52 protein-coding genes and 1 riboswitch (2 of these 53 cut by a window edge) are annotated in these 57,671 nt (G+C 55.1%); of the genes, 24 read left to right on the forward strand and 28 right to left on the reverse strand.

Going from position 1 to position 57,671, the window contains the following annotated elements:
• Both mdoH and COO92_RS09410 read left to right on the forward strand, forming a co-directional pair.
• A protein-coding gene (mdoH, locus tag COO92_RS09405) for a glucans biosynthesis glucosyltransferase MdoH (RefSeq protein WP_240626387.1) crosses the window boundary here: on the forward strand, window positions 1–1,537 show its 3' portion. Its footprint begins 593 nt before the window's first position; the window shows 1,537 of its 2,130 coding nt (coding positions 594–2,130); the start codon falls outside the window, past its left edge; the stop codon is at window positions 1,535–1,537.
• A gap of 139 nt (window positions 1,538–1,676) precedes the next feature.
• On the forward strand, window positions 1,677–2,156 hold the full coding sequence (locus COO92_RS09410) for a hypothetical protein (RefSeq protein ID WP_101301599.1): 480 nt from the start codon (window positions 1,677–1,679) through the stop codon (window positions 2,154–2,156).
• A gap of 263 nt (window positions 2,157–2,419) precedes the next feature.
• Here the strand turns inward: COO92_RS09410 and COO92_RS09415 are convergent, their stop codons facing one another.
• The 13 genes from COO92_RS09415 to COO92_RS09475 all read right to left on the reverse strand — a co-directional run bounded on the left by COO92_RS09415 (window position 2,420) and on the right by COO92_RS09475 (window position 15,815).
• The gene (locus COO92_RS09415; RefSeq protein WP_022732798.1) at window positions 2,420–3,313 is read right to left on the reverse strand and encodes an SDR family oxidoreductase; all 894 of its coding nucleotides are present in this window, start codon (window positions 3,311–3,313) and stop codon (window positions 2,420–2,422) included.
• A gap of 23 nt (window positions 3,314–3,336) precedes the next feature.
• Entirely contained in the window at window positions 3,337–4,143 is an 807-nt protein-coding gene (locus tag COO92_RS09420) for an enoyl-CoA hydratase (RefSeq protein WP_101301600.1), read from the reverse strand.
• 53 nt (window positions 4,144–4,196) lie between these two features.
• A complete protein-coding gene (locus COO92_RS09425; protein WP_022732796.1) occupies window positions 4,197–4,727 on the reverse strand; it encodes an acyl-CoA thioesterase in 531 nt (176 codons plus the stop codon).
• Window positions 4,728–4,782: 55 nt separating this feature from the next.
• A complete protein-coding gene (locus tag COO92_RS09430; protein WP_101301602.1) occupies window positions 4,783–6,567 on the reverse strand; it encodes an acyl-CoA dehydrogenase C-terminal domain-containing protein in 1,785 nt (594 codons plus the stop codon).
• Window positions 6,568–6,584: 17 nt separating this feature from the next.
• Entirely contained in the window at window positions 6,585–8,921 is a 2,337-nt protein-coding gene (locus COO92_RS09435) for a 3-hydroxyacyl-CoA dehydrogenase/enoyl-CoA hydratase family protein (protein WP_101301604.1), read from the reverse strand.
• On the reverse strand, window positions 8,921–10,057 hold the full coding sequence (locus COO92_RS09440; protein ID WP_101301605.1) for a thiolase family protein: 1,137 nt from the start codon (window positions 10,055–10,057) through the stop codon (window positions 8,921–8,923). Before COO92_RS09440 ends, COO92_RS09435 begins: the two co-directional genes overlap by 1 nt.
• A 42-nt stretch (window positions 10,058–10,099) precedes the next feature.
• Entirely contained in the window at window positions 10,100–10,504 is a 405-nt protein-coding gene (locus COO92_RS09445; protein WP_101301784.1) for a MerR family transcriptional regulator, read from the reverse strand.
• 105 nt (window positions 10,505–10,609) lie between these two features.
• Window positions 10,610–12,301 (reverse strand): long-chain-fatty-acid--CoA ligase, encoded by a 1,692-nt coding sequence (locus tag COO92_RS09450; RefSeq protein WP_101301606.1) that lies wholly within the window; start codon window positions 12,299–12,301, stop codon window positions 10,610–10,612.
• Between the two features lie 96 nt (window positions 12,302–12,397).
• Window positions 12,398–13,708 (reverse strand): OmpP1/FadL family transporter, encoded by a 1,311-nt coding sequence (locus COO92_RS09455; RefSeq protein WP_101301607.1) that lies wholly within the window; start codon window positions 13,706–13,708, stop codon window positions 12,398–12,400.
• Window positions 13,709–13,764: 56 nt separating this feature from the next.
• On the reverse strand, window positions 13,765–14,430 hold the full coding sequence (locus COO92_RS09460) for a DUF6134 family protein (RefSeq protein WP_101301609.1): 666 nt from the start codon (window positions 14,428–14,430) through the stop codon (window positions 13,765–13,767).
• A gap of 21 nt (window positions 14,431–14,451) precedes the next feature.
• Window positions 14,452–14,748 (reverse strand): SCP2 sterol-binding domain-containing protein, encoded by a 297-nt coding sequence (locus tag COO92_RS09465; RefSeq protein WP_022732788.1) that lies wholly within the window; start codon window positions 14,746–14,748, stop codon window positions 14,452–14,454.
• Window positions 14,749–14,979: 231 nt separating this feature from the next.
• A complete protein-coding gene (locus tag COO92_RS09470; protein WP_101301611.1) occupies window positions 14,980–15,585 on the reverse strand; it encodes an RT0821/Lpp0805 family surface protein in 606 nt (201 codons plus the stop codon).
• Entirely contained in the window at window positions 15,582–15,815 is a 234-nt protein-coding gene (locus COO92_RS09475; protein WP_022732786.1) for a membrane protein, read from the reverse strand. Before COO92_RS09475 ends, COO92_RS09470 begins: the two co-directional genes overlap by 4 nt.
• Before the next feature lie 403 nt (window positions 15,816–16,218).
• On the opposite strand from COO92_RS09475, the gene COO92_RS09480 reads away from it, so the two are divergent.
• The 8 genes from COO92_RS09480 to COO92_RS09515 all read left to right on the forward strand — a co-directional run bounded on the left by COO92_RS09480 (window position 16,219) and on the right by COO92_RS09515 (window position 24,989).
• Window positions 16,219–16,848 (forward strand): LysE family translocator, encoded by a 630-nt coding sequence (locus tag COO92_RS09480; protein ID WP_101301612.1) that lies wholly within the window; start codon window positions 16,219–16,221, stop codon window positions 16,846–16,848.
• Window positions 16,849–17,303: 455 nt separating this feature from the next.
• Window positions 17,304–18,530 carry a CynX/NimT family MFS transporter gene (locus COO92_RS09485; RefSeq protein ID WP_022732784.1) on the forward strand — a complete coding sequence of 409 codons (1,227 nt, stop codon included), beginning with the start codon at window positions 17,304–17,306 and terminating at the stop codon, window positions 18,528–18,530.
• A gap of 170 nt (window positions 18,531–18,700) precedes the next feature.
• Window positions 18,701–18,868, forward strand: coding sequence for a hemin uptake protein HemP (hemP, locus tag COO92_RS09490; RefSeq protein WP_101301613.1), 168 nt, complete (start codon window positions 18,701–18,703; stop codon window positions 18,866–18,868).
• A 120-nt stretch (window positions 18,869–18,988) separates the two neighbouring features.
• The gene (locus tag COO92_RS09495; RefSeq protein ID WP_101301615.1) at window positions 18,989–21,055 is read left to right on the forward strand and encodes a TonB-dependent hemoglobin/transferrin/lactoferrin family receptor; all 2,067 of its coding nucleotides are present in this window, start codon (window positions 18,989–18,991) and stop codon (window positions 21,053–21,055) included.
• Between the two features lie 63 nt (window positions 21,056–21,118).
• On the forward strand, window positions 21,119–22,192 hold the full coding sequence (locus tag COO92_RS09500) for a hemin-degrading factor (RefSeq protein WP_101301616.1): 1,074 nt from the start codon (window positions 21,119–21,121) through the stop codon (window positions 22,190–22,192).
• 3 nt (window positions 22,193–22,195) lie between these two features.
• Entirely contained in the window at window positions 22,196–23,053 is an 858-nt protein-coding gene (locus tag COO92_RS09505) for a heme/hemin ABC transporter substrate-binding protein (RefSeq protein WP_101301617.1), read from the forward strand.
• A gap of 32 nt (window positions 23,054–23,085) precedes the next feature.
• Window positions 23,086–24,135, forward strand: a complete 1,050-nt coding sequence (locus COO92_RS09510) for a FecCD family ABC transporter permease (protein ID WP_101301786.1) — start codon at window positions 23,086–23,088, stop codon at window positions 24,133–24,135.
• Window positions 24,132–24,989, forward strand: a complete 858-nt coding sequence (locus COO92_RS09515) for a heme ABC transporter ATP-binding protein (protein WP_101301619.1) — start codon at window positions 24,132–24,134, stop codon at window positions 24,987–24,989. Before COO92_RS09510 ends, COO92_RS09515 begins: the two co-directional genes overlap by 4 nt.
• On the opposite strand, the gene COO92_RS09520 is transcribed toward COO92_RS09515, so the two are convergent.
• Together COO92_RS09520 and gcvA are read right to left on the reverse strand one after the other, a co-directional pair.
• Entirely contained in the window at window positions 24,971–26,677 is a 1,707-nt protein-coding gene (locus tag COO92_RS09520) for a methyl-accepting chemotaxis protein (protein ID WP_165792311.1), read from the reverse strand. The genes COO92_RS09515 and COO92_RS09520 overlap by 19 nt on opposite strands.
• Before the next feature lie 127 nt (window positions 26,678–26,804).
• Entirely contained in the window at window positions 26,805–27,767 is a 963-nt protein-coding gene (gene gcvA / locus COO92_RS09525) for a transcriptional regulator GcvA (protein WP_240626388.1), read from the reverse strand.
• A gap of 275 nt (window positions 27,768–28,042) precedes the next feature.
• On the opposite strand from gcvA, the gene COO92_RS09530 reads away from it, so the two are divergent.
• The 4 genes from COO92_RS09530 to COO92_RS22065 all read left to right on the forward strand — a co-directional run bounded on the left by COO92_RS09530 (window position 28,043) and on the right by COO92_RS22065 (window position 32,449).
• Window positions 28,043–29,230 carry an NAD(P)/FAD-dependent oxidoreductase gene (locus COO92_RS09530; protein ID WP_101301622.1) on the forward strand — a complete coding sequence of 396 codons (1,188 nt, stop codon included), beginning with the start codon at window positions 28,043–28,045 and terminating at the stop codon, window positions 29,228–29,230.
• 73 nt (window positions 29,231–29,303) lie between these two features.
• Window positions 29,304–30,620 carry an aspartate aminotransferase family protein gene (locus COO92_RS09535; protein ID WP_101301623.1) on the forward strand — a complete coding sequence of 439 codons (1,317 nt, stop codon included), beginning with the start codon at window positions 29,304–29,306 and terminating at the stop codon, window positions 30,618–30,620.
• Window positions 30,621–30,668: 48 nt separating this feature from the next.
• Window positions 30,669–32,168, forward strand: a complete 1,500-nt coding sequence (gene amaB, locus COO92_RS09540) for an L-piperidine-6-carboxylate dehydrogenase (RefSeq protein ID WP_206186385.1) — start codon at window positions 30,669–30,671, stop codon at window positions 32,166–32,168.
• Between the two features lie 116 nt (window positions 32,169–32,284).
• Complete coding sequence (locus COO92_RS22065; protein WP_165792312.1) at window positions 32,285–32,449, forward strand: addiction module protein; 165 nt, start codon at window positions 32,285–32,287, stop codon at window positions 32,447–32,449.
• Window positions 32,450–32,521: 72 nt separating this feature from the next.
• Here the strand turns inward: COO92_RS22065 and COO92_RS09545 are convergent, their stop codons facing one another.
• The 5 genes from COO92_RS09545 to COO92_RS09565 form a co-directional block, all read right to left on the reverse strand.
• Entirely contained in the window at window positions 32,522–33,127 is a 606-nt protein-coding gene (locus COO92_RS09545; RefSeq protein WP_022732770.1) for a superoxide dismutase, read from the reverse strand.
• Window positions 33,128–33,465: 338 nt separating this feature from the next.
• Window positions 33,466–33,771 (reverse strand): hypothetical protein, encoded by a 306-nt coding sequence (locus COO92_RS09550; protein WP_101301625.1) that lies wholly within the window; start codon window positions 33,769–33,771, stop codon window positions 33,466–33,468.
• A 220-nt stretch (window positions 33,772–33,991) separates the two neighbouring features.
• A complete protein-coding gene (gene thiE / locus COO92_RS09555; protein WP_101301627.1) occupies window positions 33,992–34,639 on the reverse strand; it encodes a thiamine phosphate synthase in 648 nt (215 codons plus the stop codon).
• A complete protein-coding gene (gene thiM, locus COO92_RS09560; RefSeq protein WP_101301628.1) occupies window positions 34,636–35,445 on the reverse strand; it encodes a hydroxyethylthiazole kinase in 810 nt (269 codons plus the stop codon). The genes thiE and thiM overlap by 4 nt, the downstream gene beginning before the upstream one ends.
• An 82-nt stretch (window positions 35,446–35,527) precedes the next feature.
• Window positions 35,528–35,652, reverse strand: a riboswitch (TPP riboswitch).
• A 151-nt stretch (window positions 35,653–35,803) separates the two neighbouring features.
• On the reverse strand, window positions 35,804–38,221 hold the full coding sequence (locus tag COO92_RS09565) for a Tex family protein (RefSeq protein ID WP_101301630.1): 2,418 nt from the start codon (window positions 38,219–38,221) through the stop codon (window positions 35,804–35,806).
• Window positions 38,222–38,468: 247 nt separating this feature from the next.
• On the opposite strand from COO92_RS09565, the gene COO92_RS22185 reads away from it, so the two are divergent.
• The gene (locus COO92_RS22185) at window positions 38,469–38,732 is read left to right on the forward strand and encodes a DUF1674 domain-containing protein (RefSeq protein ID WP_022732764.1); all 264 of its coding nucleotides are present in this window, start codon (window positions 38,469–38,471) and stop codon (window positions 38,730–38,732) included.
• Window position 38,733: 1 nt separating this feature from the next.
• On the opposite strand, the gene COO92_RS09575 is transcribed toward COO92_RS22185, so the two are convergent.
• The 4 genes from COO92_RS09575 to COO92_RS09590 all read right to left on the reverse strand — a co-directional run bounded on the left by COO92_RS09575 (window position 38,734) and on the right by COO92_RS09590 (window position 43,640).
• Window positions 38,734–39,027: a hypothetical protein gene (locus COO92_RS09575; protein WP_206186386.1), complete on the reverse strand. Its 294-nt coding sequence runs from the start codon at window positions 39,025–39,027 to the stop codon at window positions 38,734–38,736.
• Complete coding sequence (locus COO92_RS09580; protein WP_101301631.1) at window positions 39,024–41,318, reverse strand: FdhF/YdeP family oxidoreductase; 2,295 nt, start codon at window positions 41,316–41,318, stop codon at window positions 39,024–39,026. Before COO92_RS09580 ends, COO92_RS09575 begins: the two co-directional genes overlap by 4 nt.
• Before the next feature lie 176 nt (window positions 41,319–41,494).
• The gene (gene rpe, locus COO92_RS09585) at window positions 41,495–42,160 is read right to left on the reverse strand and encodes a ribulose-phosphate 3-epimerase (protein WP_101301633.1); all 666 of its coding nucleotides are present in this window, start codon (window positions 42,158–42,160) and stop codon (window positions 41,495–41,497) included.
• A 133-nt stretch (window positions 42,161–42,293) separates the two neighbouring features.
• Entirely contained in the window at window positions 42,294–43,640 is a 1,347-nt protein-coding gene (locus COO92_RS09590) for an RsmB/NOP family class I SAM-dependent RNA methyltransferase (RefSeq protein ID WP_101301634.1), read from the reverse strand.
• Window positions 43,641–43,883: 243 nt separating this feature from the next.
• On the opposite strand from COO92_RS09590, the gene COO92_RS09595 reads away from it, so the two are divergent.
• The 7 genes from COO92_RS09595 to purH all read left to right on the forward strand — a co-directional run bounded on the left by COO92_RS09595 (window position 43,884) and on the right by purH (window position 51,773).
• Window positions 43,884–44,897, forward strand: coding sequence for an MraY family glycosyltransferase (locus COO92_RS09595; protein ID WP_101301790.1), 1,014 nt, complete (start codon window positions 43,884–43,886; stop codon window positions 44,895–44,897).
• A gap of 132 nt (window positions 44,898–45,029) precedes the next feature.
• Complete coding sequence (locus COO92_RS09600) at window positions 45,030–47,021, forward strand: polysaccharide biosynthesis protein (RefSeq protein WP_101301636.1); 1,992 nt, start codon at window positions 45,030–45,032, stop codon at window positions 47,019–47,021.
• 199 nt (window positions 47,022–47,220) lie between these two features.
• Window positions 47,221–48,627, forward strand: a complete 1,407-nt coding sequence (hglS, locus tag COO92_RS09605; RefSeq protein WP_101301637.1) for a 2-oxoadipate dioxygenase/decarboxylase HglS — start codon at window positions 47,221–47,223, stop codon at window positions 48,625–48,627.
• A gap of 168 nt (window positions 48,628–48,795) precedes the next feature.
• Complete coding sequence (locus COO92_RS09610) at window positions 48,796–49,119, forward strand: ArsR/SmtB family transcription factor (protein ID WP_101301638.1); 324 nt, start codon at window positions 48,796–48,798, stop codon at window positions 49,117–49,119.
• Window positions 49,116–49,529 carry an SRPBCC family protein gene (locus COO92_RS09615; RefSeq protein ID WP_101301640.1) on the forward strand — a complete coding sequence of 138 codons (414 nt, stop codon included), beginning with the start codon at window positions 49,116–49,118 and terminating at the stop codon, window positions 49,527–49,529. The genes COO92_RS09610 and COO92_RS09615 overlap by 4 nt, the downstream gene beginning before the upstream one ends.
• A gap of 27 nt (window positions 49,530–49,556) precedes the next feature.
• Window positions 49,557–49,922 carry a DoxX family protein gene (locus COO92_RS09620; protein ID WP_101301641.1) on the forward strand — a complete coding sequence of 122 codons (366 nt, stop codon included), beginning with the start codon at window positions 49,557–49,559 and terminating at the stop codon, window positions 49,920–49,922.
• A gap of 273 nt (window positions 49,923–50,195) precedes the next feature.
• A complete protein-coding gene (gene purH, locus COO92_RS09625; protein WP_101301642.1) occupies window positions 50,196–51,773 on the forward strand; it encodes a bifunctional phosphoribosylaminoimidazolecarboxamide formyltransferase/IMP cyclohydrolase in 1,578 nt (525 codons plus the stop codon).
• Between the two features lie 97 nt (window positions 51,774–51,870).
• Here purH and COO92_RS09630 read toward each other — a convergent pair whose 3' ends face one another.
• Both COO92_RS09630 and COO92_RS09635 read right to left on the reverse strand, forming a co-directional pair.
• Entirely contained in the window at window positions 51,871–53,325 is a 1,455-nt protein-coding gene (locus tag COO92_RS09630) for a heme biosynthesis protein HemY (protein WP_101301644.1), read from the reverse strand.
• The gene (locus tag COO92_RS09635) at window positions 53,322–54,473 is read right to left on the reverse strand and encodes a COG4223 family protein (RefSeq protein ID WP_240626389.1); all 1,152 of its coding nucleotides are present in this window, start codon (window positions 54,471–54,473) and stop codon (window positions 53,322–53,324) included. The genes COO92_RS09630 and COO92_RS09635 overlap by 4 nt, the downstream gene beginning before the upstream one ends.
• Here COO92_RS09635 and COO92_RS22260 point away from each other — a divergent pair.
• Window positions 54,466–54,906, forward strand: a complete 441-nt coding sequence (locus COO92_RS22260) for a hypothetical protein (RefSeq protein WP_240626390.1) — start codon at window positions 54,466–54,468, stop codon at window positions 54,904–54,906. The genes COO92_RS09635 and COO92_RS22260 overlap by 8 nt on opposite strands.
• Before the next feature lie 5 nt (window positions 54,907–54,911).
• Here the strand turns inward: COO92_RS22260 and COO92_RS09640 are convergent, their stop codons facing one another.
• Window positions 54,912–55,640, reverse strand: coding sequence for a uroporphyrinogen-III synthase (locus tag COO92_RS09640; RefSeq protein WP_101301646.1), 729 nt, complete (start codon window positions 55,638–55,640; stop codon window positions 54,912–54,914).
• 23 nt (window positions 55,641–55,663) lie between these two features.
• Window positions 55,664–56,608: a hydroxymethylbilane synthase gene (gene hemC / locus COO92_RS09645; protein WP_101301648.1), complete on the reverse strand. Its 945-nt coding sequence runs from the start codon at window positions 56,606–56,608 to the stop codon at window positions 55,664–55,666.
• Window positions 56,609–56,953: 345 nt separating this feature from the next.
• On the opposite strand from hemC, the gene tsaD reads away from it, so the two are divergent.
• A protein-coding gene (gene tsaD / locus COO92_RS09650; protein WP_101301649.1) for a tRNA (adenosine(37)-N6)-threonylcarbamoyltransferase complex transferase subunit TsaD crosses the window boundary here: on the forward strand, window positions 56,954–57,671 show its 5' portion. The gene runs 341 nt beyond the window's last position; the window shows 718 of its 1,059 coding nt (coding positions 1–718); it begins with the start codon at window positions 56,954–56,956; its stop codon lies off the right edge, out of view.

Consider the following 57,671-nt stretch of genomic DNA (forward strand, 5'->3'; position numbering starts at 1 on the left):
GGCCGAAAACACCGAACGAAAATCGGGCAACCTTAAGGAATTCTGTGAGACCTATGCGGCCAATTACGATCATATGATCGTGTTTGACGCCGATAGTGTGATGTCAGGCGATGCCATGGTCAACATGGCCTATCTGATGGAAAACAACCCGGATGCCGGGATTGTCCAAAGTCCGCCGCAGCCGACCGGCCGTCAGACGCTGTTTGCCCGCATCTTGCAATTTATCTCGCGCGTCCACGGCCCGACCATGTCGGCGGGTCTGTCATTCTGGTGCATGGGCAGTTCGAACTATTGGGGCCATAACGCGATCATTCGGGTTAAGGCATTCATTGAATGCTGCGGGCTTCCGGTTCTGTCGGGCAAGCCCCCAATGGGCGGTCATATCCTGAGCCACGATTTCGTCGAGGCAGCCTTTATGCGCAAAGCTGGCTGGCGGTGCTGGTTGATCCCGCAACTTGAAGGCAGTTGGGAAGAATTGCCGCCCAATCTGATTGATTTTGCCATTCGTGACCGTCGTTGGTGTCAGGGCAATATGCAACACGCCCGCCTGATGGTGGCCGATGGGTTTAAACCGCTGAGCCGACTTCATTTCTTTATGGGGGTGATGAGCTTTGCCTCGTCGCCGCTCTGGTTGTTGCTGTTGTTAAGCTCGACCATTGCCACACTGCAAAATACGCAGCTGACCTATAGCTTCTTCCCCGGACATTTCACGATGTTCCCGCAATGGCCGGTGGACCGGTCGTTTGAAATGCTGGTCCTTTTGATCTTTACCATCGGCATGCTGGTGCTGCCCAAGATCATCTCGATCCTGATGGTGTGTCTTGGTCGGGATCGCAAGCAGTATGGCGGGGTAATGGTGCTCATGAGTGGCCTGCTGGAAACGCTGTATTCCGCGTTGCAGGCGCCGATCATGATGATGTTGCATGCGCAATTTGTGTTTTCGGTTCTGACCGGCAATCAGGTTGGCTGGGATGCGCAGGAACGCGACGATGCCGGTGTGCCATTTCGTGCCGCCCTTAAAACCCATCGCACGATCATTGTGATCGGGCTGATTTGGGGGGCGATTGCCGTTTTTGTTGATACGGCATTCTTCTGGTGGCTCTCGCCGATTTTGGCCGGTTTGGTTTTATCGCCGTGGTTAACGCATTATTCCAGCAATCTTGCCATTGGCAAGGCCGCACGCCGGATGAAGCTTTTTGTCACACCTGAAGAATATGACAGCCCCGAAGAACTGCGCGCCCTTGAACGGATCACGGCTGAAAATGGTGGCGGTGGTGACGTGAAGGACGGGCTTTTGCGCCTGATCGAAGATCCGTATGCCAATGCGCTGCATTCGGCATTGCTTCCCGCGCGTAAACCGGATGCCCGCACCGCGATTGAGATTGGCATTATTTATGAAAAACTGGCACGTCTTGGCATTGAAAGCCTGACGCGCGATGAAAAGCTGCTGATCTTGTCCTGGCCGGTCAAGCCGCTGGATCAGATCATGGCGGGACGGGATGCGTCCGCGGAAAAATCCCCGGACGTTCTGTCGTAAGATATTGTTTTAAAACAATACATATCGCCACAAAAACGCCCAGATTTGAGCAAAATATCCCGACTTTTTAAGGTGAATATCATTCTTAACGAACAGTTAATCACCGATGACTGCTTAAGCTTCTTAGGGGCCAAAAAAAATGACTGATCTGACCATTGCATCACAGGGCTTTTCTTACGCTTCTTTTGAATCGGCGGCGATGACGCGCCTGATCGAAGATACAGCACATGCTTGGCTGCGGTCTTTTGGTTTGACCAATGCATCCGCCAAGCAGCGCTTGGTCACAGCACTGCGCGATGCGCTTGCGCAAGACAGCTTTGCGGCAAATGACCGGACAAACATGCAGGACCTTCTGGATCAAGCCGCACATGACACGATTGGTGGCTGGTTTGCACAGGTAACCGGTCAGCATGATTGCTATGGTTCGGGAAAATTCTCGATGCTGCGCTGTGCCTTTTTGTCGGCCAATCGCGACGGCATCTGGTCAGAGCATTTTCTTGATCAGACTCGCACCCATCATGATCTGGCGATTGCGTTGTCGGTTCAGATGATGTTGCCGACACCAAGTTTGAAATCATGTGAAATGCCGCGCCAGACACTTGAGCGCCGCGCTTCCTGATACAGAACGTATCCTTCGCTCTTTTGCTTTTTCATCTTAACCCTCAACGTTGATATGCAAAGCCTGAAGGATTGGCACCGCCACATATGTTGGCGGTGCTTTTTTGTGTAAGCAGGTCCTGACTCTGGGTAAATTTCCAAAAAAAGAACCCGCCACAAAGGGCGGGTTGAGTTCAGCGGGCGAGAAACCTGATAAAACCACCTAGGTCAAATCAGGCCCCTGCAAGACGCCAAAGCACACACTACTTCGGCGCCAAACGGTGTTCAGGCGGCTTTGTGAAAGCGGCCAAGTTTTTCCAGAAGTTTTGCAACCTGCGGGTCGTTCTTGCCGTTGCGGTCAAGCTCAAGGAAGAAGTCCGGATAGGGCGATTTGCCCGGTGTCAGGTTGTACTGTTCAAAATCAGTGATGCCGATGGCCTCAAGGACGGCTTCGTCGGTAAAGAACCCGCCAGTAACCTCGCGCGATGGCGCGGTTAGGATGGCGTGCGCGGCGTCGGCAATAATTTCAGGTTTGCGCGCACGGCCCTGTTCCAGTCCGGGGATCATGTTCAAGGCGGCCGTTTCAATCACGGTGACCGGCCACAATGAATTCACCGCAACGCCTTCGTCGGCAAACTCGGCGGCCAGACCCAGTGTCACCAGGCTCATGCCGTATTTCGAAATGGTATAGGCTGTGTGATTGGCAAACCATTGCGGTGACAGGTTGGGCGGCGGGGACATGGTCAGGATATGGGGATTGTCTGACTTTAACAGATGCGGCAGGCAGGCCTGCGCACAGGCAAAGCTTGCCCGTGTATTGACCTGATGCATCAAATCAAACCGTTTCATCGGTGTTTGCAGGGTCGGGGTCAGATTGATCGCACTGGCATTGTTGATCAGGATATCAATGCCGCCGAATGTCTCGACTGTTTTGGCAACCGCCGCAGCAATCTGGTCTTCTTCACGAATGTCGGTTTTAAGCGCCAGACCCTTGCCACCGGCGGCGTCGATTTCGGCGACGGTGCTATGGATGGTGCCGGGCAGTTTCGGGTGGGGTTCATCGGTTTTGGCAATCACGGCGATGTTGGCGCCGTCACGTGCCGCGCGCAGGGCAATTTCCTTGCCAATGCCGCGTGACGCGCCGGTGATGAACAGTGTTTTGCCTGCAAGATTTGCCATGGATGTTTTTCCCTGAATTCTTTTTATGATTTACCAAACTGGGGGCTGCGTTTTTCGACAAAGGCGGTGACACCTTCGCGGAAATCGGCACTGACCGCACAGTCGGCAAATGATGTGGCCTCAGCAGCGAGTTGGGTGGAAAGATCGTTTTCCGGGGCGGCGTTCAACAGCGCCTTGGTCCGGGCAATCGCATCGCGGGGGCCATTGGCCAGACGGGTGGCATATTTCGCGGTGGCCGATGGCAATTGCGCAGCTGGAACCACCCGGTTGATCAAGCCGTAATCAAGGGCCTCCTCCGCACCAAACCGATCCCCCAAAAGGGCAATTTCCTTGGCCTTCTTCATGCCGACCAACCGGGTCAGCGAATGGGTCGCGCCCCCGTCGGGGGATGTGCCGATATGGATATAGGCGAGGGTGAAAACCGTATCCTCGGCGGCAACCGCAAGGTCACAGGCATTCATCAGACTGATACCAAATCCGGCAACAGCCCCTTCAAGCTTTGCCACCACAGGACGGGGCAGGGCATGAATGCGGGCAATAATGTCGTGCACGCCGCCAATCATGGTTTCGATCAGCGGGCGGGCTTCATTGGTGGGGGTTTGGGCCATCTGATAAAAGAATTTCACATCGCCACCGGCCATAAAGGTCCCGCCCGATCCTTCGATGATGATCGCACCGATATTGGTGATGTCAGCTTCGATCTGATCAAGGGCGTCGGACAGTCCGGCGACCATGGCCTGATCAAGCGCGTTCATCCGCTCAGACCGGTTGAGCGTGATGGTGGCGATTTCATCGGTTATCGACAGCAAAACGGCGTCATTCGATGCCATGTGACTTCCTCCCGCGGGCTTTTGCCCGGTTTTCTTTCTGTGTTACCTGTGCATCAGGCCGCAAGGCGTGCTTCAATCGCACTTTCCATATCCGGCCAGCCCGAAAGCCAGTCGGGCATCAGTGGCGATGTTTCATCCGCACCAACAAGACGGCAAATTTCTTCGGGCCGGATGATGCCTTCGGGGCCAACAAACACCGCCTTTACAACACCAAGGGCAAGGGTTTTTCCGTTCGCAACAAAGCGTTGTTCAAGATAAAAACCCTTGTCATCCCAATAAAGTGCGTGGGTTTCCACAGCAAACTTCTGAAACGGTTTGATGGCGCGTTTAAACCGCATGGTGGAGCCCGATACCACCGGCTGCCATTTGCGTTTAAACATCTGTTTGGCGATGCCATTGCGCAAAATAAGCTCGGTCCGGCCAAGGTCCATCAGCGCAAAATACCGCGAATTGGTCATATGCACGTTGATGTCGAGATCAAAAGGCCACGCCCGGAAATGCAAAACAGATGGATCCAGCGGATCAAGACGGGACCGCACCAGCGACAGGATCAATACCCGGATCAGTCGGAAAATAAGGTTCACGACATGCCTCCGGGCATGGATGCCCTGTTATCCTCAATGCGGTCCGATGCCATGATCAGAAAAGCTCCTCATCAAGTGCCATCATGTTGCGCGACCCCGACATCATCTGGCTAAACAGCGCCCCTGATTGCGGCAAAACCCGTTCCATATAGAATTTCGCCGTGATCAGCTTGGCCTTATAGAACCCGTCCGGGTCATCATCGCGTTTGGCCAGTGCGATTTCAGCCATGCGAGCCCACATAAAGCCAACCGCGACCAAGCCAAACAGACGCAGGAATTCAGATGCGGCGGCCCCGGCTTCATCGGGGTTTTTCATGCCGCGCTGGGCCAGTTCACCCGTGATCTGTTGCAGGCGCATGAACGCCTTGGCCAGCGGCTGAACGTAATCGCCCAGTTCCCCGTTCGATACGTTGGCTTCGATATATTCCTGTACCGGGTGGAAGAACCGGCGCAGGTAACGGCCTGCCTTGGCCGGCATTTTACGCCCGACAAGATCAAGGGCCTGAATGCCGTTTGTGCCTTCGTAAATCTGGGCAATGCGGGCATCACGGACATATTGTTCCATGCCCCATTCGCGGATATAGCCATGCCCGCCAAAGACCTGCACGCCCAGATTGGCGTTATCAAAACCCCAATCGGTAAACAGGGCTTTGACAATCGGGGTCATCAGCTGAACAAATTCGTCTGCCTCTTCGCGTTTGACCGGGTCATCGTGATGTTTGGCGGTATCAAGGGCGCGTGCGACCCACATGCCCATCGCCCGACAGCCTTCATTGGTGGCCTTGGCTGTTAGCAACATGCGGCGCACATCGGGATGCACAATGATTGAATCAGCCGCCTTGTCAGGCGATTTCGCCCCCGTGAGCGCACGGCCCTGAAGACGGTCCTTGGCATAGGCGCGCGCGCCCTGATAGGCCGCCTCGCCAAGACCAAGCCCCTGAATACCGACCGACAGGCGTTCCTGGTTCATCATGGTGAACATCGCGGGCATGCCCTGATGGGGTTCGCCCACCAGATAGCCAACTGCACCGTCAAAGTTCATCACACAAGTCGATGATGCCTTGATGCCCATCTTGTGTTCAATCGAACCACATTTGACCGCGTTGCGATCGCCCAGTGATCCATCATTCCCGACCATGAATTTCGGCACCAGAAACAGCGAAATACCTTTGGTGCCCTTGGGCGCATCGGGCAGTTTTGCCAGTACCAGATGGATGATGTTTTCGGTCAGGTCATGCTCGCCTGCCGAGATGAAAATCTTGGTCCCGGTGATTGCATAAGACCCGTCATCAAGCGGTTCGGCCTTGGATTTGATAATACCAAGATCGGTCCCGCAATGCGGTTCGGTCAGGCACATGGTGCCCGCCCACGTACCTTCGACCATTTTGGGCAGGAATTTATCCTTCAATGCGTCTGATGCGTGGCTGTGCAGGGCGGCATAGGCGCCAAAGGACAGGCCGGGATACATGCCAAAGGACAGGTTGCTCGAACATATGATTTCTTCGACCAGCGCATTGATCGATTTTGGCGCACCTTGCCCGCCATAGGTCGGGTCACAGGCAATGCCGGTCCAGCCACCTTCGGCAAAGGTTTTATAGGCTTCCTTGAAACCTTTGGGGGTCGTAACGACCCCGTCATCCCAGTGACAGCCTTCCTCATCGCCCGACCGGTTGATCGGATAGAGGACTTCTTCACAGACCTTGGCGGCTTCTTGGAGAACCGCATCGACAACGTCGGGGGTGAAATCCTCGCAACCGGGCATCTGATTGATGTCGTTATAATCAAACAGCTCGGTCAGGACGAAGCGCATGTCGCGTAAGGGTGCTTTATATTCTGCCATTTTCCGTCTCCTCGTCCTTAATTCCGCAACGGCTTGCCGGTCAGCAACATATGCTCGACCCGGGCCATGGTGCCTTCATTGCGGACCAGCCGCATGAAACCTTCGCGTTCCATTTCAAGCATGTCGTCTTCGGACAGTTCTTCGGTGACGTCGGTATCGCCGCCCGAAAGGACCTTTGCCAGTTCCCCGGCCACGACACGGTCGTAATCGGTGGCCTTGCCAAGACGGTGGAAACCATCGACCGCCATTTCAAACGCCACACGGGCACTTTCACCGGGCAGGCGATAGGTGAACTCCTCGGGCGCTTCGTAGTCCTCGACCATCGAAAGGGCACGTTGCTTGGCATCGGCCAGCAACCGGTTGCGGTTCATGGTGATGCCGTCTGATTCGCGGAAAAACAGGTTTTCCTTGGCTTCCATCGCCGATTTGGCAACGGTCGCGACCGAGATGATTTCAAACGCCTTGGCACTTGGGGCCATCGGGCCTTTGACGAATTTCGGATTTTCCGTCCAGCGACGGATCATTTCCTTACATCCGCCCCATGCCGGGATCAGGCCGACACCGGGTTCAACCAACCCGATATAGGTTTCGCCGTGCGCCTGAACCGCATCACAATGAAGCAGAACCTCACAGCCACCACCAAGGGCAAGACCACTTGGCGCGCCAACAACCGGGAAGGGTGAATATTTAAGCGCCTTGTAGGTTTCCTGACCGGTTTCAACCAGATTCTCAATCTCTGGCCATGCGGCGATATTGGCGGCAAACAATGCCAGACCAAGGTTCGCCCCGGCGGAGAAATTGCTGCCTTCGTTATAGATCACCATCGCCTTGAACTGCTTTTTGACAGTCCGGATCGATGTTTTGATCGCACCAAGCACGTCGGCATCAAGCGCGTTCATTTTGGTATGGAATTCAAGACAGGCAACCCCATCGCCAATATCCCAAAGCGATGCGGCGCGGTTTCCGGCAACCGGTTCGGATTTGCGTTTGATGTCTTCAAGCAGGATGACCCCATCCGGGCGGGTGACAGCGGTATATTCCCCGTCAAAGCCAAGATAGAAAAGCTGTCCGTCTTCGACCTTATAGAACGATTTGCCCGCCGCCTTTTTAAGCAATGGCGGGACGTCAACGCCGTCTTCCTCAAGCATCGAAATCAGCACATCAACGCCAATGGCATCAATCAGCTCAAACGGGCCGGTTTTCCATGCATAGCCAAGCTTCATCGCATCATCGACATCGACAATCGAATTGGCCGCGACCTCGGCAATAAAGGCGGCATAGGCAAGGGTCTTGCCCATGACAGCGCGACCATATTGACCGCCCTTGTCGGTTGCTTCCATCATTTTACGCGGGTCTTTGCCCGCCGCACGCACGCTTGAAACACGGGCCTTTTCGGATGTGGAAAATTTACCGGTTTGCAGATCAACCGATTCTTTGACTTTCCCGCCACCATCGCGGTTCAGGCGGTAAAAGCCGCCCTTGCCCTTACGCCCGGTATAGCCATCGGCAATCAGGGTGCTGACCAGTTCACTTTCGCGGTAAATGGCGTGGAACGGATCGGATTTATCAAGCGCACCCGCCATGCTGGATTGCACATGGGGCATCAAATCAAGACCCACCAGATCCATCAGGCCAAACACCCCGGTTTTGGGAATGCCAAATGGGCGGCCAATGACGCTGTCGGCTTCTTCGACGGTCAACTTACGGTCCATCGCCTCGACCATGGCGGCCTGAATCCAGTAGACGCCAAGACGGTTGGCAATAAAGCCGGGCTCATCGTGGCAGGTCACACAGGTCTTGCCCAGTTTGCGATCGGCAAAATCGGCAACCATGTCGATCACGCCATCACGGGTCGCATCCGATCCCACCAGTTCCAGCAAACGCATATAGCGCGGCGGGTTAAAGAAGTGGGTGATGATGAAGTCCTGCGCGAACGTCTTATCCATCCCGTCAATCAGGGTGGCCAGCGGAATGGTCGAAGTATTTGACGAAATCACCGATCCCTTGGCACGGACGGCATCGATTTTACGATACAGGTCCTGCTTGATATCAAGGCGTTCAATGACGGCCTCGATGATCCAGTCACATTTGGCAATTTTATCAAGGTCATCGTCGATATTGCCGCATGTGATCAGTTTGGCGACCCGTTTGGACATGAACGGGGCCGGATCGGTTTTTAGCATTTTGGCAACCGCACCCTCGGCCACCGCATTGCGGTTTTTGGCCCCGTCGGGAACGATATCAAGCAACAGGACCGGGGTCCCGGAATTGGCGATATGGGCGGCAATCGACGCCCCCATAACACCGGCGCCGATCACGGCAACCTGTTTGATGTCTGATGTTACGTTGGGCATTACATCGCCTCCAGAATGGTCGCGATCCCCTGACCCCCGCCAATGCATTGCGATGCAAGGGCGTATTTGCCGCCATCACGTTTCAGGATGGCTGCGGCCTTACCGACAATACGCGCACCCGTGGCACCCAGCGGATGACCAAGGGCCAGCGCACCACCGTCGATATTGACCTTTGCCCCATCCAGACCAAGGTCGGAAATGCTGGCCATGGCTTGGGACGAGAACGCCTCGTTTAGTTCGGTGACATCAATGTCGGATGCGGAAAGGCCGGCACGCGACAGGGCCTTTTTCGAGGCACCCACCGGGCCAATGCCCATGATTTCAGGCAGGCACCCATCAACTGCAACCGATTTGATCCGCGCAAGCGGGGTCAGGCCGTGTTTTTTTGCATAGTCTTCCGAGCAGACCAGAACCGCCGATGCCCCGTCGGTCAGCGGCGAAGACGTGCCCGCCGTCACAACACCATCAGCCTTGAATGCCGGTTTCAGGTCGGCAAGGCTTTGCGCGGTGGTTTCAGCGCGGATACAGCCATCTTCGGAAACAACGCCGTCCTTGGTCTGGATCGGGATGATTTCATCGGTGAATTTGCCAGCCACCTGTGCGGATGCCGCCCGTTTGTGGCTTTCAACCGCGAAGGCTTCCTGATCGGCGCGCGACAGGCTGTATTTCGCCGCAACATTTTCAGCCGTATCGCCCATGCCCATATAGGCCTCGGGCATTTCCTTATACAAATCCGGGTTGGGCAACGGGTTAAAGCCCATCATCGGCACACGCGTCATGCTTTCGACACCGGCACAGATAAAGACATCCCCGGCACCCATCGCGATGGCACCCGCCGCCTGATGGATCGACTGCATCGATGACCCACAGAACCGGTTGACGGTAACCCCCGCGACCGAGCGCGGCAGGTCGGCCAAAAAGGTCACCAGACGGGCAACGTTAAAGCCCTGTTCGCCCTCGGGAAAGGCACAGCCAAGGATCAGGTCTTCGATGTCTTTGGGATCGATCCCGGTCTTTTCGACCAGACCTTTGACAACCTGTGCCGCAAGGTCGTCAGGACGGACCTTGGCAAGAGCCCCTTTGCGGGCGGGGGTAAAGGGTGAGCGGACATATCCGGCAATTACGGCGTTGGTCATGGCGATGTCTTCCTTCCTGAGCTGTCCTCTGTCCGGGTATCATTACGAAACCGGTTCGAGTCCTTTTTCTTCAAGCGCATCAATCGATTGTTGTTCGATGTCGCGCAGTTCATCCAATGTGACGTCCAGGGCCTGGCGTTGTTCTTCCAGATCCGAAATCCGTTCCCGAACCCGGCCAAGCAGCATTCTGATCTGCTCTGACTGGGTGGGATCCGCGCCATAGAGATCAAGATAATCAGCGATCTCGCGCAGGCTGAACCCCAGTCGCTTGCCGCGCAGAATGATCAGCATCTTGGCGCGATCCTGCCGGGTATAAACCCGTGTGGTGCCTGCACGTTGCGGATTTACGAGACCCTTTTGTTCGTAAAACCGAATGGTGCGTGGCGTGATGCCAAGATCAGCGGCCAGTTCCGGCACGGTGTAAAACCGGTCGTCTAATTTCGTCATGTTCTCGCCCCCCATGGTATCTATTTTTCACTTAACGTCAATTAGTTTACGTTAACGTCACATTGATTTTTTCTCTATGTGTGATGTGACGTTAACGCATTGAATTTATTGATGTGTTCCCTCACGTTTTAGGCGTTCTTCCTCAACCAGCTCTTTTTTCGACAATTTGCCGACCATGGTTTTGGGAAGTTCTTCACGGATTTCAATCTCGCGCGGCATTTCGATTCGCGAAATTTTATCATCAAGGAATGCTCGCAAATCTTCGGCGGTGACATCTGTTACGCCATCCTTCAGACGGACAAACGCCTTTGGTGCCTGCCCGCGATAGGGATCGGGCACGCCAATGCAGGTGACCTCGGCGATCTGTTCATGCAGATAAAGGGCTTCTTCAATTGCGCGGGGATAGACGTTGTATCCACTACACAGAATGACGTCCTTCAACCGATCAACAAGGAAGGTATATCCATCCTCATCCTGATAGCCGACGTCGCCTGTGCGGAGCCATCCGTCGACAAAGGTTTCCTCGGTGGCCGCCGCATTTTGCCAGTATCCCGGCATGACGTTTGGACCCCGAACGCACACCTCGCCCTTTTCACCCAGTGGCACGGGTTGATCGGAATTTTCTAGCGAGCGGATTTTGATCTCTGCACCGGGCATTGGCAGGCCGATGGATCCTTCCTTGTTTTTGCCCTTGACCGGGTTGCAGGTGCAAACCGGGCTGGCTTCGGTCAGGCCATATCCTTCAACGACTTTCGATCCAGTGATTTCTTCAAACCGGTGTTTGACTTCAACAGGAAGCGGCGCCCCGCCGGAAATACAGCACCGGATGTGCGACAAGTCATGCTTTGGCGTTTCGTCCGAATTGTTGATCGCCGTATAGATGGTCGGTACACCGGGAAAGATCGTCGCCTTTTTCTTATCAAGTGCCTTAAGCAACGCATCGAGTTCAAAGCGCGGCTGCAACACGAGTTCCGCACCCAGATTGACCGATGTATTAAGCGCCACGGTCATGGCAAAAACATGGAAGAACGGCAGGACGCACAAGGTGACTTCATGCCCCGGATTGGCGTCGGGCATCCAGCGGGTCAGCTGATCAACATTGGCACTGAGGTTCGCATGGGTCAGCATGGCCCCCTTGGGGCGACCAGTGGTGCCGCCGGTATATTGCAATACCGCCAGATCATCGACGGCGACATCAACCGCACCCTCCATCGGCTTGCAGCCAATGACACGGTCATAGGGGATGTGACGCAGGTCGGTCGGGACGTCGGCCAGTTCGCTGCGCTTGAACAGTGAAAACAGCACGCTTTTGATCGGGGGCAGGATGTCGCTCATTTCGCAAACGACAATCCGTTTCAGACAGGTCTGATCCAGACAGGCCGCGACCTTGGGATAAATCTGTTTAAGGTTCAACGTCACCATCAGGCGACAGCCGGAATCCTCAATCTGATAGGCAATGCCGCGTTTGGCATATAACGGATTGAAATTGACGACCACGCCGCCGCATTTCAGGATGGCGTAGTAACACACCACATAATACGGCGTATTGGGCAGGCACAAACCAACCTTGTCGCCTTTGCGGATGCCAAGCTGCTTGAAACCCTCGGCGGCGCGGTCAATCTGATCCTTGATGGTTTTGTAATCGTAAATCCGACCCAGAAAATCAAGACAGGGACGGTTGGGAAAACGTGCTGCGGCCCGGTCGAAAATCTCATGAACCGGGCAGGTGTAAACCGGCGAGCTTACGTCAACGCCATTGATCAGGGTCGGGGATTCTTGAACGTTCATCTGGTTCATTCGCGTTAACTCCATTACGTTAACGTCACTTTGCGGGCAAAAAAAAGCAACCCGGACGGGACGGCATCGCCGCCCCGTACCGAACAGTATAGCAGATCAGAACTTGAAGTTCGCCTGCAGGGCGATGATGTCGACGTTGGCTTCGTAGTCCGCAGCAAAGTTGCCAAGGGTGGTCGACGTATGATCGACACGTGCCGTTTGCGCGAAAATGTGCGTGTACCCAAGGTTCACATCAACCCAATCGGCCACCTTGTAGGTGGTGCCCAATGAAACCCAATAGCGATCGGAGTCCGGCAAGCGAACATTTCGGTTACGTGTCTTGATTGGGGTTTCGTCATAGGCAATACCGCCGGTGAATGCCCAATTTTCATCGTACTGATAACGTGCACCAAGTGCGCCGAACCATGAGCTTCCCCAGCTGTAATCTTCTGTGGTGCTGCTGCTTGATGCGAGTGATGAGTTGATTAAGCCATCATACTGAAACACCAAAGAGTCGACCGAGTTCCAGTTGGTCCATTGGACATCTCCCATAACCGTCCATTGATCAGTTATGTCATGGGAAAGACCAAACGCAATGGCTTCCGGGGTCGTGATTTTTGCTGTCGTGTTACGATCAGTGTAAGGCGTTACAAGCCCTTTGGCGGCACTATCGAACTTGATCGTGCCTTCCAGTTTATGCTCGATCTCCGAGTTGTAGGACAAACCGATGTTAGTGCTGTCGGTGAGTTCCCAGTTTAAACCGGCTGTCCAGCCGTAGCCGATATCGTCACCGTTAAGTGTCGAGTTGCCCTCGGCTTTTGCGCCACCCAATGCCGGGACTGCCTTTTTAAGCGTCGCTTCGAAGCGTTGGACTTGCGGACCTGCACCGATGGACAGGCCATTGTCAAATCGATAGGCAACAACCGGTTTGATGTTGACGGTTTTGATTTTCGACGTTGTTCCATAAAAACGTCCAGCAAAATCAGAATCGTTGTCTGTCACAAGTCCCCACGGCGAGGTAACTGAAACGCCCAAGTTAAGTTGGTCATTCAGTTTCCAGACGGCATGTGCATACGGTACGACAGCATCCTCCGCCATATCCTTATAGCCACCACCCGTTTGGGCAATGGAGGTAAGCGCGCCATCCGTTGCGACAATATTCTTTGCTTTTGCAACAGGTACGATGAGTGTCGCACCTGCGCTGTAAGACGTTTCATCGTATTGACCGACAGTGCCGGGGTTGTAGGCCATTGTTGACGCATCAATGGAAAGCGTTGTCATACCCGCAAAACTCGAACCCTGCAGCGTGCCACTTGTTTCGCGCACTTGAAAACCAGATGCCTGTGCGGTGCTGGCGGTGGCAAGCGCACATAGAAGTGCGGTACCCGATGCCGCCCCCCAGAGGCAGCCTTTCTTGAACTTGGACATAAAGTTTCTCCCTTAATCGTAAAACGCTTTAATTTCTGTGACCAAAGCGCCCGCTGTCATTCTTGAAGGGCTATCGCATCGACCCGAACAAAATCGATGTCGTAACCCTTTCTTTTAAAACTGGTTTTAAGAAGATATCCGTCGCTGCCATACCAAAGGTCGCGTTCGACATCGCCGGACATTTCGTAATGGGTCGCCGGTGTTTCCCGGTTTTCGATCCTCAGTTTTTCGTCGCCGACCTTGTTGATTTGCACCGCATAAGGTTCGGCGTTGATGACGCTATAGAGATGCGATTTGGCGGTGACGTCTTCAAGCCACAAGGTCAGTGGCCAGGCGCCGTCACAGGCATTGCGCTTCCCGACACCTTTTCCGGCAACATCATAGCAATCTGCCTGATAGTCCGCCTGATAGGTGTAGTGTGTGCCGTCATCATTGGTGGTGGTTTTGACCGATACCAGTTGATTGCCGTGCCATTGCTCGGTCCGCTGGTGGTCATAGTGGAATTGAAGAAACAGCACCCGGACATCGGTCAGGGTTTCAACCTCAACCGTGCGGCCATTTGCCGTTTGGGTGATGTCGACTTTCTCATAGCCAATCGGTTCCCCGTCCTTAAGAACGCGGAAATTCAGGATGTCACCAGCATAAGCCGATGACGCCATAAGAAGGGCGACAGATCCTGCCGCCAAAGCCGATACGGTGCGTTTTAAGACGCGGTTCCGCATGGTGTTCCCCCGTAGAACAGATCAGTCCAGCATGGACGATAATTTCGCCGCAACTCCCATGGATCCCTTGATCTTGAGCTTGCCCATGGTGAAGGCCAGCATCGGATCGAGTTTTCCGTTGATCAGTTTTTCGAGGTTGGCTTTTTTGATTTTCAGAATGCAATCCGCATCCGACAGGTCATCATCGGTGATTTCCGGCTCGTCACCGGTGGCATCGACCACAATCTGACCGTCATCGCCGCAATCAAATGCGACAACAGCATTCAGGCCGCGCAACTGCGGCAGTTTCTGTTTTACGGTTTCGAGGATGTCATCCACGAACGCCTCCCTCTTAAAGACGATGTTTTTTTATGATTGTGGCTCAACTGTAACGGAATGTGACGTTAACGTAAAACAAATTACGATAGAGGGAGGAATATAACGAATAGAGCTTTGAAATTTAACAATTTTAAGATGAAAAACATCTGCTTCGGAATGCAAAAAAGCCCGGCGTTGCCGGGCTTTTGAAACATAAATAGCCGTTATGTAATCTGATCAGGGGGCGCGTGATTACGAGACAATCTGCCACGATCCGTCAGGCTGCATACAGGCCGTGCCATAGCTTTCCTGTCGTTTTCCGCTGATGACGGTGGTCGCGGTATACTCGCGGCAATAACGGCCTTCGCTGGTTTCCCAGCTGCGTTGCGGGACCATCTGATATGGTTGGCCCGACTCCGGATTGCGCCAATGGACTGATTGCCCGTCTGGAACCTGCTTCAGGGCATAACCGGTACAGGCACTGTCGGCCTGATCAAGGTTCTGACCAAGGGCATACCCACCCAATAGGCCAAGAATGGCGCCGCCAATCATTGCGGCATCCCGGCCATCACCCTTACCAATAGTTGATCCAAGTGCGGTGCCCGCACCCCCGCCAACAATCGCGCCAATCACATCGCGGTTACAGCGCAGGAAATTGCCGTCCGGAACAAACAAATCCCCCCGGCTCGTGCGATAATCACGGTCATAGTGCCGCTTATGGCCATGCTTTGAGGCATGCTTGTCACGGTACCCATGTGCGGGGGCCCATGGCGGCGGATCGGCTTTCGCCGTTGAGGGGATGGCGACCGGCGTTGAAAGACTTATCGCGGCTGCCATCAGGATGATCTTCTTGATCATTTTCGGGCCTCTTCGTTTTCATGCATGATGTAACCGACACCTGTGCCGACCGCCCCGCCAATCACCGTGCCGCAGGTAACACACCCGCCGGTAAGAACGGTTCCGACCGCACCGACACCCGCACCAATTGCCGCACCGCTTAGCATTTTCTGATTACGGTCATTCAGGCCGCTACAACCCGAAAGGCCCAGCGCACCTGCAAGGACGACGATCATGGCTGCCTGTCGCATTTTCGATACCCTTCCCGTTTGTTTTAACCCGTGTCATTGCGACAGGCTGAACCAGAATTGGGAACAGGGTTGGGCGCCTTTGCGCGGAAAATCGGGCAGATAAGGCGATCCAAAGGCAAAATACATTAAGTGTTTGAATTGGCGATTGTTTTAGGGAAAAGCCGATGAGGCCAGATGCATGAAACGTCAAATGTGCCGCGTAAAAAGGGCGTTTTGCTTGTCAAAGCAACACTTTGAACCCTGTTTTGCAGTCGATGACAGGGGGAGATGCTTGTGCATGATCCGGCGCTTCATTTCCGTTGAAACGGTTCAGCCAAAAAGATAGCTTTGCGGTCAATTAAAGCTGGCAGAACGTCGCGATACATTGCGGGACAAAGTGCCCGCACCATTCAAAGGAAACGTCATGAGCTTTGCGGCGTGGTTGTCGGTTGCAACCATCTGTGTTCTGGGGGCAATGACACCGGGGCCGAGCCTTGCGGTTGTGTTGCGCTATTCGGTTGGTCAATCGCGACAGGCCGGTTTTGCCTGTGCGCTGGCCCATGGGGTGGGCATCGGGTTTTATGCCGTCATCACCATGACCGGCCTTGGTATCCTGTTTCAAACCGTGCCAGTGTTTCATAATGCGGTCAGCATTCTCGGCGCGCTATATCTGATCTGGCTTGCCATCAAGGCATGGCGTGCAGCCGGGTCGGGGGAAAAGTTCAATGTCGAAGGAGCCGGGCAACTGTCCGGGTCGTTGACGCAGGCCGCACGCGACGGGTTCATGATCGCGTTTCTCAATCCCAAGATCGCGTTGTTTTTCCTGGCATTGTTCAGCCAGTTTGTCTCGCCGGAATTTGAATGGGGCGGCAAGTTTTTGCTGGCATTCACCGCTGCGGCGATTGATGCGGGCTGGTATTGTCTGGTGGCGATCGGGCTTTCGCATGGGGCGGTTTTACCGTGGTTGCGTGACCATGCCGCATGGATTGAACGCATCATCGCGGTTTTGTTTGTTGTCGTTGCCCTGCGTGTTTTGTGGGGTGTGGTTTTATAAGCTCCATGCATGATGCTCGGACCGTGATGCAGGGCCTTGAGACAGGCTGATATCACGCTGTTTCTGTTGCTGTCCCCGGTGCGGTGATGCTTGAATTTCCAAAAAGTTCTTGATTTGTTCTTTTGTTTGTGACATAAGGGACAAATCAACAGGACAAAACCGCCTGCACCGCACCCCGCAAGACATCATGTTTTGCGGGTTTTTTGCGTTTGGCCGCATCTCAGGGAGACAGACGATGCAAGGAATTTCGGGTCACAGAAAGCTCACGTCGGCACAATCGATCAGATTTAACGCACAGCGCATTCGGATCAGACCACAGGGTCAAGACCATTGCCAACACCATAGCCAAGACCGTTTCCAGAACCTGTTGCATTCAATCTGTGCAAGCCAGTATGGTCATGCGCGCCACCCCTCGACCTTACCCGGATCATCCCAGATCCAGACGGAGCCCCCCGATGACTGACAAAACTGCCCCCACGGATGAACCGCAAAATAATGCCGGGCGCGGGTTTCATCGCCTTGGTGCCCATATCGGGTTTCTGATCGCGATCCTGCTTCTGGCAGCCAATATGCGCGGCAGCATTGTCGGTCTTGGCCCGCTGGCCGAGATTATCGGAACCGATCTTGCGCTTTCGGGAACCCAGCTTGGTCTTCTAACGACCTTGCCGGTATTGAGTTTCGGGGTTTTGTCGATCTTTGCCCCCCGGCTGGGGCAAAAATTCGGGCTTGAGGCGACTTTGCTGGCGATGCTGTTTTTCATTGCCGTCGGGCAGGGGCTGCGCGCCAGTGGTGCCTATGACATCATGGTGGTTGGCACGATCATTTTGGGGGCGGCGATTGCCGTTTTGAATGTTCTGACCCCATCGTTGGTGCGCCGAAGCTTTCCGACCCGTGTGGCACTGGTGACAGCACTTTACACTTTCACCATGTCGACCGGGGCGACAGTTGCGGCGTTTATTTCCATTCCGATCCGCAACGCGGCCGATGGGGATTGGCGCTGGTCACTTGGTATCTGGGCGGTGTTTGCAGCGATTGCCTTTATCTGCTGGCTGCCGATGTTGCGTTATCGCCATAAGGCGGTTGCGCCGGCATCTCTGGTCAAAATATCGCTGTGGAAAAATGTCGAAGCCTGGTGGCTGGCACTGTTTTTCGGGTGTCAGTCCTTGATGTTTTACACCGGCACGGCGTGGGTGGCCAAGGTCTTCATCGACAGCGGCATTTCCGAGGCCGAAGCCGCAACGCTTTTGACCCTTTTTAACGTGTTTGGCATTCCGGCCGCCTTTGCCGCCCCGCTGATCTATTCGAAGTTCCGCAATAAAAAACTGGCGATGTTGTGCTTGCACATTCCCTTGATCATTGCGGTGCCAGGCTTTGTCTTTGCCACGACTGAATTGCCGTATCTTTGGGCGGTCTGTCTTGGTCTTGGTCAGGGCAGCATGATCAGTATTGCCCTGACGCTGGTTGGGATGCGCGGGGCGGATCCGCAAACCTCGGCCCGTCTTTCCGGCATGGCCCAGTCGGTCGGCTATTTGTTTGCGGCCATTGGTCCGGTTTTGTTCGGGGCGTTGCATGATCTTTTGGGCGATTGGCAGGTTGCCCTTTACTTCCTGTTTGTTGTGGTTGCGATCCAGATATGTGCCGCCATGCGTGCCGGGTCGCCCGAGAAAATCGGCGGAGAATAAAACCGCGCACTGCGTGACCAGAGATAAAACACCCCGGCATGAAGTGATCCATGCCGGGGTGTTTTGGTGTGTGTGACAATCATCACAAGGTGTTCTTGACTTGCATTCGCAACAAGAATATAGAATGCAAATCATTATCAATTACATTAGAAATAGATAAGGAGTTTGCGATGCCCCACATCGCAGCCAGACCGTCAAAAAATGACAAATCCGGCGCGGTCAAATACATGCAAATCACCGAGTTGATGGGGGATGATCGGGAAATCATCATTATTCATCAGGGGGATGAATATCACCTGCGCCTGACATCGAATAACAAACTGATCCTTACGAAATAACAGCGTCCGACGACGCGATCCTTTTCAACATAACACCTTCCGCCAGCCAGCGCGCCAGTGCCCTGCACAAGCCAGCCAGCCAGCCAAAAATGGTCCAAAGCTGCCTTACAGGGGAACATCATGGTTCGAAGCACTTCTGCGCGCCTGCTTATGGCGTCAGTATCCATTCTTGCGCTTTGCGTTTCAGCGCACGCTCAGGACGCCACCGACGAAACACCAAAAACAACCGTCGATCAGACATCCGATGACGCGGCGCAATCCGTGCCGGAACGGACAATTGTGCTGGATGCGATTTCGGTCACGGCCAGCAAAACAGGCACATCGGTGATTGATGCCCCGGCATCGATTTCGATTGTCGATCAGGAAGAACTCCAACGCCGTCAGCCAGATAATCTTGGCGATATCCTGCGCGGGATGCCCGGTGTCGAGGTTTCTGGTGGTCCGCGCAGCACAGTTCAGATGCCGATCATTCGCGGCCTGACAGACAACCGGGTTGTCATCCGGGTCGATGGGGCGCGGGCAAACCTGAATGTCGGGCACAAAGGCGGTCTGTTTATTGATCCTGAGGTCGTAAAGCAGGTTGAGGTGTATCGCGGCCCGGCATCGACCATGCAGGGGACGGGGGCACTTGGCGGTGTGTTGGCTTTAACAACAGTCGATGCCAATGACATGCTTGAACCCGGTCAAAATATCGGTGCACGCGTCAAAGCTGGTTATACCTCTGTGGATCACGGGATGACATGGAACGGCATGGCGTATGGTCGCCCGACCGACAATTCCGACATTCTTGTCAGTGTGACGCGCAAGAACACCGATGATTTCGAGGCCGGTAACGGTGAAGAGCAAGCCTATACCGACGATGATTACATCAATGGGTTGTTCAAGGCCGGGCTTGATATCAATGATGTCAGTCGCCTGACCCTGTCGCTTCAAAGATATAGCGATGATCATGAATTACCCTCTGCACCCGATGGCACCAGCACTTCCAATCTGACGGACCGTGAAAGTACCCAGACCACGGCTGTTGTTGGGTATGAATACGATGACAGTGCCAATGACTGGGTCGATGCAGAAGTCCGGCTGTATGGCATGGACAACGACATCCATGAAGTCCGCATCAGTGATGGTCGCGACGACCGGCGCGAACTTCAGACAGTTGGTCTGGAAGGCAGCAACACCGTCCGTTTTGACCTTGGCAGCGGGGAGCTTTTCACAACGATCGGTGGCGAGGTTTTCCGCGACAGTCAGGAAGGGCGCCGGGATGGGGAGCCAACACCGGGTTGGTACCCGGATGCGGAAATGCTGATTTCCGGTGTTTATATCGACAACACCTATGCGGTGACCGAGCGCCTCGAACTCGGCGCAGGGGTCCGGTTCGATTCCTTTGATCTTTCGGCAGACGGACAGGAAGATCGCACCGATCAGGCCGTTTCCCCACGCTTCTCGGCCAGCTATCGGGTGACAAGCTGGATGCAGCCTTATGTCAGCTATGCCGAGGCCTTCAATGCCCCGACGCTCAATCAGCTTTATAATGACGGGCTCCATTTCTCGATGGGGCCGGGCAATAACAACTTCTTTGTCCCGAACCCAAACCTTGATGCCGAAACCGCGAAAACCTGGGAATTTGGGACAAACTTCAAGGCTGATGACCTGATCGTTGGCGGCGATGCCGTGCGGGCAAAGGTTTCGTACTTCCGCAACAAGGTCGAAGATTACATCGAACAGTCGACCGACATTGCCGGGGGCACGACAAGCAGCAGCAACTTGCCAGAAGCCGAAATCAAGGGCTTTGAGGCCGAGTTGACCTATGACACCGGTGTTGTTTTTGCGGGTCTTGCCGCAGCCCGTATTCGCGGCGAAAACGCGCGAACCGGTGAATATCTGTCCAATATTTCTGGCGATAAGGTTTCAGTTTCCGGTGGATACCGCTTTGTTGACGAGGGTGTCGAAGTTGGCGGTCGTGCCAACATGGTTGACGCACAAAACCGTGTTCCCGACGACGAAGATGAGCGCGATGGCTATGCGACGTTTGATCTGTTTGCCAACTGGCATGCGGATGATGTTGTTAACGGCCTGACCGTCAATTTTGGTGTCGATAACATCCTCGATCAGAAATATCGCACCAGTGCCGCGACCCTGTATGAGCCCGGCCGCAACGTCAAAATTTCCGCAAGCATGAAATTCTAATCACCGCCGATCAGACGATGCCGCCTCTGCATCGTCTGATCTTTAAGGAGGGTCTTAAACGCCATGACACAAAACAATTTTAAAACAGCCGATGAAGCCTGGTCTGCGTTCTCTGCGGGCGCGGCAAAAGGCTATGCGGTGGACATTGCCGCCGAACTTGGTTTGACCGAGGGCGAACTGGTTGCCGCAGGCATTGGACAAAACGTAACGCGTCTTGATGCGGACTGGGGCGATCTGATTTCCCGGCTGGAAGAGCTGGGCGAGGTCAAGATCCTGACCCGCAACGTCAATGTCGTGCATGAAAAAACCGGCACGTTCGGCGCGGTCAGCATCAACGGTGAAATGGGCCTTGTTCTGAACGGGGATATTGACCTGCGCCTGTTTCTGGGGCGTTGGGGGCATGGGTTTGCGGTTGAAACCCATAATCCGCGTGCGGGACGTCGGCGCAGTTTCCAGTTCTTTGATCACGATGGCACGGCCATCCACAAAGTCTTTTTGACCGGTCATTCCAATGAAGCGGCCTACGACACCCTGATTGCCGATTTTAAGGCCGAAAATCAGATGCCGGGTATTGAGACCTTACCACCCTTGCCCGAACAGGTGACCCGCAAGGATGGGGATGTTGATGTCGAAAACCTGCGTGCCCATTGGCGCAGCATGACCGATGTCCATCAGTTCCACGGATTGTTGAAAGATTTCAATGTTGACCGCCATCAGGGCATGCGACTGGTGGGCGAAGAATTCGCCGAACGGCTGAGCAATGACGCGCTTAAAACCCTTTTGGAAACGGCGGCAAAAAGCGATCTGTCGATCATGGTGTTTGTTGGCAACAGTGGCGCCATTCAAATCCATACCGGGCCGATCAATACCATTCGTGAAATGGGCGACTGGATCAATATCATGGATCCGAGCTTTACCCTGCATCTGCGGATGGATTTGATTGCAGAAGCCTGGATCGTGCGCAAACCGATCCGCGAAGGCACGGTGACAACGATTGAGCTGTATGACGCAGAGCTAAACAATTTCGTGATTTTCTGTGGTGAGCGCAAACCCAAGGACCCGGAAAATCCCGATTGGCAAAAACTGGCCGAAAGCCTGCCGCGCTATTCATCAGCAGCGGCCAAAGTGGCGGAGTAACTCATGCGCGCGATTTTTGGATTTACGCTGGCCGTCATCGGGTTGATTGGCTTGTGCCTGCCGGCATTTTCGGCTGAGCAGCCCCAACGCGTGATCACGGTGGGCGCACCTGCGACCGAGATTGTCTTTGCCCTTGGGGCCGGGGACAGCGTGATTGCGACCGATACCACAAGTACGCGGCCAGACCCAGTGCCAAGTTTGCCCAAGGTCGGCTATATGCGCCAACTGGCAGCGGAGGGCATCATCAGTCTGAAACCCGATGTGATTGTGGCGGTGGAAAAGTCCGGTCCCGATCCGGTGTTACAGGAACTGACCGATCTTGGCATCAAGATCGTCAAACTGCCATCGCTTGATCGGATGGAAAACCTGCCCAATGCGATTGCCATGGTGGCAGAAGCCCTGGGGCGTCAGGATGAAGCGGCCCTTTTAACCAAACAGGTGAACGACGATATTGCCAGTCTGGCCAGCCTTGCCACCAACGATCACCCAAGCATCGTTTTCTTGATGGCAGTCGGTCATGGCAAGCCACTTTCAGCCGGGAAAAACACAACCGCAGCTGAAATCATCGATTTGATTGGCGGGCGCAATACCATGGCCGCGTTTGACGGTTTTAAACCGGTGTCATCGGAAATCATTGCCGCAGATACATCGGATTATGTTTTGGTCGCCCAATCAACAATCGATCAGTTGGGCGGAATTGACGGATTGAAAAACCATGCGGTTCTCGGCCTGAACAAGGCCGTGGAAAAGGGTCATGTCCTGACTGTGTCGTCGTCGACGATTTTGGGTTTTGGTCCGTCATCGGCATCGGAAATCCGGGCTTTGGCGACGTCCCTGCATCAGGCTGAACAGGCACAGTGAGCGGCGTGAAGAAGATGGTGGCATCGCCTTGGATGCACATACCAATCAATCGGTCGGTCATGGTTCTGATGTTTCTGGCAGTGGGGCTGCTGGTGGTGACGGTGATCTCGCTGGGGACGGGTGGTGCCCCGATTGATCTGGGCGATGTCATCCATCACATCCTGCACCGCATGGGTTTGATGGGAACGGGGATTGAGGCATTTGATGCCCGTGTCCTTGATCATTTGCGGCTGCCCCGGATTCTGCGCGCGATTATCATTGGGGCGGGACTTGGCCTTGCTGGGGCGGTGATGCAAAGCCTGTTTCGCAATCCAATTGCCGATCCCGGCATCATCGGGGTGTCGGCCAGTGCCGCCTTTGGCGCGGTGGCGATGATTGTTGCCGGTCATATCATTCTGGGCAGCTATTACCCGGTTGTGGGGCCATATGGTGTGCCGGTGGCCGCATTCGCCGGGGCTGTTTTAGCAACCGGGGTGATCCGGGTTTTATCGCGTCAGGACGGGCATACCGATGCGGCGATCATGTTGCTGATCGGGGTGGCGATCAATGCCATTGCCTTTGCCGGGGTGGGTGTTTTCACCTATATGGCCGACGATGCCCAGTTGCGCAGCCTGACATTCTGGCAAATGGGGGCATTATCGGGCAATGGACCGGCGGACGGACCGGCCTTGCTGATCATCGCCGTTGGTGCGGGATATCTTGTCAGTCTTGGGACGTCGCTGAACCTGTTTTTACTGGGCGAAGCCGAAGCCCGCCATCTTGGGATCGAGGTTGAACGTCTGAAACGCCGGGCGACCGTGGTGACCGCGCTGGTCGTCGGGGCGGCGGTGGCGGTATCGGGCATTATCGGCTTTGTCGGGCTGGTCGCCCCCCATCTGGTGCGCTTGGTCACCGGGCCGGACAACCGTTATGTCCTGCCCGCATCGGCGATTTGCGGGGCGGCGATCCTGACCGGGGCGGATGCGGTCGCCCGGATCATTGTTTTGCCGGCCGAATTGCCGATTGGGCTTGTCACCGGGATTGTTGGCGGGCCGTTTTTCCTGGGCCTTTTGATGCGTGAAAAGAAAAGGCGGCGGATATGAGCCTGACGGCGCACAACATCAGTTTTCTGGCCCGTGGGCGGTATTTGTTGCGCGATATTTCCGTGTCATTGGTTGCGGGGGAAGTTTTGGCGGTTTTGGGGCCAAATGGGGCGGGGAAATCGACCTTGTTAAAGGTTCTTGCCGGTGAACACGGCGTTGCCCACGGGACCGTCACCCAGAACGGTCGCGATGTGTCAAAGCAGCCCGCACTGACACTGGCGCAGGAACGTGCGGTGATGCCACAAGCAACGTCAATGACATTTCCCTTTGCCGTGCGCGATGTTGTGGCCCTTGGCCGGTCGCCGTTTCGCAAGATATCAACGCGCAAGCATGATCAGACACTGGTCGAACGGGCGATTGCCCTTGCCGATATCGGGCATCTGGCAGATCGCGCCTATCCGGCGTTGTCGGGCGGGGAAAAACAACGCGTCCACCTTGCCCGCGCCCTTGTGCAAGTGTGGGGCATGGATGATAGCAACCTGTCAGAAACGGCACCGACCAACGATAAAATCCTTGCGCCAAAGAGCGATCAGGCAAGGTTTATGTTGCTTGATGAGCCGACATCGGGACTTGATGTTGCCCATCAGCATGCGCTGCTTTCGGTCGCGCGGCGCGAAGCCCGCCAGAACGGGGTGGGGGTTTTAATGATCCTGCATGATTTTAATCAGGTCACGGCCTATGCCGACCGGGTTGCTGTTTTGCAGGGTGGGGAAATGGTTGCGCAAGGGGCGGTGGGCGATGTTATGACGCCTGACTTGCTTTCGACTGTTTTTAAAAGCCCCATCCGGGCGATCCCCGATCCAGATGGTCCAGAGGGTGCGGCTGTGCTGGTCAGTCAGGCGGCGTCGGGGTGAATGTCGCGGGCTTCTTCGGCCAGTTGCTTTAAGGCGGCCAAAACATCCTGCGTTGCATTTTCCATCTGGGCAAAGGCCGTTTCGGCGGCGTCCTGATCGCGATTGGCAAAGGCATGAAGGGCCGCGTGACCCGCGGTATGCTGGGCTTCGTGCGGGGCACGGACGGCCGCAAATCCGGGCAGTTTGCGGAACGGATCGGCTGCCGGGCTGTCGTACCATTTGCCAAACCGGCAGGTATCAGACGTCCCCATCTCGACCTTGTCCGCATCGGTGAGGCCAGCCAGAACTTCGGCGACGGTTTTGAAATAGACCGCATGTTCGGCGCGTGCACTTCGGATCGTGCGGTTGGGGATGTCATATTGCACCAGTTCGGAAACCTGCTGATCAATCAGGCCTTCGACCTCGCCAACGGTTTCAATGGCCGACCGGATCGCACTGACCTGCCCGCCGGTTTGATTGGCAATGCCGGTGATGCCATCGCGCACCGCATCGGTTGCGATGTTTTGTTCGCCCAGAATATTGGAAATATCGGCGATGCGCTGGGTGGTGTCTTCCATCTTGGTGCCGATTTCACCCATTTCACGGGCAACTTCCCCCATGACATCCTGCCCACGTGATACCGCATCGGTGCCAAGGTTCATGGCATCGACAATGCCGTCTGTTTCGCCCTGAAGATTGGCAATGCGTTCGCGGATGCTTTCGGTGGCACGTGCGGTTTGCTGGCTTAGGGCTTTGACCTCGTTGGCAACCACGGCAAAGCCCTTACCGGCTTCGCCTGCGCGGGCGGCCTCGATGGTGGCGTTAAGTGCCAGAAGATTGGTTTCCGATGCGATGGCTTCGATCTGTTCAACGATTTCGCCGATTTTTTGCGACGCCTCGGCCAGAACATCAACCCGTTTGGAGGCATCGCTGACCGCATGGGCGATTTCGTCCATGCTTGAAACGGCTTCGCGCACGGTTTCCTGACCGGTGCGGGTAACGGTAATGGCATCCTGTGCATTTTGGGCCGCCACCTTGCCATTTTCGGCAATGTTGCTGATGCCTGAAACCATCTGATCGACGGCAGCCGAGATTGATTGTGCCCGGCGGTCAACGTCCTCGATGACATTCATCATTCGGGCATTGGAAATAGCACTTTCATTAATCGCGACCGATAAATCCATGGTGCGATCAAGTTGCTGATCGGCAAAGGCATTTTCCGACGTGGTGTGGTGTTTGCCTGCACTGGCATCGCAATAGGCCGTCAGGGTCAGTTCGATATCAAGCAACATCACCGATGTCAGGGACGTGACAATCCGGGCCGCATCCCCCGACCGCCAGCGGAATTTCAGGATGATTGTTTCAATCAGCGCATCGGTAACGGCGTTATAAGCGGCAATGTAAAGCTTTGGGGTAATGCCGTATTCTTCGTGGCGTTGACCAATTTCAATCGATTGTCGGACGAACGCGTCGTCGAGTTTGCCATCAAACAGGTTTTGCCAGTGGGTTTGCAGGCTGTTGGTGAGGTCTTTACGGACCGCATCATCAATAACCGCCTGATGTGGGGAGGGGTTTTGCGAAATGATTTCGTAGAACTGTGCTGCCCGTTTTGCTGACCCACCCTGAACATCACGGGATGCCTTGTGCAAAATCTCAAAGGTTGCGGGCAAAACATTGTAACGTTCAAGACGATCCTCGAGCAGCGACACAACCTGAACTCCCTTTTCCCCATGACAACCTGGCAGTTCTGCCAAGCTTCTTACCTGTCAGCCTTTTGATGGCTTGTTTAGGGTCTGAACCCAATATGTAAGCACAGGAACTGTAGGGTTCAGCGTTTCAATCGGCAATCTCTTTTACAGTCGCCTGTGAGGAGACCAGCGATTGTGGGCGGGTAAGCTGTTCCTGTTCAGTTTTGCAGGTGGCAAGTAACCAGTCGCGAAACGCCCGGACAGCAAAGTTGTTTTCCTTTTCCTGTGGATAGACCACGTAATAGGCGTGATGGTTGGGGATTGAGACATCAAACGGGGCGACCAAGCGCCCGCTTTCAAGTTCTTCACGCACCAGAAATTCCGGCAAAAGAGCCAGTCCAAGTCCGGCAACAGCGGCCTGAATGACCATGTGGAAATGTTCAAACCGGGGACCGGCCAACTCATCAACCACGGCAACGCCAGTTGCGGCCAGCCAGTCCTGCCATGCGCGCGGACGGGTGGAATGTTGCAGCAATGTGCAATTGCGCACCCGTTCACGGGCAATGGGCAAATCGTCGTTTTCTTTCAGTATTTTGGGTGCGCAGACCGCGATCAGGGTTTCGCCCATCAAGCGATGGGACTTGCAGCCCGGCAGATTGTCATCGCCAAAATGAATGGCGATGTCGATGCCTTCGCGGTCGAAATTAAATTCGCGGGTCTGGGTGATCAGGTTTAACTGAATATCGGGCCATGTGGCTTTGAAGTCCCCCAGACGCGGCACCAGCCAGCGTGCGCCAAATGTCGGTAATGTCCCGACCGTGAGCATCCCGCCCGCATCGGAATAGGCCATGACCTGCAAGGTTGCGGCCTCGGCCCGATCCAGAAGATCGCGCACCTGTGCGGCGTATGCTTCGCCCGCGGCGGTCAGTTTCAGGCGTTTTTTGATCCGGCGAAACAAATCCCGCCCGAGATATTCTTCGAGCGCGCGGATTTGGCGGCTAATCGCACTTTGGGTCACGTTCAATTCTTCGGCGGCCCGGGTGAAGGAAAGATGGCGTGCCGAACTTTCAAAGAATTGCAGGGCCGTTAAAGATGGCAGGACGCGACGCATGGGGCAAATTCCGGTTCATGACTAAATGGAATGATGTGGTGCGAATATATCGTTTGTTTGCTGTTCTTCCAAGGCGTACCGTTTTAAACGGTTCCAAGCCCCCGCGTGCTGCCAGATGAAGCGTTCGGGTCATGGGCCAGAGCGCATGATTATCGGGAATTGATAATTATTTGGAAGGAGAAACCCTTTCAAGACCCTTTTTCGGTCATCCTGCGCATCCTGAAACATCAAGAACGGCCAGAAGGCCTGCACAGTTTATCGGGTAGAAGGCGAGAATGGGTTCAGAAGCGCAAAATTACGATGTGATCATTGTCGGTGGTGCGGTTATTGGCAGTTCCATCGCATGGCATCTGACCGGACGGGATGACTTCAAGGGCCGGGTTCTGGTGATCGAAAAAGATCCCAATTACGAATTTTGTTCGACCGCCTTGTCAGCCGCATCAATCCGTCAGCAGTTTTCAACCCCGATCAATATTGAAATGTCGGGGTATGGCATCGAGTTCCTGCGCAATTTGAAACGCGACCTTGACTCGGACGTTGACATTTCCCTGCATGAAAAGGGCTATCTGGTTCTGGCCACCAATGATGGCCGCGATATCCTGCGCCATAACCATGCGACCCAAACCGAATTTGGCGGCGATATTGTCTGGATGGAGCCCGATGAGCTGGCGGCCAAATACCCATGGATGAATACATCGGATTTGGCGGCGGGTTGTTGGGGCCGCACGGGTGAGGGATGGTTTGATGCCTATTGCCTGATGCAGTCATTCCGCAAACAGGCGCGCCGTCGCGGTGCGGAGTATATCGACGGTGAAGTGGTCGAGGTCCTGCGCGATGGCGATCAGATTACCGGTGTTGTGTTAAAAGACGGTCGTCGGTTTGGCTGTGGCCAGCTTGTCAATGCGGCGGGAACCGGGTGTTCCAAACTGGCCGGAATGGCGGGCCTTGAAATCCCGGTCGAGCCACGCAAACGTTGCATTTTCGTGTTTGATTGCCGGGATGCGGCCGACATCAATGCCAGTTGCCCGATGCTGATTGATCCAAGCGGGCTTTATGTTCGCCCCGAAGGCGAATTTTTCATCACCGGCATTGCCCCGCCCAAGGAGCGTGATCCGGAATGCTGGGATTTTGACGTCGATCACAGCCTGTTTGACGACATCATCTGGCCGGGTCTGTATGAACGGTGCGAACGGTTTGAGGCGATCAAGGTCATCAATGCCTGGGCCGGGCATTATGCCTATAACCTGCTCGATCAGAACGCGATTTTGGGCCGCCACACGGACGTTGCGAATTTCATTTTCGCCAACGGATTTTCCGGCCACGGATTGCAGCAAAGCCCGGCAGTCGGGCGCGGGATTGCCGAACTGATCACCACGGGGGGCTATGAGACCCTTGATCTGTCGGTGTTTGGCTATCAACGCATTCGCGACAATGCGCCGGTGCTTGAGCTCAATGTTATTTAATTTAGTTTAATTCGATTTCGTAACGATATTGCGAAATCAAACCTTTAACCCAAATGGCCGGAGCACGCCCCACATGCCCCGTGATGATCGCACCACAGAAGCAAACGCCAGCACCATGCTCCGTGATCGCAAGACCGGGTCGGTGTCTGAGGGTGTGCGCAATCTTCATCCGGTCTATCTGGATCGGGCGTTGAATGCCGAGGCCTGGGATGTTGATGGCAACCGCTATATCGATTTTATCGGCGGGATCGGGGTTTTAACCGTCGGTCATCGCCATCCGGTGGTGATGGAGCGGGTGGCCAAGCAGTGCGACCGCTTTACCCATAGCTGCTTTAACGCGCTGCCCCATGAGCCGTATGTCGCGGTGACCGATTGGCTGGCGGCCAATTGCCCGATTGAAGGTCCGGCAAAATCCATGCTGACCAATTCCGGGGCCGAGGCGATGGAAAACGCGCTTAAACTCGCGCGTGCCTTTACCGGGCGGACCGGGGTGATTGCCTTTGAAGGCGGTTTTCATGGACGGACACTGGCGACCTTGGCGCTGACGGGGAAAACCAAGCCTTATAAAACCGGGCTTGGCCCGCTTCCGGGGCCGGTTTGGCATTTGCCATATCCCTGCCCAGAAACCGGTATATCGGTTGAGGATGGCATGGCCGCCCTTGCCAAACTGTTTGCGGTATCGGCCGATCCCGCATCGGTGGGCGCTATTGTGATTGAGCCGGTGCAGGGGGAAGGCGGTTTTCGCGCCTGTGATCGGGAATTTTTGATCGAATTGCGGGCGTTCTGCGATGCCAACGGCATGGTTTTGATTGCCGATGAAATCCAGTCGGGCTTTGCCCGCACGGGCAAGATGTTTGCCATGGAGCATGCCGGGGTGGCCCCTGATATCCTTGTGATGGGCAAGGGGATCGGCGGGGGCTTTCCGTTGGCGGCGATTACCGGGGCGAAGGATGTCATGAGTGCGCTGGCCCCTGGTGGGCTTGGCGGGACGTATTCGGGCAATCCGGTGGCCTGTGCGGCGGCGACCGGGGTGTTTGATGTTTTGCGCGATGAAAAGATTTTGCTGCGCGCCAAGCAGCTTGGCGAGAAATATGCCACCCATATTGCATGGTTGCGCGATCTGCCCGGTGGGCATGTGATTGGCAATATGCGCGGAATTGGCGCGATGCGCGCCTTTGAAATCATTGCAGATGACGGCACACCATCGGCCAAGCGTCTGCAAACCTTGTTGCAACGGGCCCGCGCAAACGGGCTATTGTTAATGCCAAGTGGTGAACACGCCAATGTGGTGCGCCTGCTGGCACCTTTGACCATTCCGTTTGATCAGGTCGATGAGGCCTTTGCCATTATCGGCAAATTGTTGCCTGAACTGGCCGGAATTGCGGATTGAGCGGTCGGCGATGATCGCCAAAGAGTTTTAAAAGAAGGGAGTTTTACTGTGAGTTACACATCCATCCTGACCGAGCTTGGTCTGTCCGAGGCAGAGATTGCCAATGGCACGCTAAGCGTTCAGACCCCGGTTGACGGTTCGGAATTCGCATCTGTTACCGAAACCACGCCGGCCGAAATGCGTGATGCCATTGGTAATGCCAAAAAGGCGTTTGGCGCATGGCGTCAGGTGCCCGGCCCGCGCCGTGGTGAGCTGGTGCGTATTCTGGGCGAAGAGCTGCGCGCAGCCAAAGAACCACTGGGGCGTCTGGTGTCGCTTGAATGTGGCAAGATTTATCAGGAAGGTCTTGGCGAAGTTCAGGAAATGATTGATATCTGCGATTTCGCAGTTGGTCTGTCGCGTCAGCTTTATGGTTTGACGATTGCGTCCGAACGTCCGGGCCACAAAATGATGGAAAACTGGCATCCGCTGGGTGTTGTTGGCCTGATCACCGCGTTTAACTTCCCGGTGGCACCATGGGCATGGAACACCGCCCTTGCGCTGGCGTGCGGCAATGCCGTGATCTGGAAACCGTCGGAAAAAACCCCGGTTACCGCCCTTGCCTGTCAGAAGATCCTTGAAAAAGCGATCGCGAAATTTGGCGATGCCCCGGCCGACCTGCATCAGGTGGTTGTTGGCGACCGTGAAATCGGTGAAATCATGACCGACAGCCGGGATGTTTCGCTGATTTCGGCAACCGGTTCGACCCGTATGGGCCGCGAAGTTGCCCCGCGTGTGGCCCAGCGTTTTGGCCGCACCATCCTTGAGCTTGGTGGCAATAACGCCATGATCGTCACCCCGTCAGCCGATATCGATATGTCGGTGCGTGCGGTGGTGTTCTCGGCTGTTGGTACCTGTGGTCAGCGCTGCACGTCCCTGCGTCGCCTGATTGTCCATAAGGATGTCAAGGACGAGCTGTTGCCGAAAATCATCGCGGCTTACAAATCGGTTTCCATTGGTGATCCGCTTGAAGACGGTGTGCTGGTGGGGCCGCTGATTGACGAAGACGCCTACACCAACATGCAGGCCGCCCTTGCCAACGCCAAAAAAGATGGTGGCACCGTCCATGGCGGCGAACGCACACTGGAGTCCAAATATCCGAATGCGTTCTATGTCACCCCGTCGGTGGTTGAAATGCCCGGTCAGACGGACACGGTGAAGCATGAAACCTTTGCGCCGATCCTCTATGTCATGACCTATGAGACGCTTGAAGAAGCCATCGCGCTTCAGAATGACGTGCCGCAGGGCTTGTCGAGCTGCATCTTCTCGACCGATCTGCGCGAAACCGAATTGTTCCTGTCAGCCGTCGGGTCTGATTGCGGGATTGCCAACGTCAATATCGGCCCTTCGGGTGCGGAAATCGGCGGTGCGTTCGGCGGTGAGAAAGAAACCGGTGGTGGACGTGAGTCCGGTTCGGACGCATGGAAAGGCTACATGCGCCGTGCGACCAACACGATCAACTATTCCCGTGAGTTGCCGCTCGCACAGGGTATTAAATTCGATATCTGATCGCGTGTCTGATCAGGTTTGATTACAGAAAACACCGCCGGGAAACTGGCGGTGTTTTTGTTTGGGCGGAAGCGCGATAGAATACGATATGTGACATCGCAAACAGAGGCCCAACCATGAGCAAGGATTCAAGGACGGTAGATGAAGATTATCAGGAATGGCAAGTAAAGCTGATCGCTGAACGCTTACAAAGCATTGAGGAAGGCACTACGTCGATGGTGTCGCATGACGATGTTGTGGCGATGTTTGAGAAACGGTTTGCTGACAAGCAAACCCGATGAATTCCGAACACGAAAAAAGCGGCCCCCGAAGGAGCCGCTTTCTTTAATTCTGTCTCAAAGCGTAAGGCTTGATTAGCCAGCTTTGGAGAAACGTTCTGCGACATATTCCCAGTTTACCAGGCTGTCGAGGAACGCTTTGACGTAGTCAGGGCGCGCGTTGCGGTAATCGATGTAATAGGAGTGTTCCCAAACATCACACCCGAGCAGCGGGGTCTGACCGTGGACCAGCGGGTTTTCCGCATTCGGGGTTTTGGTCACAACCAGTTTGCCCGATTTGTCCATTGCAAGCCAGCACCAGCCCGAACCGAACTGGGTGACACCGGCCTGTACGAAGGCTTCTTTGAAGGCATCGACAGAGCCGAAATCTTCGACGATTTTCTTTTCCAGTTCACCCGGAAGGTTGCCGCCGCCATTTTTCTTCATCATCTTCCAGAACTCGATATGGTTCCAGTGCTGGGCAGCGTTGTTGAAAAGACCGGCTTTGGCCGCGTCACCATAGGAAGCAACAACGACTTCTTCGAGCGACTTGCCTTCAAGGCCCGACCCTTCGAGCAGCTTATTGCCATTCACAACATAGGCGTTGTGATGTTTGTCATGGTGAAACTCAAGGGTTTCAGCCGACATGACTGGTGCAAGCGCGTCGTGTGCATACGGAAGTGCTGGGAGTTCAAATGCCATGATACAGTTCCTCGACTTTCATTATTGGTCTGTGCGGTAACGCAACATATCCCTTTTTGCGCGCTGGATGAAAGTTAAATTCCCGTGCAACCTGTTGTAAACCTTTGTTGCGGGCTTTCATCATCGCGGCAAAGAAGATGTCTGTCGCCTTTATCTAGGACAACAGCGCTTTAATGCAATGTCGCGTGTGGCAACGGGCGATTGTCCAACCCTGTATGATGAACTTGTCAGATGGAAAAACGTTCCCAAAAGATCGCAAATTTTCCATCCGGCATCGGGGATGGGGACGGGGACAGGGACGGGGAAGGGGACGATACCGCCGTTGTGTTGATCGGGAGTTATTCCTTATACAAGGCGACCATTTGCTGGATGTCGGTGCCATTGCGGATCATGACATCGTATTCGCCCTTTGACAGCGATGAGATATCAAGCTGGCAGGGGAAGCTTTTGCAATTTCGATTAAAGGCAATCGTGCCATCCTGATGGCTTAGAATCACCTGACCCTCGGGTATTTCCGAATAGACAGTCACACTGTCGGTGGTCGGTTTCGGGGCGATCTTGATTGCAGCCAAGGCGGCCGTCGTGCCCATGAAGATAGAGGCCAGGGCAATGGCAACCGGTTTGCTACGCAAAGATTTCAACATGATATCCCTCGCGCGTTTGTGCATTTTCCATGCCCCAAAGATGCCCCCCGAAGCAGAAGAATTCGCGGCGCAATTGAGGCATTTCCGTGCCGGTTCGTGCTTTGAGCGATGGGCAGCCATGCATGGGCCCAAAAATTCAATGCCCGCAACCATTTACGGAAACGGGCATTGGGCAGAATAATGCAAATATCTCTGGTTCACATGGCACATTCGCCAGATTTCAAGGGGCAAATGCCGACTTTGTGGCCATAATTTCGGTTGCGATTTTATGTGCCGCGGCCTCGGGATCCGGGTGCCCGCAAATCGCCGAGACCACGGCAAGCCCGTTGGCACCTGCGGCAAAAACCCGATCGACATGGTCCTGTTTAAGTCCACCAATGGCAACGGATGGCCGTTTGGCAATCTTGATCAGGTGCGCCAAACCGTCAAAGCCGATGGCGGGTTTGTGATCGGGTTTGGTCGCGGTGGCAAAGATGGGGCCGACACCAACATAATCGACAATCGAAGGGTCAACCTTGCGGGCGACTTCCTCATTTTCAATTGAAAGGCCGATGATCTTGTCACGGCCAAGGCGTTCGCGGGCGGTTTGTGCGGAGATGTCATCCTGACCAACATGAAGGCCATCGGCGCCAATCGCGATGGCCGCATCGATATCGTCATTCACAATCAACGGCACACCGCTGCCCGCCATGGCATCCATCAATTCACGCCCGATCCGGATAAGGCCCTCGGTGCCGACTTTCTTGTCGCGCAACTGAACAATCGTTGCCCCACCGGCGATTGCGGCCATGGTGGTTTCAACCATCGAATGGGTCCGGCACAGATCAGGGTCGAGAACCAGATACAGCGAAAGGTCAAAGGACGTCATTGGGCAGTGATCCGGGCGTTGGCGTTAAAAGTTTTTGCATCAAGGGTATAGAGCCCGTCGACAAAGGCCGTCATGAACGATGCCGGGCCGTTTGCCGATTTGGCGGCAATTTCGCCCGCAACGGCAAAATTGGCAAGGGCGGCAACCGTTGCCTCAAACGCCTGATCCGGCGCGATGGCGACATAGGCGCCGGTAAGGGCGGTCAACGCACAGCCCATGGCGGTGATTTTCGGCATCAGGTCCGATCCACCGGCAATGCGCACAGACCGCGTGCCATCGGTGACGAAATCAACCTCGCCGGTGACAGCCACAATCGCCTTTTGCGCGGTGGCAAGGGTGCGTGCGGCATCCTCGGCCTGTTCGACCGGATCGCCACTGTCGACACCCTGACCGGCACTTTGTCCGCCGCCAAGGGCGATGATTTCCGATGCATTGCCGCGAATGACGGTGGGGTTGAGTTTAAGAAGCTCGGTCGTCGTGCCCTGACGATATCCGGTTGCAAAATGTGCGACCGGATCAAGTACCCATGGTTTGCCTGCAGTGTTGGCCGATTTTGCCGCGGCAATCATGCCTTCGACCCAGTTGGGCGACAGGGTGCCGATATTGACGGTCAATGCGCCGGCGATGGTGGCAAATTCACCGGATTCTTCGGGCGTGTGGACCATGGCGGGGGAGGCGCCCGCCGCCAGCAAAACATTGGCGGCGTAGTTCATCGCAACATAATTGGTGATGCACTGGACCAGCGGATTGGTCGCACGCATGCGCTCATATAGATCGGTTGTGGTTTGGGAAAGGTCGGTCGTCATATCGAGGCTCCAATGCGTCTAGTGTCGCAGCGTTGGAGACCCAGTTCGAAGTCGGAATGATGGAGAACGTTGTTTAAAATGTTGGCAACGTTCGCACCGTCCCTACGCCAGTATGAACTGGATCAGGTTCAACGGGTCACTGCGCATGTGCTTTGATCGCACGGGGCAGTTTCTCAGCCTCCTGTCGAGGCTCCCCTTGGTGAACCTGCAACATGGGTTTTTCCGTGCTTTGTGTCAATTCACCCTATGTATGGTGCGCGATATCCGAAGGCCTAAAAAAAGCGGCGGGATGGTGTTTGCCCTATCCCGCCGCCTTTTATATTCCGATCAAAACGCGGGGTGCGCGTATGCGGATTGCCTATTTACGGCGTTCCATTGCGGCCTTCAGGGCTGCGGCCATTGCACCACCAGCGTCGCCAGATGACCCAGAAGATGACCCACCAGCAGAATTCCGCGCAGAATTCCCGCGCGCATTATGTCCGCCGCCAGCACCGCCAGCATTGCCGCGATTGTGGTTGGGGCGGGTGCCTGAAGGTGCCTGCCCGCCGCGCGGGGCGGTGGCTTGGCTGTCATTGCGGCGTTCGCGTGTGCCTTCGTAATCCGGTGCCGATTTCATCGACAGCCCGATGCGTTTACGCGGGGCGTCCACTTCCATGACGGTGACAGAGACGATCTGACCGGCCTTGACCACCTGACGGGGGTCTTCGACGAATTTATCGGCCAGTTGGGAAATATGGACCAAGCCATCCTGATGCACGCCAATATCGACAAACGCCCCGAAATTGGTGACGTTGGTGACGGTTCCTTCAAGCTTCATGCCGGCTTTCAGGTCCTTGATTTCATTGACACCATCGGTGAATTTGGCGGTCTTGAATTCCGGGCGCGGGTCACGGCCGGGTTTATCAAGTTCGGCAATGATGTCGCGGATGGTTGGCACACCGAATGTGTCGTCGGCGTAATCTTCGGCGCGCAGCGTTTTGATAAAGGCCGAATCGCCAATCAGATCGGCAAGCGATTTGGAGGCCTGCGCGCCGATCTTTTTGACCAGCGGATAGGCTTCCGGGTGAACGGCAGATGCGTCGAGCGGATTGGTGGCCCCGCGAATGCGCAAGAAGCCCGCACATTGTTCAAACGCCTTGGGACCAAGACGTTCGACCTTTTTAAGGTCAGTACGCGACTGGAACGCGCCGTTTGAATCGCGGTATCCGACGATATTGCGCGCCAGTGTTTCGCTTAAGCCCGCCACACGGGTCAAAAGCGGGATTGATGCGGTATTGAGGTCAACACCGACCCCGTTCACGCAATCCTCAACCACGGCATCGAGCGATTTGGCCAGTTTGGTTTCCGATACGTCGTGCTGATACTGCCCAACCCCGATGGATTTTGGTTCGATCTTGACCAGTTCGGCCAATGGGTCCTGCAAACGGCGCGCGATTGAGGCGGCCCCGCGCAGGGATACATCCAGATCGGGGAATTCTTCGGCGGCAAATTGCGACGCGGAATAGATCGACGCACCCGACTCATTGACAATCACCTTGGTCGCGGTCAGGGCCGGGAAGCGTTTAAGCATCTGACCGGCAAGGTCATCGGTTTCGCGCGAAAACGTGCCATTGCCAATCGCGATCAGCTCGATCTTATGACGCGCGGCAAGGGCGGCCATGGTGTTGATGGCACCATCCACATCATTGCGCGGCTGGAACGGATAAACGGTTGCGGTATCGACCAGTTTGCCCGTGGCATCCACCACGGCAACCTTGACCCCGGTGCGCACGCCCGGATCAAGACCCATGGTGGCCTTTTGCCCGGCAGGGGCGGCCAAAAGAAGGTCTTTGAGGTTGTTGGCAAAGACCTTGATCGCGTCTTCTTCAGCGCTGTCACGCAGCGACCCAAACAGATCAAGCTCAATCGACAGCGACAATTTGACCCGCCACGTCCAGCGCACGGTATCAACAAGCCATTTATCCGCGGCCCGTCCCTTATCGGCAATCCCGACATGGGCGGCGATCATGATTTCGGCCCGGCCTGCCTGACTGCGCGGGCGGGCTTCGTCCTCGGCCCCCAAGGTCAGTTTAAGTTGCAGGATGTCTTCGTTGCGCCCCCTGAACAGGGCAAGTGCGCGGTGCGACGGGCAGGTTTTGACTTTTTCCGAATGTTCGAAATAGTCAGAGAATTTCGCCCCTTCGGCCTGTTTGCCCTCAATCACGCTGGCGGTGATTTCACCGTCATTCCACAAAAGGTCACGCAGTTTGGCAACAAGGTCGGCATCCTCGGCAAAGCGTTCCATCAGGATTTGACGTGCGCCATCAAGGGCGGCCTTCGTGTCCTCGACGGCCTTGTCCGCATCGACATATTTTGCCGCCTCGATTTCCGGATCAAGGGTCGGGTTGCTAAACAAGCCATCGGCCAGCGGCTCCAGCCCGGCTTCGCGGGCGATCTGGGCCTTGGTGCGACGCTTTTTCTTATAGGGCAGGTACAAATCTTCAAGACGGGTCTTGGTGTCGGCCTCGTTAATGGCGGCTTCAAGTTCGGGGGTGAGTTTGTCCTGTTCGCGGATGCTTTCAAGCACGGAGGATCGGCGGCTTTCAAGTTCGGTCAGATACCTCAGGCGTTCTTCCAGCGTACGCAATTGGGTGTCATCAAGCCCGCCGGTCTTTTCTTTGCGGTAGCGGGCGATAAACGGAACGGTCGAACCTTCATTGAGCATCTCGATGGTGGCAATGACCTGTTCGGGGCGAACCGAAAGTTCTTCGGCGATACGCTGAGGAATTGGACGCATGGTTTCTCCTTGTTTTGCTCGTATGCCTGAAATAGCGGCTTTGAGGGCACACGGAAAGAGTCAGTTTTCGCCAAATTTTTCCATCAGACCAGAATACGATTCCACGTTTGATTCCAAAGGATTGAAATCCCATGCATTTTGCGCGGTTCGGCTGCGCCATACGCAGGCTTGCCCAACGGTGGTCAGGACGCTATTTCTTGGGCAAATGTGAATTACAGGGTGCAGGCCCTAAAACAGGAGAAGCCGAATGACCGGAAAGTTTCGCGAGACCGTCATTCATCAGGTAGAGCCAAAAGAAAAGGCCGAACCGAAAACAAGTGAAGAAAAGAACGAAGAGATCGCGGGGGCCGATATGGCACCGGCCTTGTCACAGGATGCGATCAACGCCCTTGCCGAAGCCAAGGCCGCAAAGGAAGCCGCCGCAAAACAGCGCGAAATCGGCGGCCCTAAAGGCCCGGAACCAACCCGGTTTGGCGATTGGGAAAGCAAGGGGCGGTGTATCGATTTCTAAGCTAACTGGCTTTTCTATTGATACCGCAGGTGATTGAATAGTGCGTTCGCAGTGTGCGGTCATCACGCTTTACCAGTTCTAGAACATCACCCGATTGCAAAAGAGCATTAAGTTCACGCAGAACAAGCGCATGGGCAAGGCCGAGAAGGCGGGCGAATGTGCGGCTGTCGCGGGCAATATTTTGCTCTGCTGCGATGATGATGCCTGCCTGTATCGGGGTAAGGTCGGGTTGCGCGGTACAACGGCGCGCAACCAGATCCATGAATTGTTCGCTAGCGGGTGCCGTTCCGGTCACGCCGCTGTATCTTTTTGAAACGATACCATGACCGATTTTGATGTTGGCGTGTCGCTTTGATCCCCGGCACTGCCCAGCGGGACAAGCACGTTTAGTTCCGGGTAATAGCCCGCAACACTGCCGCGCGGGATATCGTATGAAACGAGCCGGAAATTAGGCGCAATACGTTCGATGCCATCATCATATTCGCCAATGACATTCACCCGGTCGCCAGATTGTGCACCAAGCGATGCAAGGTCGTCGGGATGGATAAAGATGACGTTGCGTTCGCCGTACACACCGCGATACCGATCATCAAGACCATAGACCGTCGTGTTGTACTGATCGTGCGAACGGAATGTCTGAAGCGCGAAACGGGTTTGTGCGGTGCGGGCCTGCTGGTGCACGGTGCTGGCAGGAAGGGTGCCGGCAAAGAAATTGGCCTTGCCGGTCGGTGTGTTCCATTCCCGGTGTGCGGCACTGTTGCGCAGGAGGAACCCGCGTGGTGTGCGCAGACGGGTGTTGTAGTCGTCAAATCCCGGAATGGTGGCTTCGATATGGCTGCGGATGCGTTCGTAATCATCGGCAAGGGCAGGCCATGACACGGTCTTGGTGCCAAGGGTTGCCTCGGCAATCCCGGCGATAATGCCAACTTCGGACAATAGATACGGCGATGCCGGGCGGTTGATGCCCGCCGACCCGTGGACCATGCTCATGGAGTCTTCGACGCTGACGACCTGTGACTGACCGGCGGAATTCAGATCAATTTCGGTCCGCCCAAGACACGGCAGGATAAAGCTGACCTCGCCGGGCATCAGGTGTGAATGGTTGGGCTTGGTCGCGATGTTGACCGTCAGTTTCAGGTTTTTAAGTGCCTTGGCGACAAGGGCGCTGTCGGGCGTTGCGCGGGCGAAATTGCCGCCAAGCCCGATGAAGGCCTTGGCACTGCCATCCAGCATCGCGCCAATCGCACCGAGCACATTGTGGCCGTGTTTACGCGGTGCGGTGAAGCCGAATTCCTTTTCCAGTGCATCAAGGAAGGCATCGGCGGGTTTTTCGTTAATGCCAACGGTGCGGTCGCCCTGCACATTGGAATGTCCGCGCACCGGGCAGAGTCCGGCACCGGGTTTGCCGATATTGCCGCGCAGAAACATGAAATTGGAAATTTCACGAATGGTGGCCACGGAATGCAGATGCTGTGTGACACCCATGGCCCATGTGCAAATCACATTTTCTGCCGACATATACACATTTGCCGCCTGTTCGATGTCGTGTCGGGACAGGCCCGACTGGTCTTCGATCTCGTCCCAGCTTGTGGCATCGACGGTGGCGCGATACTCGGCAAAGCCTTCGCAATGTTCACCAAGGAAATCATGATCAAGCACGGCTGGATGACCCGCCGCAAGGGCGGCGTCTTCGGCGGCAAAGACGGCCTTGCTCATGCCGCGCACGGCGGCCATGTCCCCACCGAGAAGGGGCTGGTAATAATGGCTGGCGATATCGGTTGATCCGCCTGACAGCATTTCAAGTTTGGCCTGTGGGTCGGAAAACCGTTCCAGACCGCGTTCCCGGACCGGGTTAAAGACCACGATTTCAGCCCCACGGATGGCGGCCCGGCGCAAATCACCCAGCATGCGCGGATGGTTGGTGCCGGGGTTTTGTCCCAGCACGAAAATGGCGTCTGCCTTTTCGAAATCTTCGAGCAGGACCGTGCCTTTGCCAGCGCCAATCGCCTGACGCAGGCCAATGCCACTGGCTTCGTGGCACATGTTGGAGCAATCGGGGAAATTGTTGGTGCCATAAAGGCGTACGAACAATTGATAGAGATAGGCTGCTTCGTTACTGGCCCGGCCGGATGTGTAAAACTCGGCCTGATCGGGGGAATTCAGGTTTTTAAGAATGCCCCCAATTTCGGCAAAGGCATCTTCCCACGCGACCGGAAGGTATGTGTCGCTTGGCGCGTCATAGCGCATCGGGTGGGTGAGGCGGCCATTCAGTTCCAGCTCATAATCGGAAAGCTTGCGCAGCTCAGAAACCGTATGTTTGGCAAAGAATGCCGGTGTGGCGCGCTTTTGCGTTGCTTCCCACGACACGGCTTTGACACCGTTTTCGCAAAACTCAAACGATGATCCATGCTCGGGATCGCCCCACGCGCAACCGGGGCAATCAAAACCGTTGGGCTGATTTGCCTTAAGCATCGTGCGTGCACCGCTAAGGGCGCTGCCGCTTTGTAAAAGCTGCTTACCGCAACTTTTCAGCGCACCCCATCCACCCGCAGCCGATGATTTCTTGCCAATAAAGATTTCATTCATGGGGGCATCTATTTGCGATAACGCAAATTAGGTCAAGTATGCAGACCTAATGGGGTGATAGAAAAAATTTATCAAACCCTTATGCACTGATTTTAAATGCGCATAAAACGCATTCAGGGCCGAAACCAACGATGTGGTTCCGGCCCTGATAAAAAACATGCGAGGGTGTATGTGGCTTAGGCGCCGCGGATTGCCTTGATGTTGTTGGCGTATTCGCCCGGTCCGCCTTTGAAGGTGGCCGAACCAGCGACCAAAACATTCGCGCCAGCCGCAATGACCTGCGGGGCGATTTCCGGGTTTACGCCACCATCGACTTGAAGGTCGATGTCGCGCCCGGTGGCATCGATCATCTTGCGGATGCGTTTGATTTTTTCAAGCTGGCTTGGGATGAACTTCTGACCACCAAAGCCCGGGTTGACGGTCATGACCAGCACCAGATCAACCATGTCCATGACGTATTCAATCACAGATTCCGGGGTTGACGGATTGAGCGACACACCGGCTTTTTTGCCCAGCGACTTGATCAGTTGCAGGCTGCGATGCAGGTGCGGGCCGGCTTCGGCGTGGATGGTGATGATGTCGGAACCGGCATTGGCAAAGGCTTCGATATAGGGATCGACCGGTGCGATCATGAGGTGCACGTCAAACACCTTGTCGCTGTGCGGGCGCAGCGCCTTGACCACGTCCGGGCCAATAGTGATGTTGGGCACAAAATGGCCGTCCATCACATCAATGTGGATGTAATCCGCACCGGCGGCGTCAACCGCGCGGACATCAACACCCAACTGGGCGAAATCGGCCGAAAGGATCGAAGGGGCAATTTTAATGTTCGACGTGGTCATGCGTCACGGGTCCTGAAACACTGCGGGATATGGGAATTTGGCGCTTGTCTTAACGCAAAAAGCCCGCCCTGTCATCCGAATGGACGGTCATGGCAGTCTTGTTTGTGGTTGCGTGGCGCATTTGGCTGTGAAATCAGCCCTTTTTGACAAGTCGCGCGCAGAAAAAGCCATCCATGCCGCCGTATTCCTGCATATGGACCGGCAGAACGCGCAGTTCGCCATCTTCGTTGATCGCCTCATCCCAGCCGCCGAGTTCTCCGGCAGTGATGGGTTTGCGTTCGTATTTGGGATGATCGGCCAGGAACGATTTGATCTGATGTTCGCCTTCTTCGGGTTGCAGCGAACAGGTGCAATAGATCAACTCACCGCCGACATTCAAAAGCTTGTCAGCCTGATTGAGCAGTTTGGTCTGGATCGGCAAAAGCGATCGCATCAGTTTGTCGTTCTGACGCAACAGAATGTCGGGATGGCGGCGAATGGTGCCGGTTGCAGAACATGGCGCATCGAGCAAAACCGCATCCGCACGCGGGGTATCCGGGGCCAGATCGGTGGCGTCCCCTGTGACAACGGCCGCCCCCAGTTCCACACGTTCGAGATTTTCATAAACGCGTTTGAGGCGACCTTCGGACTTATCAACCGCAATCGGGCTGCTGCCAAGGGATGCCAACTGCATTGTTTTACCACCCGGGGCGGCACACAGGTCGTAGATCGTTTTGTCTTTATAGGCCGAAAACAGGGTGGCCGGAATGGCGGCCGCTGCATCCTGTACCCACCATTTGCCATCTTTGTAGCCCGGAAGGTCGCGAATGCGTCGGCCACTTTCAAGCCTTACCGATCCGGTCGGCAGGACAAGGCCATCGACCTGTTCGGCCCAGTTTTCCGATTCTGAACGGTCCTTGATCGACAGATCGAGCATGGCGTGGCCAAGGCTGGCCTCGGCGATGCCTTGCGCGATTTCGGCACCATAGGCCTTTTTCCACGATCCGCGCAGCCATGCCGGGATGTTAAGTTGCCAGTCTTCGACCCCTTCGGGCCATTCAAAGCCATCGCGCTGCAAACTGCGCAGGACCGCATTCACAAGCTTCACATATTTATGCAAACCGGCATCGCGGGTCAGGTTGACCGTGCTGTCGACGGCACCGTAATCGGATGTGTCCATAAAGAACAACTGTGCAACGCCAAGGCGCATGATGTTGGTCAGGCGTGCGGCAACCCGGTCCTGTGGCGGTTGATAGCGCGGCGCCAGAACCGCATCAATTTCGCCCATATGGCGCAATGTGGTGCCCAGCAAATGGCGCAGGTAATTGCGATCCAGTGACGGCAGACCATAGCCATGCTTTGACAGAAGTTCGTCCAGTGTCACTTCGCCGCCACGCAGTTCCTGCAGCGTTTTTAGCGCCAGCATGCGTGGATCGGGTGCCTCGACCGCAGGATGGCGGGATGCATTGCGATGGGCGGGACGGGAACGGCGTTCAGTCAAAGGGGTATCTCCGGTTTTATGTTATGACTGTAGTTAAGGCCGCGATAGCCAAGTGTAAAGCACCAAGCATCTGTTGGGTCGGCATGGCTGACCTGCCAATCACCACGATGCCGGGTTGAAAAGCCTTGCGATGGGGGCTGTCCCCGGCTACTCCAGACGCAACAATCTGCTGATGGCCTGCCGGTCGTAACCCACGGGCAAACCATGGGCCAATCAGGACCGAAACAAGGGATCACCCAAACGATGACGTTTGCCGGACTTGCGACCTTTTCCAGTATTTTTCTGATCGGTGCCATGTTGTTGACGTGGGCGGTGCTGGTGTATTTGCGGCGCAAGGCGATTTTGGACATGCCCAACCACCGGTCCAGTCATGCCGTGCCGACCCCGCGTGGCGGTGGGTTGGCGGTGACCCCGCTTTTGATAGTTCTGGTGGCAGTGGTGTTTATTCATACCGGGGTGCGCGATATTGGTCCCTGGTTGATGCTTGCCGCCGGGGTCGGACTTGGCGTTTTAAGCTGGCTTGATGACCGGCATGATTTATCCGCAGCGATACGGTTTGCCTGTCAGTTTGTGGCGGTGATCATTGGTGTCTTTGCCATTGATAAGCCGGTTCTGGGCGGGCTTGTGCCGGTTTGGTTTGATCATGTTTTGGTGGTGCTGGCGTGGGTCTGGTTTATCAATCTGTTTAATTTCATGGACGGGATTGATGGCATTACCGGGGTTGAGGCCGGGTCGATCGGGCTTGGTGTGTTTATCCTCGCCTTGTTGATCCCGTTGCCGCAGTTCATCGGGCTTGGCTATATCGGGCTTGGTGTCACATCGATCATGGCCGGGTTTTTGATCTGGAACTGGCATCCGGCCCGGTTGTTTTTGGGCGATGTTGGATCAATTCCGCTTGGCTTTATTCTGGGTTGGGTTCTGTTGGAGCTGGCGGCCGAAGGGGCGTGGGCGGTCGCGCTTATCTTGCCGTCATATTACCTGTTTGATGCGACCATAACCTTAATCAAGCGTGCACTTCGCCGCGAAAAAGTCTGGCAAGCGCATCGTGAGCATTTTTATCAACAGGCGACCCAGCGCGGGCTTAAACATTCGACCGTCTCGGCGATGATCGGGATTACCAATCTGGTGTTGATTGCGGTGTGTTTTACCGAGTTTGATACGCCGGGCTGGATGCGGGTTGTGGCAGCCGCCATGGTGGTGTTTGGGCTGGTGGGCATGATGTTGCGCATGCCGGTCAAAGACCGCGCGCAACCGTAAGCAAAAACAGGCACGTGCGGAGTGCTTGACTTGTTTTCAGGTGGGCGCGAAAAGAAAGGCTTATCCGTCTTCGGGTGAAGCGGGTATCCTTTAAAAACAGATAAAAACAGAAAATTGCCGGTAAGGGACCGCATGTCGCGCATTTTACAGCGAAGCCATATTGCCTTTGGTCATGACATTGTCATGGCCGCACTTTCTTTCCCGCTGGCATTGTATTTGCGGGTTGGCGAGGGCGTGCAGTTTTATGCCTTTGACAATATCCTGTTTTCAGCCGGTGTGTTTACCCTGATTGCGGCGGCATCCTTCTGGTTTTTTGGACTTTATCGCGGTATCTGGCGCTATGCGTCGCTCAATGATCTCACACGGATTGCCAAGGCGGTCAGCGTTGCTGTGGCGGCCTTGTTTGTTATCTTGTTCCTGACCACCCGTCTGGACTGGATTCCGCGTTCTGCCCCGCTTATTCAGTGGTTTTTGTTGATGGCGTTGCTGGGTGGGTCGCGGTTGGCCTATCGCATCGCCAAGGATAAATCGACTGCGCGTGCGCTGGTGCGTCAAGGTACGCGGCGTCTTTCGGTTCTGTTGATCGGGGCAGGCGACGAAGCAGAAGCCTTTATCCGCGAAACACAACGGTCTGCCGACACCCCGTTCAAGGTGATCGGGATTGTCGCGCTGACGGAAAGCCGTGTCGGACGCAATATGCACAATATTGATGTGCTGGCGACGGTTGATCAGCTTGAAGAAACCATTCAGAAACTTGAAAAATCGCGCCATGGTGTGCCGCGCCGTTTGGTTTTGACCGGTGATGCGCTGCGTCATCCTGACAATGCCAAATGGCTTGAGATTGCCGACCGATATGGCATGACGTTTGCGCGGTTGCCAAAATTGGGGGATTTGCGCGAAGGCCTTGCCGATCCGCTGCAAATCCGCCCGGTGGCGATTGAGGATTTGCTGGGCCGTCCGCAGGCGCGTCTGGATCGTGACCGTGTCCGTGACATGATTGGTGGCAGGCGCGTGCTTGTTACCGGTGCGGGCGGATCGATTGGGTCCGAACTGGTGCGCCAGATTGCCTCTTATGGTCCGGCGAGCCTGACACTGGTCGATGCCGGGGAATATAATCTCTATGCCATTGATATGGAAATGGCGGAAAAATACCCGGACTTGCCACGTGAAAGCGTTCTGGGGGATGTTCGGGATCGCACACGGATTGATACAGTTTTTGATGACGTCAAACCGGAAATTGTTTTCCATGCGGCGGCGTATAAGCATGTGCCGCTGGTCGAGCATAATCCCAACGAAGGTATCCTGACCAATACACTGGGGACGCGCAATGTGGCCGAGGCCTGCCGGGCGGCCAATGTTGCGACGATGGTTTTGATTTCAACCGATAAGGCGGTTAATCCGGCTAATGTCATGGGCGCGTCCAAGCGGCTGGCGGAATGTTATTGTCAGGCGCTTGAAACCTTGCCCGATGATCAGCGCAGCATCACGCGGTTTGTCACCGTGCGGTTTGGCAATGTGTTGGGGTCGACCGGATCGGTTGTGCCGCTGTTTAAGCGCCAGCTTGAAGCCGGGGGGCCCTTGACCGTGACGCATGAGGGCATCACACGTTACTTCATGACCATTGCCGAGGCGGTGGAGCTTGTCCTGCAATCGGCTGAACTTGGCCGTCGCGGTGTGACAGAAGGCGGTAAAATCTTTGTTCTCGATATGGGGCGCCCGGTCAAAATCGTTGATCTTGCACGCCAGATGATCTTGCTGTCGGGCTTGCAGCCGGGCAAAGACGTCGAGATCAAGGTCACCGGCCTGCGCCCGGGTGAAAAGCTTTATGAAGAACTGTTCCACGATTCTGAGCCGCCTGAACCAACCGAGACGGACGGTGTGATGTTGGCCGCCCCACGGGTTGTTGATTATGATCTGATCAAACAGGTGTTTGAAGCGCTTGAAACCAGTGCAACCAGTCGTGATACCCACGCCACTTTGGCGTTGATCAGTCAGTTGGTGCCGGAATTCCAGCCACCCGAGATCGGGGTTAAATCGATCTTTGCCGATAACGCCAAAGCCGTAACAGGTCCGTCTGCCGAGGATGGCAGCGATCTGGATCAGGCCGCGGGAAGATCGGCCTAGTCGTCTTTCCAGTGACACCATTTTCCATTTTTGGGATGCCTCATAAGAGTTCATTCTTATTGCGAATGAACTCGTGCGGAATTGTCGTTTGTCAGGGGTGTTTTACGCCAATATCTTGCGCCCAGAATGACAAACAGGAATGACCTTGTTGCGAAGGCATTCCGAAATTCCAGTCCGTTCCCGTTCTTTGGAGGCTCCCATGTCGGCAGATGCTTTGGTCCATCCCGATGAAATTCGTTCGATGTTTTCCAGCGCCATGTCGGACATGTACCGTGCCGAAGTGCCGCAATATGGCACCCTCCTTGAACTGGTCGCAGACAAGAATGACGAGACACTTAAAGCCGACCACGCACTGCATGACAGCCTGACCGGCAATGATGAATTGGACCGGCTGGATGTGGAACGCCATGGTGCGATCCGGTTGGGCAAGGCCGAAGAACTGTTTACCATGCGCCGTCTGTTTGCGGTGATGGGCATGCATCCGGTGGGTTATTATGATTTGTCAGTGGCGGGTGTGCCGGTTCATTCGACGGCGTTTCGTCCGATTGATGACGCGGCACTGCGGCGCAATCCGTTTCGGGTTTTCACATCCCTTTTGCGGCTTGAGCTGATCGAAGATGAAAACCTGCGCCATGACGCCCAGCAGATTTTGGCGGCGCGCGATATTTTCACCGCCGATGTCATCAAGCTGATTTATCTGGCGGAAAAGAATGGCGGGTTGACGCAGGTGCAGGCCGAACAGTTTGTGACCCAGGCGCTTGAAACATTCCGCTGGCACAGTGATGCGACGGTGTCGCTGAACTCATACCAAAAAATGCATGATGCCCACCGTTTGATTGCCGATGTTGTGTGTTTCAAAGGGCCGCATATCAATCATCTGACACCGCGCACATTGGATATTGATGCGGTTCAGAAAACCATGCCCGAACGGGGCATTTCACCCAAGGCGGTTGTCGAAGGTCCACCGACCCGAAAATGCCCGATCCTTCTGCGCCAAACCAGTTTCAAGGCGCTGGAAGAACAGGTCTATTTCGTGGGCGACACCCCAAAAGGCACACCGGGAACCCATACCGCCCGTTTTGGCGAGATTGAGCAGCGCGGCGTTGCCCTGACGGCGAAGGGGCGGGCGCTCTATGACACGCTTTTGGCATCCGTCCGGCAGGCTGTTCAGATCAATGCCGGTGGATCAAATGCGCGCGATTACGAAACCGAGCTTTGCGAACGGTTCGTTGCCTTCCCCGATGATTATGAAACGCTTCGGGTCGAAGGATTGGCTTTCTTTAAATACAGCCCGACCAAGGACGGTTTGGATGCCGCGCGCAATGGCAAATTGGCGGGAACAGCCCATGAGTTGGTTGATCAAGGATATCTGCGTGCGGACCCGATCATTTATGAGGATTTCCTGCCCGTGAGTGCGGCTGGTATTTTCCAGTCGAATCTTGGTGGAGATGCGCAGAAAAATTATCAGACCCATTCCAATCAGGATGAGTTTGAACAGGCGCTTGGGGCATCGGTTCGTGATGAGCTGGCACTTTATGCGAAAACCCAGCAGGTTTCTATTGACCGTGCATTCGATGCATTGGGGCTTAAGAAAAGCGTTGCTTGATTAGGGTTGGCGTATCGAGCCGATTGGTGCGGGCACGTACATTAAAGGTTCACGGCATTTCCTGAGTTTGGAAGGTGGATACGGCACGCATTGTCGTGTCATCTTTTTCGTTGACCAATTCATACCCCAATGGATATATGTTGATTCATAGTCATTGGGGTATGGGTTATGTCAGACACGCACACGATCCTTTTCAAAACGCTTTCCGACCCAACGCGACGGGCAATTTTTGAGCGTTTATGCCGAGAAGGGGACAAAACTGTCGGGGCACTGACAGAGCATGCGGGTGTCTCGCAACCGGTTGTCTCAAAACACCTTCGTATTTTAAAGCAGGCAGGCTTGGTCAGCGGCCTACATGAAGGCCGCCAAACCCATTACAGCGCACAGCCTGATGCGTTATCCCCCCTCAGGGACTGGACCGCGCAAATGGCTGAGTTCTGGGAGGGCCGTTTCGATGCGCTTGAAAACCTGCTCAAACGGATTGATCAATGAAAAATACCACACCGGAAACCCGCTCTGTCGTTGTTGAACGGGAACTTGCCTTTCCGCCTGAGAAAATATGGCGTGCTCTTACGCAGCCGCATCTCATCGCAGAATGGTTGCTGCAAAATGACTTCACGCCAGTTTTGAATCACAAATTCAAACTCAGTGCCAGTTGGGGTGAAATTGACTGTCAGGTTCTGACGATCGAGCCTGAAAAAACACTCACATACACATGGCAGGCAGATGGGTTGGAAAGTGTTGTGACCTGGACATTGTCGCCTTCTGCCAGTGGAACGCTTCTGCGTATGGAGCAAACAGGGTTCAATCCAGAGAAACAAAAGCTGGCATATTTTGGTGCCAAAAGCGGGTGGCCACGCTTCTTTGGTCAGTTGGAACAATTACTGTCGCAAATCGATTAAATTTATCCCACGCCTGAGGAGCTTACGATGAACATTTTTTTGTGGATTTTGCAGGCTTTACTCGCCGTGCATACAGGTATTGGTGCGGTTTGGAAGTTTTCAAATTCCGAACAAAACATTCCATCTCTGAGTGCTATTCCTCATGCGGTATGGATGGGGCTGATTGGCGTTGAACTGCTTTGTGCGGTTGGGTTGATCCTGCCTGCAATCAATAAGCAATTTGCCATTCTCGTGCCTGTCGCGGCCTTGGGTATTGCAGCAGAGATGCTCCTCTTTTCCGGGATGCATTTGCGATCAGGTGTAGAGCAGAATGGGCCGATGTTTTATTGGCTGGTTGTGGCGGCCATATGTGGATTTCTTGCCTATGCCAGAACGTCACTCTCACCGCTTTAGAGCCGCGGTATCAAATAGAGCTATTTTGCTGAAAGCCGCCATGCAAGAATTCGGGGTCCACTTTTTGCGCTGCACATGCTAAAGGTCCGCGCGAAACATGGTTCGGACTCATTGATCATGTGTCGGCCCGGGTTTCTGCCAAAAGGCCGGTTCGCCCGCAATTGATACCATCGGTATGCACGAGCAGCCATACAGCACGGTATCGCATCGGGCCGATATATCATCAATGGGTCCGCGACCTTCATCACATATTGATGCATGAAAGCGAACCCAATGACTGCTCGTATTGCGCGCGCGCTTATTTCCGTTTCCGACAAGACCGGTCTGGTCGAATTTGCCAAATCCCTTCATGAACAGGGTGTTGAAATCCTGTCGACCGGTGGCTCTGCCAAGGCGATTGAAGCGGCCGGTATCCCGGTTAAGGAAGTTGCCGATCACACCGGTTTTCCTGAAATCATGGATGGTCGTGTCAAAACGCTTCATCCGAAAATTCATGGCGGCCTTCTGGGCCGTCGTCCGCTTGCCAGCCATATGCAGGCAATGAAAGACAACGACATTGCGCCGATCGATCTGGTGTGTGTGAACCTTTATCCGTTCGAAGAAACCGTCGCCAAGGGTGCCGATTTCGATACCTGCATCGAAAACATCGACATTGGCGGACCAAGCATGATCCGTTCGGCAGCCAAGAACCATGAGTCGGTGACGGTTGTTGTCGATCCAGGCGACTATGACCGCGTCGTTGCCGAAATGAACGACAATGCCGGTGCCACGACGGCGGAAACCCGCCGTGTTCTGGCCGCCAAGGCATTTGCCCGCACGGGTGCCTATGACTCGGCGATTTCAAGCTGGTTTGCCGGTGAACTGGGTGAAACCTTCCCGCAGCGTTTGAATGTTTCGGCCGAACTGAAGCAAACCCTTCGTTACGGCGAAAACCCGCATCAGCAGGCCGCGTTTTACACCAATGGTAAAAACCGTCCGGGTGTTTCGACCGCGACCCAGCTTCAGGGCAAGGAACTGTCGTTTAATAACCTGAACGACACCGATGCCGCGTTTGAACTGGTGTCCGAATTTGATGAAAAACCGGCTGTTGCCATCATCAAGCACGCCAACCCGTGTGGTGTGGCAGAGGGCGAAAGCCTGATTGATGCTTATCACAAGGCGCTGTCATGTGATCCGGTGTCGGCTTTTGGTGGTATCATTGCGGTCAACCGGACCCTTGATAAAGCCACGGCCGAAGAAATCGCCAAGCTGTTTGCCGAAGTGGTGATTTGCCCGGATGCGGATGATGCCGCCCGTGAAGTTCTGTCGTCCAAGAAGAACCTGCGTGTTCTTATTACCGGTGGCATGGCCGATCCGGAAGGCGAAGACATGACGCTGCGTTCGCTGGCGGGTGGGTATCTGCTTCAGAACCGTGATGCGGGTCGGGTCAAACGTGACGAGCTTAAAGTCGTTACCAAGCGCACGCCGTCCGAGGCCGAGCTTAATGACCTTCTGTTTGCCTTCCGCGTTGGCAAACACGTCAAATCAAATGCGATTGTGTATGTTAAAGACGGCAAGACCGTTGGCGTTGGTGCGGGGCAGATGAGCCGCGTTGACAGTTCGCGTATTGCCGCGTGGAAAGCCGAAGAAGCCAGCAAAAATGCAGGCGAAGATGTCGTGCGGACCAAGGGGTCGGTCGTGTCATCTGATGCATTCTTCCCGTTTGCCGATGGTCTTCTGGCAGCGGTCAAAGCCGGTGCGACGGCGGTGATCCAGCCGGGTGGTTCGATGCGTGACGAAGAAGTCATTGCAGCAGCCGACGAGCACGGTATTGCCATGGTGTTTACCGGCATGCGTCACTTCCGCCACTAAGTGCGACGGTGATTTAGGCATTAAAAAACCCCGGGGTTCGTCCCCGGGGTTTTTGTTTTGATAGGTTTGCTTAGGCTAAATTGACCAATCGGACGTCTTAAAGGGCAGGTTGATTGCCTTTTTGCGGGTTGTTGGCGCCGTTGCCGTCATCATCGTTGCTGTGATCAATGATGGTGGCGCTCTGTCCAATGGCAACCGGGTCCTTTGCGGCGTCCTTTGACGGTGGATTGCCTGCATCGGGCGCGGTTGATGTCGGCGCCTGATGCACGCGAAGGGGGCTTCGCCATTCAACACTGCCAAACGAATGACAGGACGGGCAGGATACCACCCAGCGATCGGTTTCCGCCCCACAGGCCCCACAGCGCCAATCGGGATCCGGGTTGGCGTGGCTTGCCTTAACCAGAAGGTCGCGGGCCTTCGCACCATCCTGCTTTTCACGCAATTCCAGATCGGCCAGCAAACGGTAATGGCGGGCTTCTGTCTTGCGGGTCATCGCCTTTTCAAGGTTGCTGCGCGCCATGCCCCACAGATCGGCCAGAAGGGCGGCCTCGGCCAGAATAATCTGGCTTTCGACATGGTCCGGGTTGGTGGCAGCCAGTTTTTCAACTGATTTGACCTGTGCCAGCGGATCACCGGTCAGCGTTTCAAGATAGATCGCGCCAAGGGCGGCAGACGGCGTTGTGCGCCAGCTGTGCAGGATAACGTCGCGGGCTTTGGCTTCCTGTTTCAGGTCACGATAAAGCCCGGCCAGCAAAACAGCCGCGCCGGTAAAGTCATCTGCCGAGTTCAATGCCTTACGCAGAAGTTTGATGGCTTCGGTATTTTCACCAGACGCGATGGCGTCTTCGGCCTTGGCGGTAATCAGAAGTGCACGACGACGTGTCAGTTCCTTTTCACCAAAAACCTCGGCCTTTTGCGCATCAATCAGCAGGCTAAGCGCCCGGTCCCAACGTTTGGATGTCAGCAGCAAGTCAAACAATGTGACGATCACAGCCGGATTGCGCGGGCGCAGACGGTGTGCGCGTTCGGCGTAATCAAGGGCGTCTTCGCGGTCATTGGTCTTAAGTGATAATTGCAGCAAGCCACGCAGACCAAAGAACGCCGAGTCTGGTTTTTCAAGCATGGCTTCAAACTGGCGCTTGGCCGCATCGTTGTTGCCGTCAAGTTCCGCTGCCTGTGCGGTTAAAAGCCGTGTCAGTGTATCGTCTTCAAGATAACGGTCCACCGCACGGGTATGTTTAAGCGCCTGACGCACATCGCCCGATGCCAGTTCCAGCAACCCCATGGTCAGGGCCTGCTGGCCTTTTTTACGCCGACGACTGCCAAGCAGACGACCGACCCAGCCCGGTGAATTGGCAATGATGGTCCAGCCACGCCAGATCAGAACACATATGGCCGTCAGGGCCAAAAGGGCCAAGGCGACCATGCCAATCGATCCGTCAAAGCGATAACCAAGCCAGACCACCGTCATTCTGCCGGGATTATCAGCAAACCAGACAGTGCAGCCCACCAAGACGGCCGTAATCAGGATAAAGGTCAGCAGGCGGATCATTGGCTATCCTCCGACCCGGTCAGAAGATCAATCGCATGCGCACTAAGCGAGGCGATGGCGCTGTTGAGAATTTGACGATTTTCCGCAGCCGCCAACCAGTCGGCAACCGCGACCGATGCATGGTCACCTTCAACACCCTGAAGGGCGGTAATGGCAGCATCAAGGTCGTCATGCTCAAGCGCGTTTTCAGCCGTTACCAGACGTCCTTCAAGTGATTCCTCGCCTGCCGCATCGACACGGCGGATCGGGATCAGTTTTTTGATGTTGGCCCACGTCGCATCAAGCACGCTGCCCGAATGATCATCGGTGGCGGCCTGAACGGCTTCCTGTGCCATGACCGGGAACGACTGACGCAGTTTTTCGATGGTCGGTGCCCCCTGATCGGCAAGCGGTTTAAGGGTGGCAATCTGTTCAGCGATAAGGGGGTCATCGCCGCTGCTGCGTTCAAGCTGATTCAGGGCGATGATGAAAGGCCCACCGCGCTGCAAAGCATCGCGCAGGATGGTGACGGCCATGGCAATTGCCTGTCCGCGGCTTTCAACCCGAAGGCCAGCCGTTGCGCGGACTTCTTCTTCCATGGTTGACAGGCGTGCGGACATTTCACGCATTTCGTTGGCGACACCGGCAAGTTCGCTTTCGACGCGTGCAAGTTCTTCGATGGGGGCGGTACGGGTTTCAATTTCCGCCATGCGGCGGGCAACTGTGTTGTTCAATGTGCCGCCGCGTTCGCTGTTAAGGCGTTCGCGCAAGGCATCAATTGTGCCTTCAAGCCGCGAAAGGCGTTCGGTCAGTTCCGGATCAACAACAACCGATCCATCCGGCAGGGGGGATGCGCTTGAAACGCTATTTGTATCACCATCAACCGGGGGAAGACTGTCTTCTTCGCTGACCATGCCATCGTCTTTTTCGGCCATGGTTGCGTCTTCATCCGGGGCCGGGATGGTATTGTTCTGATCGTTCTGATCAGTCATTTCCGGCTGACTTGGTGCATTGGTCGCTGTGATTGCACCGTCATCCTTGAACTCTTCGGGGGTTATTTCATCAAGAATAACCGTCGGCACATATTGGCTCAAAACCGGCTCTGCATCGCGCCACCAGATCGCACGAGTCAACCAGCCAGCGGCAATGGCACCGACAATAATGATCACAAACAGCAAAAGTGCCTTGCCGCCCACACCCTTGCGCGAGGCAGCAGAACTGTCGGTTTTGCTGCTTTTGTCACTGGATTGGCTGTTGCGATGGGCCGATGCCGGTTTTATTTCCGGTTTGGCCGTTGCCGATGATGTTACGCCAGGTTTGTCTGTCGGCTTTGATCCCGGCTGGGAGGGCGATTTTGCCGTATCGGGTTTTGCACCAGATTGTGTGTCGGACTTTATGCCGGACTTTGTGCCTGTCTGGGCGTCTGTTTGGGCCGCCGTTGGCTTTGATGCGGGTTTCGCATCCGAACTGGCATTGCCGCTGCTATCGACAGAGATGGTCTCGGTCGATTTCTGGGTGTCGACCGGTTTTGCGGAAGCGTCTGATTTTGGCGTTTCTGGTTTTTTCACGATCGGACCATTGCAGTTTGCGGTTGTTCCATAGCGCAGTTATACGCTGGAAAATGACTGATCTAGTATAGAAAGAAGGTATTCCTGTGTTGGCTTTGATGCAACGTACGTTCTTTGCCATGTAAGGTCGGCAGTTCGCAATTGCACTGCAGGACTGAGACAAATTGCACAGGTATCTGTCAGTTCCCCTTCCAGCTTGTAGCTTTTGACCAGTTTAACAAAGGTTTCGGCTGTGCGGGGAGAGAAAAATAAAACTGCATCAATATGATGCGCTGCGATGGCATCTGAAATCTGTTGTGGCAGGGTCTGGCTGGCGTGGGCGGTATAGACGATTTGGCGGTCAATCTGATACCCGCCGTCGCGCAGGATTTCGCCCAGATCACCTGCCGTCTTGCGCGCTGCGGGATGGAAAAGCGGGCCCATTGCGGGACTAATCCGTTCCCGGATCAACGCGGCGAGATCGTGGATATCGCCATTGGCACTTTCGATCCGGTTAAACCCCATATCAGCGGCCAGACGAGCAGTGGCATCGCCAACACACAAAGCCGTTTGGTAGCGGTCCTGTGACAGACGGGCAAAGGCCCGCAACCCGTTGGCGGATGTAAAAATGAGGGCCTGATACGGGGTCGGGTCAAAAGGCCTGGTTTGTGCGGGAAACTCAATTTCCAACATCGGCGCAGACAGAACCCGGTAGCCACGCGTTTGAAGGGATGCTTCAAGATCGGCGGAATCTGTTTTGGGCCGGGTGTTTAAAACCAGTGGTCCCATTTTCTGTCCCGTTATGTTGTGAGTCAGGCCGAAATAAAGTCCGGACCACCGCGTTGTTTAAGCTCTTCCCCGGCATCTTTTCCCGCGGCAGATGCGGTTGCCATGTCTGGCTGTGCAATATGGCGTTCGGTATCAAGCCGTTCGCTGCCATCCGGGCGCACGATTGAAACCCGCAACCGCATGCTGCCATCCTCATGATACTCGGCAAGGGCGGCAATCGGGGTGCGGCAGGAGCCATCAAGCGCGAACAGGGCAGCACGTTCACCCGCGACACGGATTGCCGACTTTTCGCAATGAAGGGCGGATATCCAGTCTTTGGCCTGTTTGTCATCCTCACGGATGGTGATGCCAATTGCCCCTTGGGCAACTGCGGGCAGCATATCGTCTTCGGCAATTGGGGCGGTGGCAATTTCGGGTTGGCCCAGACGGTTCAAACCAGCCATCGCCAGTAAGGTGGCATCGACCTGTTCTTCGCCAAGTTTGCGAAGCCGGGTCTGTACATTGCCGCGGAATGTGATGACCTTGAGATCGGGATATTTGTTCAGGATCATGGCCTGACGGCGCAGCGACGCCGATCCGATCACGGACCCGGCAGGCATTTCGGCAAAGCTTTTATATTTCAGCGAAATAAATGCATCACGCACATCTTCACGCGGTAAAATCGTCGGCAGGATCATGCCATCAGGCAGGACTGTCGGAACGTCTTTCATGCTGTGAACAGCAAGGTCAATGTCGCCCCCCATCAGGGCATCATCAATTTCCTTGGTAAACAGTCCCTTGCCGCCAATTTCCGACAATGCGCGATCAAGGATCTTGTCGCCAGTTGTCGTAATGACCGTGATGGCGATTGCACCTTCACTGGCAAGTTCGGGATGGGCGGCGGCCAGTTTATCACGGACCTCGTGCGCCTGTGCCAATGCCAAGGGTGAACCACGGGTGCCAATGCGAAGTTTTGCTGTATCTGTCATGACAGGAGTTTTAGTCTTAAAGTTGTTTGAAAACAAGGGGTGCGGCGGTCTGCGTCTTGGTAAAAATCGATTGGTATGACGGTGCTATTATAGTGTCAGAAAATGCGATTTCATTGACGTATGTCGGTCTAGAGAGAGTTTCGACAGTTTTGCGAGGCGTGGGTAAATGGGCGGCGAAACAAACCCTTTAGACTGTCAAAATAGGCCTGAAACGCGATAACTGCATATGGCAAATGCGCCCGTCGGGGGTGGAAAGCAGGTAAAGTTTCCGCTACATCATCCCCAAGCGTAGTATTGTCATCCCAAAGCCGAGGGTTTCGGCGCACCCCTGACCGGATCAAAAGCATGATCGTACTTGGTATCGAAACAAGCTGTGATGAAACGGCCGCTGCTGTTGTAAACGACAAGCGCGAAATTTTGTCCAACCGCGTTTTATCCCAGCTTGATGATCATCGTCCCTATGGCGGCGTGGTGCCCGAAATTGCGGCGCGCGCACATCTTGAGCATCTTGATCGGCTTGTCGCCGAGGCGATGGATGATGCCGGTGTCGAGTTTGATGATCTTGATGCGGTTGCCTGTACGGGCGGACCGGGCCTGATTGGCGGGGTGATGGTCGGGACCATGACCGCCAAGGCCATCGCCTTTGCCGCGCAAAAGCCGTTCATGGCGGTCAATCATCTTGAAGGTCATGCGCTGACCGTGCGGTTGACCGACGATGTTGCCTTTCCCTATTTATTGCTGCTGGTCTCAGGTGGCCATTGTCAGGTTCTGATTGTCGAAGGTGTCGGGCGCTATAAACGGATTGGCACGACGATTGACGATGCGGTCGGCGAAGCCTTTGATAAGACCGCCAAGATGATGGGACTTGGCTATCCCGGTGGTCCAGCGCTTGAAAAAATTGCGGAAAAGGGCAACCCGAACCGGTTTGGCCTGCCGCGGCCCTTACGTGGTCGTCCGGGGTGTGATTTTTCATTCTCCGGGCTTAAGACGGCGGTTCGCAATTACATGGACGGTTTCCCGGTTGAACAGCAAACCGAGGACGTCAAAGCCGACCTTGCGGCAT

The organism is Thalassospira lohafexi, from assembly GCF_002844275.1.
Taxonomy (GTDB): domain Bacteria; phylum Pseudomonadota; class Alphaproteobacteria; order Rhodospirillales; family Thalassospiraceae; genus Thalassospira; species Thalassospira lohafexi.

Bases quoted from the DNA above. Each gene is read 5' to 3' on its own strand.
- COO92_RS09535 (WP_101301623.1), top strand. From the start codon at position 29,304: ATGCCCCGTGATGATCGCACCACAGAAGCAAACGCCAGCACCATGCTC.
- thiE (WP_101301627.1), bottom strand. From the start codon at position 34,639: ATGACGTCCTTTGACCTTTCGCTGTATCTGGTTCTCGACCCTGATCTG.
- COO92_RS09595 (WP_101301790.1), top strand. From the start codon at position 43,884: ATGACGTTTGCCGGACTTGCGACCTTTTCCAGTATTTTTCTGATCGGT.
- COO92_RS09480 (WP_101301612.1), top strand. From the start codon at position 16,219: ATGAGCTTTGCGGCGTGGTTGTCGGTTGCAACCATCTGTGTTCTGGGG.
- COO92_RS09470 (WP_101301611.1), bottom strand. From the start codon at position 15,585: ATGATCAAGAAGATCATCCTGATGGCAGCCGCGATAAGTCTTTCAACG.
- COO92_RS09550 (WP_101301625.1), bottom strand. From the start codon at position 33,771: ATGTTGAAATCTTTGCGTAGCAAACCGGTTGCCATTGCCCTGGCCTCT.
- COO92_RS09445 (WP_101301784.1), bottom strand. From the start codon at position 10,504: ATGACGAAATTAGACGACCGGTTTTACACCGTGCCGGAACTGGCCGCT.
- COO92_RS09475 (WP_022732786.1), bottom strand. From the start codon at position 15,815: ATGCGACAGGCAGCCATGATCGTCGTCCTTGCAGGTGCGCTGGGCCTT.
- COO92_RS09565 (WP_101301630.1), bottom strand. From the start codon at position 38,221: ATGCGTCCAATTCCTCAGCGTATCGCCGAAGAACTTTCGGTTCGCCCC.
- COO92_RS09410 (WP_101301599.1), top strand. From the start codon at position 1,677: ATGACTGATCTGACCATTGCATCACAGGGCTTTTCTTACGCTTCTTTT.
- COO92_RS09510 (WP_101301786.1), top strand. From the start codon at position 23,086: ATGCACATACCAATCAATCGGTCGGTCATGGTTCTGATGTTTCTGGCA.
- gcvA (WP_240626388.1), bottom strand. From the start codon at position 27,767: ATGCGTCGCGTCCTGCCATCTTTAACGGCCCTGCAATTCTTTGAAAGT.
- COO92_RS22065 (WP_165792312.1), top strand. From the start codon at position 32,285: ATGAGCAAGGATTCAAGGACGGTAGATGAAGATTATCAGGAATGGCAA.
- COO92_RS09420 (WP_101301600.1), bottom strand. From the start codon at position 4,143: ATGGCATCGAATGACGCCGTTTTGCTGTCGATAACCGATGAAATCGCC.
- hglS (WP_101301637.1), top strand. From the start codon at position 47,221: ATGTCGGCAGATGCTTTGGTCCATCCCGATGAAATTCGTTCGATGTTT.
- COO92_RS09415 (WP_022732798.1), bottom strand. From the start codon at position 3,313: ATGGCAAATCTTGCAGGCAAAACACTGTTCATCACCGGCGCGTCACGC.
- COO92_RS09615 (WP_101301640.1), top strand. From the start codon at position 49,116: ATGAAAAATACCACACCGGAAACCCGCTCTGTCGTTGTTGAACGGGAA.
- COO92_RS09435 (WP_101301604.1), bottom strand. From the start codon at position 8,921: ATGCCCAACGTAACATCAGACATCAAACAGGTTGCCGTGATCGGCGCC.
- COO92_RS09500 (WP_101301616.1), top strand. From the start codon at position 21,119: ATGACACAAAACAATTTTAAAACAGCCGATGAAGCCTGGTCTGCGTTC.
- COO92_RS09580 (WP_101301631.1), bottom strand. From the start codon at position 41,318: ATGAATGAAATCTTTATTGGCAAGAAATCATCGGCTGCGGGTGGATGG.
- rpe (WP_101301633.1), bottom strand. From the start codon at position 42,160: ATGACCACGTCGAACATTAAAATTGCCCCTTCGATCCTTTCGGCCGAT.
- COO92_RS09600 (WP_101301636.1), top strand. From the start codon at position 45,030: ATGTCGCGCATTTTACAGCGAAGCCATATTGCCTTTGGTCATGACATT.
- COO92_RS09450 (WP_101301606.1), bottom strand. From the start codon at position 12,301: ATGAACCAGATGAACGTTCAAGAATCCCCGACCCTGATCAATGGCGTT.
- COO92_RS22260 (WP_240626390.1), top strand. From the start codon at position 54,466: ATGATCACAAACAGCAAAAGTGCCTTGCCGCCCACACCCTTGCGCGAG.
- COO92_RS09460 (WP_101301609.1), bottom strand. From the start codon at position 14,430: ATGCGGAACCGCGTCTTAAAACGCACCGTATCGGCTTTGGCGGCAGGA.
- COO92_RS09545 (WP_022732770.1), bottom strand. From the start codon at position 33,127: ATGGCATTTGAACTCCCAGCACTTCCGTATGCACACGACGCGCTTGCA.
- hemC (WP_101301648.1), bottom strand. From the start codon at position 56,608: ATGACAGATACAGCAAAACTTCGCATTGGCACCCGTGGTTCACCCTTG.
- COO92_RS09485 (WP_022732784.1), top strand. From the start codon at position 17,304: ATGACTGACAAAACTGCCCCCACGGATGAACCGCAAAATAATGCCGGG.
- COO92_RS09515 (WP_101301619.1), top strand. From the start codon at position 24,132: ATGAGCCTGACGGCGCACAACATCAGTTTTCTGGCCCGTGGGCGGTAT.
- COO92_RS09530 (WP_101301622.1), top strand. From the start codon at position 28,043: ATGGGTTCAGAAGCGCAAAATTACGATGTGATCATTGTCGGTGGTGCG.
- COO92_RS09620 (WP_101301641.1), top strand. From the start codon at position 49,557: ATGAACATTTTTTTGTGGATTTTGCAGGCTTTACTCGCCGTGCATACA.
- thiM (WP_101301628.1), bottom strand. From the start codon at position 35,445: ATGACGACCGACCTTTCCCAAACCACAACCGATCTATATGAGCGCATG.
- COO92_RS09640 (WP_101301646.1), bottom strand. From the start codon at position 55,640: ATGGGACCACTGGTTTTAAACACCCGGCCCAAAACAGATTCCGCCGAT.
- COO92_RS09440 (WP_101301605.1), bottom strand. From the start codon at position 10,057: ATGACCAACGCCGTAATTGCCGGATATGTCCGCTCACCCTTTACCCCC.
- COO92_RS09630 (WP_101301644.1), bottom strand. From the start codon at position 53,325: ATGATCCGCCTGCTGACCTTTATCCTGATTACGGCCGTCTTGGTGGGC.
- purH (WP_101301642.1), top strand. From the start codon at position 50,196: ATGACTGCTCGTATTGCGCGCGCGCTTATTTCCGTTTCCGACAAGACC.
- COO92_RS09455 (WP_101301607.1), bottom strand. From the start codon at position 13,708: ATGTCCAAGTTCAAGAAAGGCTGCCTCTGGGGGGCGGCATCGGGTACC.
- COO92_RS09610 (WP_101301638.1), top strand. From the start codon at position 48,796: ATGTCAGACACGCACACGATCCTTTTCAAAACGCTTTCCGACCCAACG.
- hemP (WP_101301613.1), top strand. From the start codon at position 18,701: ATGCCCCACATCGCAGCCAGACCGTCAAAAAATGACAAATCCGGCGCG.
- COO92_RS22185 (WP_022732764.1), top strand. From the start codon at position 38,469: ATGACCGGAAAGTTTCGCGAGACCGTCATTCATCAGGTAGAGCCAAAA.
- COO92_RS09430 (WP_101301602.1), bottom strand. From the start codon at position 6,567: ATGGCAGAATATAAAGCACCCTTACGCGACATGCGCTTCGTCCTGACC.
- COO92_RS09495 (WP_101301615.1), top strand. From the start codon at position 18,989: ATGGTTCGAAGCACTTCTGCGCGCCTGCTTATGGCGTCAGTATCCATT.
- COO92_RS09505 (WP_101301617.1), top strand. From the start codon at position 22,196: ATGCGCGCGATTTTTGGATTTACGCTGGCCGTCATCGGGTTGATTGGC.